The organism is Agrobacterium sp. LAD9 (assembly GCF_003031125.1).
Classification (GTDB): Bacteria; Pseudomonadota; Alphaproteobacteria; order Rhizobiales; family Rhizobiaceae; genus Agrobacterium; species Agrobacterium radiobacter.
Map to the genome: position 1 here is coordinate 115344 of NZ_PHGS01000016.1, position 57671 is coordinate 173014.

The window sequence follows — 57671 nt, forward strand, 5'->3', positions numbered from 1 at the left end:
ATCACATTCGGCAGTATGTGCTGGAAGATGATGCGCCGGTCGGTAGCGCCGACGGCAATCGCTGCCCGGACATAATCGATACGCGCCAGCGCCAGCGTCTTGCCGCGCACCTCGCGTGACATCTGCGCCCAGCCGAGCGCCGACATGACGCCAACCACGAAGACGAGGAAAACTGTGGTCGGTGCGGTGACGGGAATGAGCGATGTCAACGCGAGATAAAGCGGCAATTGCGGGAAGGCGAGCACCACCTCAACAAAACGCTGCACCCAGGCATCCAGCGGCCCGCCGAAATAGCCTGATATCAGCCCAACACTGGTGCCGATGACAGTGACGATGGCGACAACGCTGAGCGCGATGGCAAGCGAGATGCGCGAACCGTAGATCGCGCGCGACAGCACGTCGCGTCCGAACTTGTCGGTTCCGAGAAAATGCACCGGCTGGCCATCGGTCGAGCCGAAGAAATGCCGGCTCATCGGGATGACGCCCAAAAGCCTGTATTCCGCGCCTTTGACGAGGAAGCCGAGATAGACGGGATTGTCGTAATCCGGCCCGACGATGGGCTGGAACGTCACCGGATCGAGTTCTTCAGTCTCGGCAGTCGCATAAACGCGCGGGAACGGGCTGATATTGCCGTCCTTGTCAGAAAAACGCACCACCTGCGGCGGTGAGAAGCTGGCATTGGTTTCCAGCGGGTTCATCGGCGCGAAGAAATCGGCGAAAATTGCGATCAGGATCAAGAGCACGACCAGCACCAGCCCCAGCATGCCGGTGAAGGACCGCCTCAGACGCCGCCATACCAGCGCGAGATAGGACTCGTTGCCCTGCGTGCCGCGTTCGGGCTTGGGGGTGGCGGCAGTTTCGGTCTTCAAGTTGTCAACGGCCACCATCTCAAGCCCTCCCGAATTCGCGAACGCGCGGGTCGAGCATGGCGAGCAGCATGTCGGCGATGATGTTGCCGACGATCAGCGTGGCGGCCAGCACCATCATGAAGGTCGCGGTGACATAGACATCACCCACCGCCATGGAGCCGACAATGGCCGGACCGACGGTCGGCAATGCGAAGATGATGGCGGTCTCGATTTCGCCGCTCAGCATATAGGGCAGCACAACGCCCTGATACATGACGAGCGGGTGCACCGCATTCGGCACGGCATGGCGCATGATGACCGCGCCTTCCGAAAGACCCTTTGCGCGCGCCGTTTCCACATATTGCGCATTCAGCGTATCGAGCAGATTGCCGCGCATCACCCGCATGTTGTAGGCGAGGCCACCGAAGACGGCGATGGCGACCACCGGCCAGACATGGCTGACCAGATCGACAAATTTGCCCCACGACCACGGCGCACCGCCATATTGCGGCGAGAAGAAGCTGCCGATCTCAGACACATCAAAATGAAACACCATCAGATAGACAAGGATCAGCGCCATCAGGAAGCGCGGGATGGTCATGCCGAGAAAGGCGATGGTGGAGAGCAGGTTGTCGACCCAGGAATATTGCCGCGTAGCGGCCCAGATTCCGAAGGCGATGCCGAGAACAGATGCGAAGATGTGGCAGACCAGCGCCAGCGCAATGGTGCGCGGCAGGCGTTCGCCAACCACATCGGCGACCGGCTTGTTGTAATAGAAACTGTAGCCGAAATCGCCACGGGTGATGATACCGCCGATCCAGTTGAAATATTGCATCACGAGCGGCTTATCGAGGCCGTGTTCGATACGATAGGCCTGCGCCTGCGCTTCCGCCTGTTCGAAGGAAGCCCCGCCCTGGTTCATCAGCTGCGAGCGGATGTAGTCTGCATAATCGCCGGGCGGCGCCTGAATGATGGCGAATGTCACCACACTCAGGATCAGCAGCACCGGAACGGCGGAGCCTATGCGTATCGTCAGGAATCTCAGCATCGAACGGTCTTCCTCCGTTTGGATGGGCCGTGTGTCTCCGGCCGCGCTTCACGCGCGACCGGTACCGGGTGTGCTCCGGGAGGAGTACTTCAAGGTATTCGCATTTCCGGACGGAAACCGGGGTCCGGTTTTTCTGGAAATGCTTTAGTTGATCGGGCCGCCCTCACCCGGCTTGCCGGGAAGCTGCTGCGGGAAGAGTTCGTATTTGCCCTGCTTGTCGGCCGCGACCCACAGCCGTTCACGGATGATGGAATCTTCGGCCCAGTTGAACATGAAGATCGGCGTACCCTGCGGCACGTTGGAGAAACGCTTGTTGACGATGAGCGCGCCGGGATATTCGGTGAGGCCAATCGTATAGAGGTTCTGCGTATAGACCTTCTGATATTGCTTCATCAGTTCCGCCCGCTCGGCATTGTCCTGCGAGGAAATGAACTTGCGCACCAGATCGGCCATCTCTTTCTCGAACGGCATCAGATCCAGCTCCTTGCCCTCGGGCGAGCGGTGGTTCCAGCTTGTGCGGGGGCCGACGGGTGCCAGCTGCTCGGTATTCTGCACCACGGAGGAAAGCTCAGTGGAGTTGCGGCGCACCAGCCAGTCGAACTGCCCGCCATAATGGGCGGCATCGCGCTGGTTGGAATCGAGGCTGTTGATGACGACGCGCAGGCCGAGTTTCGCCATCTGGCCAACGAGGCCTTCCGCAAGGCTCTTGTCCGTCGCGTAGCCGTTATTGACGAGAAGGGTAATCTCGACATTGCGGCCGCCGAGCGTTTCCTTGGGGAAATTCAGGAAACCATCACCATCGGTGTCCTTCAGGCCGATTGAGGCGAGCGAGGCCTTGGCGGCTTCGAGGTTGAAGGGGTAATAGACCGTGGAGGCGCGATCATAGAAGCTGGTGCCAGACGAAATGCCGCCCGGATAGATCGCCGTGAAAGGCCCCTTCACCAAGGAGTCACCGATCGCCTTGCGGTCGAGGGCCGATGTCACGGCCTGGCGGAACACCTCGTTGCGGTTCAGCTCACGGATGGCCTGTCCGCGCTCATCCGGATTGCCCCAGCCATTGGCGGAAAAGTTCATCTGCAGATTATAGCCGATGAGGCGCGGCCCGAAGGCAAGGCGGGCCGGCGCATTGGGATCTGCGGCGCGCTTCAGTGATGCGACGAAGTTTTCCGGCTGTTCAAGATTGGAGAAATCGCCTGAGCCCGCAACGGCCTGCACATCACGGTCCGCCCAGGTGGAAAGTTTGTAGTGGACCTCGTTGAGATAGGGCAGTTGCTGGCCCTTTTCATCGACTTTCCAGTAATAGGGATTGCGCCGCAGCACGATGAGATCATCCGGCCGGTAGGACACGGGCACCCATGCGCCCATGACCGGCATGTTCATATACTCAGGCGGGAAAGCGTTCTTGAACTGGTTATAGGTGTTCTTGGAATATTTCGGATGCTGGGGTTTCAGAATATGCGACGGCCCGGGGCAGAAGCTCGGATAGGCCATAGTATAGAGATATTGCTTGGGAAAAGCGGCCTTGAAGGTCCATTCGACGGTGTAATCATCGACCTTTTTCAGCGTCGTTCCTTCACCAAAGGCCTCCGGCGAGGCGCCGCCGCCAAGCGGTGAAACATTGGGATCGATGACGGCATCTTCCCAATAGAATATCACATCATCGGCGTTGAAGGGTTCGCCGTCCGACCATTTGGCCCCCTTGACAAGATGCATCGTCAGCTTGTGGCCGTCTTCAGACCATTCCCAGCTTTTCGCCAGATTGGGCAGCGGTTCGGTATCCTTGGCATCCACCTGGAAAAGCGGCGCGGTACGCGTCAGGCATTCGGAAAGGGCGATATCGATGCCGCCCCAGCCCTGGCTCTGGCCGGCAATATAGTTCCAGCCCTCCGGCCGGCCGCCCACCACATGGCGCATGGTATCGCCATAAACGCCCATACCGTCAGGCATGTTGCCGGTCTTGTAGACCAGCGGTTCTTCCGGCAGGCGTTCCTTCAGCGGCGGCAGCTTGCCGGTCTTTTCGAATTTCTCGCTGACCCAGTCCGGCTCGCTGTAATCAGGCAGCGCCTTGAATTCGAGGATCGAGTCGCGCGCCACGTAATTGATCTTGCCTTCGGCCGGAAATTGCGGCGGCTCGGGCGGCGTGGCGGTCTCGAAGGCATTCGCATTGAGTGCGATCATCGAAACACTGATCCCCAGTGCCGAGATGATACCGATCTTGCGTTGAAGTAACATCGTCATTCCTCCCAAATGGCAGCTCTTCGAGCGCCCACCCTCTGTGATCATTCTGGCCGTGGCGGCGAACTCCCTTTCGCCGCCCGACCTGTTCCCATGTCTTTTCCTTCAAACAGCCTTTTTCAGCGCCGATTTCTCGGCCCGCAATTCCTCGATGGAACGCACGTTGCGGCGTGCGGCACCGGCCCAGTCGCGGGTCTTGACGGTTGATTTCGCCAGCCGATCCTTCGCCGCCGGAACGGCATCGGCATATTGCGGCAGCCAGCGCGCCTGCGCGACAACCATCTCGTCCACCATCTGCCAGACCTCCTCCGGCGTGGCGACGGCGCCCACCAGCGGGTCATGCAGCACGGCGAGCTTCAGCAGATCGATATCGCCGCTCACCGCCGCATGGACAGACATGCGCTGCACATTGATGGAGGCCATGCAGGTGGCAGCACAGGCTTCAGGCAGGGTCACACCCGACACCATGTTAATGCCGAAACGATCGACAAAACCGGGCGATTCGATGATGGCATCCGCCGGCAGATTGCTGATGACGCCATTATTCTTGACGTTGAAATGGCCGCGATAGACCCGCCCCGTCTCCAGCGCTTCCAGAATATGGCTTGCATGTTCGTTGGAGCGCTTGGCCGGATCGATCGGCTTGGCGGCTGAGGCGAGGAACTGCGGAAACTCCGTTTCGAACCAGTTGCGCGTCTCGGTGGAGTGGCGCAGATAACCGCCGGTTTCGCCGTGGATCCAGTCGGACATGTCAATCCAGCGGGCGATTTCATCCGGGCGCTTGCGATACCACGGCAGATATTCGGAGAGATGGCCGTTGCTTTCGGTCGAATAGACACCGAAACGCTTCAGCACGTCGATGCGCAGCTTCTCCTGCTGCGAAAAGACCGGATGCGCTTCGAAGGCCGCGACCAGCTCATCCTTGCCGATCTTGCGGCCGTTGAGCCTCAGATCGATGAACCATGTCTGGTGGTTGATACCAGAGCAGATGTAATCGAGCTCGGAGGGGGATTTCGCGCCGAGGATTTCGGCGATCTGTTCCGCGCCATGCTGCACGCCATGGCAGAGGCCGACCGTATCCACCTTGCCATATTCGATGGCCGCCCAGGTATTCATGGCCATGGGGTTGGCATAGTTCAGGAATTTTGCGCCGGGTGCCGCGACTTCGCGAATATCCTTGCAGAAATCCAGAATGACCGGAATGTTGCGCTGGCCATAAAGAATGCCGCCGGCGCAGATCGTATCGCCCACACACTGGTCGATACCGTATTTCAGCGGAATGCGAATGTCGTCAGCATAGGCTTCGAGCCCACCGACCCGCACGCAGCTGATGATGTATTTCGCGCCCTCCAGCGCCCGACGGCGGTCCGTATGCGCGGTCACCTTTACCGGAAAACCATTGGCCTCAACCACCTTGTCGAGGATCGCCCTGATCATATCCAGATTGTGCTGGCTGATATCCGTCAGCGCGACTTCGATGTCGCGAAACTCCGGCACGCACAGGAGATCGGTGAACAGTTTTTTCGTGAAACCGACGCTGCCTGCGCCAATAATAGCGATTTTGAAACTCATGACGCCACCTCTGTTGCAAATCGAACGGGTGAAACGGGCCGAAGGATCATGAAATGGCGCTGCAGAAAAATACCCGTAAGAAATCCCGGAAAACCGGCCTTCATCCCAATTTTTCAGCAACAATATCCCGCTGGCTGTCTCCTCGGATCGGGATTATGCGTATAAAGTTCGATAGAACCAGAGAAGGATTATGCTTTCATGGGTAATTTTGTGCTGCAGGATTTGATCGATCAGGGGCCATGCATGCGAACCGTCTCGCTACCGCGCGGCCGCCAGACGCTGCACACCATGCCGACCAGCAGCGGTTATGAAATCCGCAGCAGTGGCAATTACGACTGGGACGGGCGCAAGCGTGGCCAGACGCCTTTCACCGTGCTGCAATATTGCATCGCCGGACAGGGCAATCTCCGTTACGAGAACCGCCACTATGTGGTGAGGCCGGGCGAAACCCTGCTGCTGCTCATTCCCCACAATCACCGCTACTGGTTGGAAGAAGGCAAGGAATGGGAATTCTTCTGGATTTCCATGAATGGCGAGGAAGCGTTGCGCATTCACCGCAATATCCTCTCCGTCACCGGGCCGATCTTCAAACTCAAGCCCGAGACGGTGGATCACCTCGCCGAATGCTGCTCACGTCTCGTCAATGGCGCGGAAACACCAGGTGCCGCCTCAGCCGTCGCTTATGAGGCGGCGATGACGCTTTATGATGATGTCTTCGGTTCGCACCCTTCCTTTGGTGGCGAATATCGCACGATGCAGCAGGTGCTGAGCTACATAGACAGCCATCTCGGTGAACGGCTTTCGGTCAGCGACCTTGCTGATGTGGCGGGTTTGAGCCGTGCGCATTTCTCCCGCATCTTCACGGCCAGCGAAGGCCTGTCACCAGCGGAATTTGTGCTGCAACGACGCCTGCGCCGCGCAGCCAAGCTTCTCACTTCGGCTGCGAACATTCCCATCAAGGAGGTGTCCGTGCTTTGCGGCTTCGAGGATCCGAATTATTTCTCCAAGGTCTTCCGCAGGCTCTACGGCACCAACCCGAGCGAATTCCGCACTACCGGCATGTATGCCAGCGTTCGGCAGAGCTGACAGAAAATGCGACTTGGTTTTGACATGTTTCAGGCGATTAAGGATAGGCGTTACGCCCTTTTTGGAGACTGATCGAGGTGAACAGTAAAATCCGGACGGTCCTCGTCTTTCCGATCAGGGCAATCATAATCTTCGCCCTTGTTCTCGACGGCATTTTCCGTCCGCTCTACCGACCGGTCATCAAAGCGATATCTGGCCTGACATTTATAAAGCGGCTGGAGAACCGGATCGAGCGACTGCCGCGTCTTGCCATTCTCCTCTGTCTTGCCGTTCCGTTTGCGATTGCCGAACCGATGAAGATCGTCGGCCTCGTCCTCATCGCCCACGGCGCCTTCAAGTCGGGGCTGGTTCTGACGATCCTTGCCCACCTTTCCACCTTCCTGATTGTCGAGCGCATCTATCATACGGGCCGGGAAAAGCTTCTCACCTATGGCTGGCTCGCATGGATCATGCGCTATGTGCGTTTCGCACGTTCGTTTTACGACCGCTTCAAACTTGCGGCGCTGAACTGGATCCGGCTCCGGGTCCTTGCGCAATAGAGATAGAGCGCAACCGTCAGCCTTTGCGGCGCAGCCTTTTCAGCAGATATTCCGCAAGGGCAGTCGATTGCAGCGACACAAGAATAATGACGATGCCGAACACCACGCGGGTTTCAGGCACTTCATCGAACAGAAAATATCCGACAGCGATCACAAACAGGATCGACAGATAGCTGACCGGCGCAAGGACACTGGCATCCGCGACACGATAGGCCCGCAGGAAGCAATATTGCCCCATCTGCGCCAGCAATCCGATGCCGAGCAGCGGAACCCAGTCAAATGACGCAACCGGCTTCCATGTCCAGATTGCCGGAACGGCGGTGATGACGGCGAGGCCCACCGTGTAGAACACCATCATGACTGTGGTGTTCTCCTGCCGCAACGCCCGGGTCTGAATCACCGCAAACGCCCCGAACACCACCGATACCAGAACAACAATCACGCCCGCGCCAAACTCCGTGCCGCCCGGCCCGATGACAACCAGAACGCCGACAAATGCAAGACAGGCCCCAGCCCAGCGAAAACGGCTCACACTTTCGCCAAGAAAGGCAACTGCCATCGCCATCGTTACCAATGGCCGGGAGAAACCGACGGCATTGACGGTCGCAAGCGGCAAAAGGGTGATGGCGATGAAATTGCTGGTGAGTGCAATGGCGTTGCAGCAAATGCGGAAAATGTTGCGCCAGGGATATTTGACGCGCACCATTTCTCCCCTGTGTCGCCAGATGAGCGGCAGGATGAACATCAGACCGATCATCGCCCTGATAAAGACCAGCTGGAAGGCGGGATAGGTAACTCCCTGCGCCTTGACGAGCGCGGTCATTCCGCCCGCGACAAGGGTCATGTCCAGCAACAACCAGCCAATGCCCGCGCGCGTATCCGTTTCGCGCGGGTTTTCCTGTTCTTCGCTCTGGGTGTCGCCATTCACGCCGGCTGCACAAGATTGGCCATGAGGCGGAAGGCCCCGGGCACAAGCTTGTCCATCTGGTGGTGCAGCACAAGGCTGGTATGGGTATGCCGGCCCTTGCCGATGACACCCGAAACCAGCGCGCCCTTGAGCGGCTGCTCATCGACATCGTGCATGGCGAGCAAGGGCTCGTAGACATCATCCCAGCGCGCGGCGAAATAGAGCCCGCGCTCCTTGTCCCAGCCCGCCCAGTCAGCGGCATCAATCCTGTTGGGGCCTGCAAGCAGCGGATGTTCGGGTGCCAGCACCGTCACCTCCGCCTGCGGATCGGTTACACGCCAGCGCAAGGAAGGCTTGCCGATCTCGAGCCGTCTCACAGGCGTCGTCTCCGGGTTCCATCCATCGGTCGGCCGGTGATAGAGCGTAACGAGATGGCCGCCATCCTCGACGAAACGGTGAAGCCTTTCCGTTGCGGCGGCCAGATCCTTGCGGATGCCGAAGGCAAAGATGCCGATAACGATCGTCGTGAAGGACGACAGGTCACCGCCCAGCGCCTGGGCATCGAGTTCGCTGACATCGAGGCCCATGCGCGACAGCCAAAGACCCACCCTGTCGGCACCGCCACCGACATAACCGACGCGAGCGCCCTCGGGCAGCTTGAGGTCCAGCGACAGGATTTTCAAAACGGACGGCGCCAGAAACCTTGCCCTGCCGATATGCGGATAGGCGATGGGCGTGATCTGGAAAGCGGGTTGGGAACCGACAAGCGCTTCGATCTGGGCAAGGCCTGCCTTGGCCTCGCCAGTGCGTTCCGCAATCCAGTCACCACCGCTCTTGCGCAGGTCCCAGCCGCCCGTATTCCTGAACGACAGCGGCGCATCGGCACCCTTTATATGCGCCTGAAAGACATGGGTGTCCTGCCCCTGTCCAAACGGAACCAGAAGGGCATCAGGCGCGATCGTCAGCGACTGCGCGGGCGTTACGAAAAACGGCTCCTCCAGATCGAAAGCCGCCGAAACCTTTCTGCCTTCAACCGTTGCGGAAAGCAGCACAGAGGCATGGCCATTGCCGCCCAATGCTTTCCATTCGGGCTGATAAAGTCCCGAAACAGCAGAATCCTTATCGGCAGCAAGCGAAAAGACCAGCGTCTCGCCACGCGACTGAATGGATGACGACACACCTGATGGCAGGACCGGCGTGACCTCGACATCAAATTCAGCCGCCTTGTCTGAAAGTTCCACGGAAAGAACCGATGTTCCACCCGGAACGATCTCCGCCGGCTCGGCATAGGCCCGCTCGAAAACATCGAGCGCCGTCAGGATAGCGGCGTCGACCTGCGCCCGCTTGCGCCCGATCCGATGGCCGTGCAGCTCCTTGAAATCCGCAGCTGCGGCCTCGTCAACCTTCTGCAAAAGCGCCGCCGCCGCAAGAAGCAACGCCGTGATCCGCTCCCTGTCGGGAAAGGCCGAGATTGCTTCGCTTATCGCCTGTTCCGCCTTGACCAGCGCCTGTGCCAATTCCGCATCCAGCCCGGGGAAAGCCGCAAGGTTAGACAGGGAAGACGGCAGGCTGTCGAGGATCGAGTGCTCTTCGCCCGCCGCTTCACTGGCGAGTTCCAGATGCAGCGGCCAGACCTCCTGCGCCCGCTTCGGCCAATGCCCCATTCCCTGCGAGGCGTGATAATAACGCGACCATTCGCCGATGCGGTCATATTGCGCACCTGTGGCCTCCTCCGTACCCGGAGCATTGACTATCAGCGTCGTTTCCGGCGGAGGCACTTCGTCATCATAGGTGTCGCCACCGCCCGACCATGCGGGAAGGTAATATTTGGCCACCTGCCACGGTTTCAGCCCCTCGGCGAAATGCTCGGGATAGGCGGCGGGGTCGGCGGCCAGCGTGATCGCGCTTTTCGCCGCCCGCGTCATGGCGCGGTGGTGCCCGTGCTGTCCCGGCACATCGAGAAATGTCGGAATGACTATATCGGGCCGCTCCTTGCGGTAGGCCCGCACCAGCCGCTCGACAATGCGCTGCTGCCCCCAGCGGTTAAAGGTCTGGTCGCCATCCTTGGAAAAACCGAAGTCGTGAATAATATCCGCCGGGCCATGGCCGAGCCAGCTGATATCAGCATCGATGACGCGCGCAGCCTCCTCCAGCTCCCGCGACCGGATGACGCCAAGCGCGCCCAGCCGTTCCGGCCCCAGCGCATTCTGCCCGCCCTCACCGCGTGTGGAGCAGGCGATGATGATCCGCATGCCCAGCTCCATGCGGAAATAGGCAAGCAACCCGTTCTGCTCGTCATCCGGATGCGCGCCGGTATGCATGACGGTCACGGTGGATTTCAGTGCGCTCAGCTTGCGATGCAGGCGAATGAGCCACGGATCGGCCATCTGCCGTTCGATGCGCTCCCGGGGGTTAAGCATGGGCGGTCTCCTCCAATATTCAGCCGGGTGCCTGCGCTGCGGCTCCCAGGGATGTCTCGAGTTTCGGCGTGACGATGTCGAACAGCGGCAAGGCGGCGGCCCCGAGCGCCGCAGTCAATTGCCCGGACTTGCCGTGGATGACCCGTGGCAGCTCCCGTTGCCGCCGGCTTGCAACCGACGTCGGCAAAGGCCCCATCCGCGCAATGATCTCGCTGATGATGATTTCCGGCAACGCGCCGCCGAGAATAACCGTCTGGGGATCAAGAATATTCTCAAGCATCGCAACCATGGGCGCGAGATGGACGGCGGCCTCCTCTATCCATTCCATCACCACCGGATTGCCCGCCCTGAACAGGGCTTCCAGATCGTCAAGTTCCGTATCCGCGACACCGGCGCAGACAAGCTTTTCCTTCAGCACATAGACTGAGGCATAGGCTTCCAGGCACCCTCTCTGCCCGCAGGAGGGGCAAGGCCTTCCCTTTGGCGAAACGGTCACATGGCCGATTTCGCCCGCATTTCCGAAGGCACCGCGATAGGGCGCGCCATCCTGAATGATGCCGAGGCCGATACCGACGCCGAAATAGATCATGCAGAAATTCGGGATGGCCAGTCCCGCGCCGAACAGGCGTTCCCCGACCGCTGCCGCAGTCGCATCGTTTTCGACCACGACCGGCTGACCGCAGGCTTCGCCCAGCATCTGCCGGGCATCGATGCCGCCCCAGCCGGAAAGCGTCGTCGGTCCCACGGAGGTCATGCCGTCGATCTCAAAGGGACCGGGCATGACGACCCCGGTGCCAAGCAGCCTGCAGCCGAGATTATTCGCAACAGCGGCATGCTCGGCGGCAAAGGTCTTGAATATGGCGTCCGGTGTCGTGTCCTTGAGAGGGGTAACACGATGGGTGCGCAGCACGCCGGCAAGATCGAGGCCGACGGTGACCATATGGTCGGCGGCGATTTCCACACCGATCGTCGCACCGCCATCCGGATTGACGGCGAACTGGATCGGCGGCTGGCCCCGACCGGTGCGACGACGGCCGAGCTCCTTCAGTAATTCCTCGCCCATCAGTTCATCAACGATATTGGCGACCGCCTGCGGCGTCAGATGTGTGATCTTGGCAATCTGGGCGCGACCGAGCGATCCGTGCCGCCGGATAATGTCTAGAACGACTCGCCGGTTATGTTCGCGGCTCCGCTCAGGATTTTTTCCGATTGCTACGGGATAATCGTCCACCGTGTGCACCGTCATCTCTTCAACTTCCCGTCTCTTAGAAAATTCATAGCGTCGAATTGACGATAAGCGCAATATAATAATTCAAGTAAATTATCTTATTGACAAACGCACGCCTTCAGAGAACCGTAGAGGGCGACCGGGGGTCAGGCTTGTTTGGGGCGGAAGAGGAAACTCCGCTGCCGGCAAATCGATGAGCGCGCGCGAAAGCGCGGATAAAGGGAACGATCACTCCGCATCCGGAAGACCGGACGGAGGAAATGGAGGCTTACATGCGCAGGGCAACTCTGTTCGCCGGCTTGGTTGCCGGTTTCAGCACATTTGCATTCAACGCCGCGCAGGCGGTTGAAATCGAATATTGGCAATATGTCTTCGACACACGCGTGAAAGCCATGGACGAGCTGATCGCGGAGTTTCAGAAGGCCAATCCTGACATCACCGTCAAGCAGGTGACCTTTCCTTACGCCGACTACCAGACCCGCGTGATTGCCGCCAACATGTCCGGCAAGGGGCCTGACGTGATGCAGCTGTTTTATGGCTGGCTGGACAAGTTCGCAGCCGGCGGCATCTTGCAGCCGCTGCCAGCAGACGCTTTCCCGCATGACAAGATCGAAAGCGAATTCTTCCCCATCATCAGCGCCATGAAGCGCGGCGACGACTATTATGGCCTGCCGACGGCGGTTCGTTCGCTCGCCCTATTCTACAACAAGAAGCTCTTCACCGAGGCGGGTCTGGACGCTGCCAATCCGCCGAAGACGCTCGATGAATTCGTCGCTGCCGCGGAAAAGATCGCCAAGCACGACGCCGCCGGAAACCTCACCGTTGCCGGGTCCACACTCGACATGGGCGGCCAGGACCACCAGTGGTGGCGTGAAGTCCTCATTCGCCAATATGGCGGTGAGCCCTATACCGATAATGACCAGAAGGTCGCCTATAATAGCGAGCCGGGCATTCAGGCCCTGAAATTCTACACCAGCCTGCAGCTTGAAAAGAAGATCGGCCAAGTGGGTTTCATGGATGAGGGCCAGGCGGCCTTCCGCGCCGGCAAGGCCGGCATGACCATTGACGGCACCTTCCGGCTGGGCTCGTTCCGCACCATCAAGGATTTCGAGTGGGGCGTGACCGAACTTCCCACCAATGACAAAAATATCCGCTCCAACTATGCCAGCTACTTCGCCAATGGCATCAGCGCCAAGACAACGGGTGAAGAACTTGAGGCCTCCAAGAAGTTCCTCGCCTATATCTCCTCGCCGGAAGCCATGGCGATCTGGCTGAAGACGGTGGGTGAACTCCCGGCGCGGCGCTCTGCGGCGCTGACCGAAGAAAACCTGAAGGACCCGATCTACGCGCCGTTCCTGAAGGGCTTGGAATACGCCCACACGACGCTGTTCATGGATGAGGCCGCCCAGCGGCAGAATGCCATCGACATGACCAACCGCGTCCTGCTCGAGGGCCAGTCGGTCGAAGATTCCATCAAGCAGGCCTCCGAGGCCGAGCAGGAAATCATCGACGCGGCGAAACCCTGAAAACCGCAGGTCCAACCATGACAGCGATAGATCAACAGGGGGCGGCATCCGGCCGCCCCGGCGGCTCCTTCGGGGATCGCCTTTCCATGCGCACGAAACGGCTTTTGTGGATCTGGAGCTTTCTGGCGATCCCGATCCTCTTCTACAGCGTCATCCGTTTTTACCCGACGCTACAGGCCTTCTATCTGTCCTTCACCAACTGGGATCTTCTGCGGCCGGCAAAGTTCATCGGCGTCGCCAATTATGTGAAGCTGTTCAAGGAACCGCAATTCTGGAAGGTCTTCAAGAACACCTTCACCTATCTCATCATCGGGACGCCCATCAGCCTCGTGCTGGCTTTCGGCATCGCCTTTTATCTCGACCGGGTCCGCATCCTGCACGGGTTCATCCGCGCGCTCTATTTCCTGCCCTATCTGACGACGGCGGCCGCGATGGCCTGGGTCTGGCGCTGGTTCTATCAGCCGCCGCCCATCGGCATCATCAACGACGTGTTCGGGATGATCGGCATTCCTCAGCAGCCCTTCATCCGCTCCACCGATCAGGCGCTTTATTCGGTCATGGTGACAGCCATCTGGGCGGGGCTCGGTTTCCAGATCATCATCTTCATGGCGGGCCTGCGCGCCATTCCGACGACATTCTACGAAGCCGCCCGCATCGACGGGCTCGGCGAGTGGGCGATCCTTCGAAAGATCACGCTGCCGCTTCTGAAACCAACCACCGTTTTCCTCGTGGTCTTTTCCTCGATCGGCTTCCTGCGCATCTTCGACCAGGTCTACAACATGACCACCAACGATCCGGGCGGACCGCTCGGCTCAACCAAGCCGCTGGTGCTGATGATCTACCAGACCGCGTTCAACTCCTATGCGATGGGTTATGCCGCCGCACAGACGGTCGTCCTGTTCACCATTCTTCTTGTCGTATCGCTGGTCCAGCTCTGGGTCCTGAGGGAAAAGAAATGAGCGAAGCGTCGCCACTCTCCCACGCCCGCGTCCGCCCCGGCCGCATCGTCACCTGGACGCTGCTGTTCATCGGCGGCCTTATCATGGTCTCACCGCTGCTCTTCATGTTCTCGACCTCGTTCAAGACGGCGGATCAGGTCTATGATCTCAGGCTCATCCCGGCCGCGCCGACGCTCGCGAACTACATCACCGTGATGGCCGACGGCCGTTTCCTGCGCTGGTTCTTCAACTCGATGCTGGTTGCGGTCATCGTCACCGTTTCCAACTGCTTTTTTGACAGTCTGGTCGGCTACACGCTGGCGAAATTCGAGTTCCGCGGCCGTTATTTCATCTTCCTCGCCATCCTGTCGACGCTGATGATACCGACCGAAATGCTTGTTATTCCATGGTATCTGATGTCCAGCCAGCTGGGCTGGCTCGACAGCTACTGGGGCATCATGTTCCCGGGAATGATGACGGCCTTCGGCACCTTCCTGATGAAGCAGTTCTTCGAGACGGTTCCGAACGACTTCATCGAGGCCGCACGCGTCGATGGGCTCAACGAGTTTCAGATCTGGTGGAAAGTCGCCCTGCCGCTCGTCACGCCGGCGCTCTCCGCTCTCGCAATCTTCACCTTCCTCGGCAACTGGACAGCCTTTTTCTGGCCGCTGATCGTCACGACAAGCAAGGAGCTCTATACGCTGCCGGTCGGGCTTTCGAGCTTTGCGGTGGAACAGCAGATCCAGTGGGAAATGATCATGACGGGCGCTGCCATTGCGACCATCCCCACCCTTATCGTCTTCATCGTCCTGCAACGCTACATCGTTCGCGGTGTGATGCTGGCGGGTCTGAAAGGATAATATCATGGCCGATATCAACCCGCGCCTGTCCGATACCAGCAAGTTTCCCGATCCGGTCTACAAGGAAACAGTGCTGCGCCCGCTGTTTGATGGCGCCAAGAACCACCATGTCGACGGGTTTCGCCGCATCGACCGTGCGCATCTCGTCATGCTGCGCGAAACCGGAATTCTCGACGCCGAAACGGCGGCGAAAATCGCCGGCGCGCTCGAAGACATAGACAGAACCATCGAGCCATCGGAGCTTGTCTATACCGGCGAGGTCGAGGATTTCTTCTTCCTGATCGAAAAGGAACTGAAAGCCCGTATCGGCGTCGATGTCGCCGGCCGCCTGCATACGGCCCGCTCGCGCAACGATATCGATCACACCCTGTTCAAGATCGGCCTCAAGGAAAAGATCGACACGCTCACCTCCAAGGCGCGGGTTCTGCTGAAAGCGCTGATCGATGCCGCCGAGCGCAATCAATCCACCCTGATTGTGGCCTATACGCATGGGCAGCCGGCGCAGCCCACCACCTTCGGCCATTATCTCTCCGCCGCCATCGAAGTGCTCATTCGGGATATTGACCGCTTCGCGGAAGCTCGCCGTATCGTCGATCTCTCACCGATGGGCGCCGCCGCCATCACCACCTCCGGCTTTCCCATTGATCGCGCCCGCGTCGCCGAGCTTCTCGGTTTTGCCGCGCCGCTGCGCAATTCCTATTCCTGCATCGCCGCCGTCGACTATACGACGGCGACCTATGGCGCGATCGAGTTGATGTTCCTGCATCTCGGCAGGCTAATTCAGGACTTCCAGTTCTGGACGAGCTTCGAAGTCGGGCAAATCTATGTACCGAATTCGCTGGTGCAGATTTCCTCGATCATGCCGCAGAAACGCAACCCGGTGCCGATAGAACATCTGCGCCACCTCGCCAGCCAGACATTCGGCCGGGCGCGGACCATGCTCGACGTGATGCACAATACGCCCTTCACCGATATGAACGACAGCGAAGGCGAAACGCAGGGCATGGGTTACGAGGCCTTCGCCTCGGCCGGCCGGGTTCTCGATCTCCTCGCCAGCCTTGTCGGCCAGATCAGCATCGATCCGGAAAGGGTCGACCAGAATATTCGCCGCTCCTGCATCACCATCACGGAACTGGCGGATTCGCTTGTCCGCATCGAGGACCTGTCATTCCGCCAGGCCCATGAGATCGCCGCAACCGTCGCCAAAAGCGTTGTCGCGCTGAAAGGCGATCTGCCGAATGACGGCTACCAGCCGTTCCTCAACGCGTTCGAGGAACTGGCGGGGCGCAAAACCGGCATCAGCGAAGAAAAGTTCAGGCAGATCGTCTCGCCGGAGCACTTTGTCGCGGTGCGCAGCCGCTTCGGCGGCCCTGCCCCCGAACCGATGCGGGAGGCGATTGCCGCCTATCGCGGCAAGCTTGGTGCATTCGAGGCGGAAGCGCAACGATCCGCCGATCACGAAGCGGCGAAGGCCGCCGAGCTTGCAGAGAAATTCACCGCCCTGACGGGAGCGCGATAATGGCGACAATCGAACTCAATCAACTCGTGAAGCGCTACGGCAAGGTGGAGGCGGTCAAAGGTATCGACCTTGCCATTGAAGACGGCGAATTCGTCGTTTTTGTCGGCCCGTCCGGCTGCGGAAAATCGACGACACTGCGCATGATCGCAGGGCTCGAAGAAATTTCCGATGGCACGCTGAAGATCGGCGGAAACGTCGTCAACGAGAAGGAACCGAAACAGCGCAACATCGCCATGGTCTTCCAGAACTATGCGATCTACCCGCATATGACGGTTCGCCAGAATATCGGCTTCGGGCTTTATACCGCAAAGCTCGACAAGGCGGAAAAGAACCGGCGCATCGAAGAGGCCGGCCGGGTACTGGGGCTTGAGGCGCTGCTCGACCGTCGGCCAGCGGCTTTGTCTGGCGGCCAGCGGCAGCGCGTCGCCATCGGCCGTGCCATGGTGCGCGATCCCGCAGCCTTTCTTTTCGACGAGCCGCTCTCCAATCTCGACGCCCAGCTGAGATCGCAGATGCGTATTGAAATCAAGCGCTTGCATCAACGTCTTAAGACGACAACCGTCTACGTTACCCACGATCAGGTGGAAGCCATGACCATGGCGGACCGGATCGTTGTCATGAAGGACGGCCATATCCTGCAGGTCGGCACGCCGACTGAACTCTACGAAACACCCGTCGATGTGTTTACCGCCCGCTTTATCGGCAGCCCCTCGATGAACCTCCTGCGAGGGACCAAAACAACCAACAGCGTTACGCCCTCCGCCACGGGCGAGTTTTTGATCGGCGTGCGGCCGCACGACCTGCTGGTGGGCGAGAGCGAAGCGCCGCAGGGCACGTTCAAGCTTGAAGGAACGGTAACCGCGGTCGAGCCTCTTGGCCCGGAAACACTGGTTCATCTGGATACCGACACCACCTCTGTGATTGCCACCGCGAGAGGCAAATCCATCCCGGCAGTCGGCAGCCGGCTGCAATGCCGGGCGGAAGCAGGCGCGCTTTATCTTTTCGATGCGAAGACGGAAAAGCTTCTGGGCCGCGCATGATGACAACAGAAAAATCAGCCGTCATCAGCATTGGCCGCATCTATTGCGACCTCATTTTCACCGGGCTTGACGAATTGCCGGTGCTCGGCCGGGAACTGTTTGCCCGCGACATGGAAATCGCCGCCGGCGGCGGGGCTTTCATTGCCGCTGCCCATTTCGCTCATATCGGCCGTCCCGCTGCGCTGCTGGCAAGGCTCGGCACCGATACCTTCTCGCGCGATATCGGTGAGAAAATGCAGAAGAGCGGTGTGGACCTGCAATTTCTGGAACATTCAGCGGATGCGGGGCCGCAGGTCACGGTGGCGACAGTGGTTGGCCATGACCGCGCATTCTTGACGCGCCGCGCCGGTGCCGCCCGGCCTTCGACACTGGATGCCGCCTTTGCGTGGGACAAAGCACGGCATCTGCACATCGCCGAATTCGCTACTCTGCACGAAATTCCCGATCTCGTCGCGCGCGCCAAGGCAAGCGGATTGTCCGTCTCGCTCGACCCGAGTTGGGATGCCTCGCTGATCTACGACAAGGGTCTGCTCAAGGCCTGCGCCGGCGTTGACGTGTTTTTGCCCAATCTCGAGGAAGCCGAAGCGATCACGGGCCATTCGGAACCGGAAACAGCCATCCGGGCATTGGCGGCGGCTTTCCCGATCGTCGCCCTCAAAGGCGGCGCCGAAGGTGCATGGGTATCCTCTGCCGCCGGGATTTACCACAGGGGGGCCCAGAAGGTTCTGGTGGTCGATACGACCGGCGCAGGCGATGCCTTTAATGCCGGCTTTCTTGATACATGGCTTCAGGGTCAGGACGAACAGCAATGCCTCGAAGCCGGCATCGCAGCGGGCAGTCTTGCCGTGCAGGCGGCAGGCGGCGCACCGAAGGTGACCGCCGCCCCGTGAGACGCCCTGCCCGCATCACTCCCCGCGCGGAAAACGCTGGTTTTCCTCCAGCACGTTGAGGTCCATGTGGTTGCGCATATAGCGTTCCGAAGCCTTTTGTAGCGGCTGGTAATCCCACGGGTAATAAGCGCCGTTGCGCAACGCCTTGTAGACCACCCAGCGCCGCGCCTGGCTTTCCCGCACGGCAGCATCGAAAACAGGCAATTGCCAGCGTCGGTCGATTTCGCTGGCAAGCGATGAAAGCACGGCACTGAAAGCGGGATCGCCGGCAAGGTTGTTGCGCTCTTCCGGATCGGCTTCGAGATCGTAAAGCAGCGGCGGATCAGCCTCGCAGACAGACAGCTTGTAGCGCCCGTCACGGATGGCAACGAGCGGCGCGATCGAGCCTTCGGCTGCATATTCCATCGGCACCGGGCCGCGCTCACCGGTGCCGTGAGCCAGTGCCGCCAGATCCTCGCCATCCGTCCAGCGTTTGAGCGAGGTGATGTCTAGGCCAGCCAGACCGCAGAGCGTCGGCGTGACATCAAGCGTCGAGGCGGGCGTGTCGATCAGGGCCGGCTGCCAGCCGGGTGCGGCGATCATCAACGGCACGCGGGCGGAGCCTTCAAAGAAACACATCTTGAACCACAGTCCACGCTCGCCCAGCATGTCGCCATGGTCGGACAGGAAGAGGATGATGGTGTCCTCCTCCATCCGCGTCGCTTTCAGGACGTCGAGAATCTCGCCGACCTTCTCGTCGATATAGGAGATATTGGCGAAATAACCGCGCCGTGCCCGGCGTATCTGCTCCGGCGAAATATCGAAAGCCTCATGATCACAGGCTTCCAGCAACCGTTTCGAGTGCGGATCCTGCTCCTCGAAGGCAATCGCCGATGTCTGCGGATCAAGCGCCGGGCAATCCTCGTAGAGATCCCAGAATTTGCGCCGCGCCACATAGGGGTCGTGCGGATGGGTGAAGCTGACGGTCAGGCACCAGGGGCGGTCATCAAGCCGGCGCGACAGATCGTAGAGCTTGCGGGTGGCGTGATAGGCCACCTCGTCATCATATTCCATCTGGTTGGTGATTTCGGCGACACCCGCACCGGTGACGGAGCCGAGATTGTGATACCACCATTCGATGCGCTCGCCGGGCTTGGTATAATCAGGCGTCCAGCCGAAATCCGCCGGATAGATATCCGTCGTCAGACGCTCTTCGAAGCCATGCAGCTGGTCGGGCCCGACGAAATGCATCTTGCCTGAAAGGCCGGTGTAATAACCGGCCGCCCGCAGATGGTGCGCATAGGTCGGAATGTCGGAGGCGAATTCGGCGGCGTTGTCGTACACCCGCGTGCGGCTTGGCAATTGTCCGGACATGAAAGAAGCGCGGGCCGGCGCGCAGAGCGGGCTTGCCGTATAGGTGTTGGCGAAGCGGACAGACCGCTCCGCCAGTGCTTTCAGATGTGGTGCGTGCAGAAAATCGGCCGGACCATCGGGAAAAAACGTCCCGTTGAACTGGTCGGCCATCAGGATCAGGATATTGGGACGCGGCATTTCGACTTTCCGGCTTAGAGACCAAGCTTGCCCTTGACGGCGTCCGCACCCGGCTTGCCATCGAGCGTAGTGACACCCTGCAGCCAGCCATCCAGCGCTTTGGGATTGGCCTTCAGCCAGGCCGTCGCCGCCGCCTTTGAATCCTCGCCACCGAGAATGGAGCCCATCAGGCTGTTTTCCATGCCGATATCGAACTTCAGGTTCTTGAACAGCGTCGCCGCATTCGGGCATTGCTGCGACCAGCCGGTGCGGGCCAGTGTATAGACTTCAGCGCCGCCGAAATTCGGGCCGAAATAGGCATCGCCGCCGGAGAGGTAAGCGATATCGATCTTCTCATTCATCGGATGCGGCGCCCAGGCGAGGAAGACCACGGCCTTCTTGTCCCTGCCCGCCCGTTCCACCTGCGCCAGCATTGCCTGTTCACCGGATTCGACGAGCTGCCAGCCTTTCAGGCCGAAATCATTGGCGTCGATGATCTTCTGAATATTCTGGTTGGCCGGCGCGCCCGGCTCGATGCCATAAATCTTGCTTTCGAACTCATCGGCATGTTTGGCGAGATCGGCAAAATCCTTCACGCCCTTTTCCGCCATATAGGAAGGCACCGCCAGCGTGAACTTGGCGCCCTCAAGGTTCTTCGTCATTACCTCGGCCGCTTTCGACGCGTTCAGATCGTCGACGAAGGATTTCTGGGCCGGCATCCAGTTGCCGAGAAAGACATCGATTTCGCCATTTTTCATGGCCTGGTACCCGATCGGCACCGACAGTGTCTTGACGTCGCCTTCATAACCCAGCGCATCGAGCAGGACGGAAGCGACGCCGTTGGTGGCGGTAATGTCGGTCCAGCCGGGATCGCTGAGGCGAATGGTCTTGCAGGTGGCGTCATCGGCCGCCTGTAGCGGGGTGGAGAATGCCGCCACGGACAGAATGAGACCGGCGGCGATGCGGTGCAGATGAGAAACGGTTTTCATTGCGGCTCCCCTTTTATTAGTCCAGTTTATTGAACACCACATTGTTTTTGCCTGTGAAGCAGGTATTTTTCGATGACTGATATAAGGAAATTTAATGTCTGACCGGCCGCTCGATCTCGGATGGATGCGCATTTTCACCGATGTCGCCCGCCGCGGCAGCCTCACGGCTGCGGCGGCATCGCTGCGACTGACCCAGCCGGCCGTCAGCTATCAGATGCGCAAACTCGAGGATGAGCTGGGCGTGGCTCTTATCCGGCGCAAGCATCGCGGCATCGAACTGACGGCCGAAGGACAAAAACTGTTCGACATCGTCTCGCGTAATGTCGACGCCATCGATCTTCTCGCGCAGCAGCTGCGCCGGACGGAGGATCGGCAGACTATCCGCCTGCATACGGACTATGCCTTTTCGTCCCTGTGGCTCATCCCGCGCATGCATGGTTTTCGAGCGCTCAACCCCGACATCAATATCCAGATCGTGGCAACGCAGGACCCTCTGGGTCAGGGCAAACACGATAGCGACGTGATGATCATTTTTGGAACGCGGCAGGAAGCGGGCGACGGGGCGGTGCTGCTGCTTTCGGAGAAGGTCACGCCGGTCTGTTCCCCGGCGCTTCTGGCTGACGCAGCCGCACCCGCGAGTGTCGCGGATCTCACACGGCTGAAGCTTATCCACCTGGAAAACACCTCCCAGGCGCACTGGTTCGACTGGCCGTCCTATTTCAAGCATTTCGGCGTGCTGAGAGGGCCGGAAAACGATGGCGGCGATATCAGTTTCAACAATTACACCATGGTGGTTCAGGCAACCATCGGCGAACAGGGTTTTGCACTCGGCTGGGCCGGGCTCATCGATCCGCTGCTCGAGGCGGGCGTGCTGGTGACCGCAGGCCCAAGCCTCGACGCACCGGGCCGCGGATACTGGCTGATGCGGCCGAAAAACAGCGATAATGCGGTGAGAAAACTCACCGGCTGGCTGATCGACGAGCGGCGGTGAAGACCACACCTATCACGCAGGTACCGTCCTGTGCCGGCCAATCGGCAGCATCATCGGCTTGCCCGAAGTCGGATCCTCGATGACCCGGCTTTCGATGCCGAAGACGTGACGGACATTCTCTTCCGTCAGCACCTCTTCCGGCCTGCCGCAGACATGCAGCTTTCCGTCCCGCATGGCGACTAGATGATCGGCATAACGCGCCGCGAGATTGAGATCGTGCAGCACCATGACGATGGTGGTTTCACGCGCCTGGTTGAGGTCGGTCAGAAGATCCAGCACTTCGACCTGATGGCTGATATCGAGGAAGGTGGTCGGTTCATCCAGCAGCAATATGTCGGTTTGCTGGGCGAGCGCCATGGCGATCCAGACACGTTGCCGCTGCCCGCCGGAAAGCTCGTCCACCGGACGCTCGGCAAGTTCGACCGTATCGGTGGCGGCGAGAGCCGCGGCGACGGCCTCGTCATCCTGCCGCGACCAGCGGGCGAACAGGCCGTGATGCGGGTGCCGGCCACGGCTGACGAGATCGGCAACCACGATGCCCTCTGGCGCGATCGGCGATTGCGGCAGGAGGCCCATGCGTCTTGCGAGGTCGCGCGAAGGGAGACGATGGATCGACTTTCCATCAAGCAGAACCTGGCCGGCGCGCGGCGTGATGAGCCTCGACATGCTGCGCAGCAGGGTGGACTTGCCGCAGGCATTGGCGCCGACGATGACGGTGATCTTCCCGCGCGGGACGGTGAGGTCCAGCCCGTCGATGATGAGGTTTTCGCCATATCCGGCAGAGAGGCCGCTTACGGAAAGGGAGTGGCTGGTCATAACGAGCCTCCGCTGCGGTTGACCCGCACGATAAGGTAAATCAGATAGGGCGCGCCGAGCGCGCCCGTGACGACGCCGACCGGATAACGGCCCGGCAACAGGAACTGGCCGCAATAATCCCCCACCAGCACGAGTGCCGCTCCGACCAGAGCCGCGGGAACGAGCAACGAGCCGTTGCTGCCGACGATGCGCGCCGCAATCGGCCCGGACAGGAAAGCGACAAAGGCGATCGGCCCGGAGACCGCCGTTGCAAAGGCGATCATGCCCACGGCGGCGATGATGACGATGATGCGGGTTCGTCCCACCCGCACGCCGAGCGCTGCGGCCGCATCGTCACCCAGTCTCAGAGCTTCCAGATCACGCGCACGGCTGAGGAGCAGGCTGCCGAACAGGATGAGCGCGACGAAAAGCGGCAGCAACTGGGCGATCTTCGCGCCGTTGACGCTGCCGGTCAGCCAGCGCATTGCCTCCTGCAGCGTCCAGGCCGGCGCGACGGAGAGAATATAGGCAATGAAGCTTTCAAGCATCGCCGACACGCCGATGCCGATAAGGATCAGCCGCGTGCCAGCCACGCCATTTCGGAAGGACAGGAGGTAGACCAGAAGCGCGACACCAAGACCAGCGGCGACGGCGAAGACCGAGACCAGCGGCCCGCTCATCTGCAAAACGACGATGGCGAAAACGGCCGCGACGCTCGCGCCGGAGCTGATGCCGATGATGTCGGGGCTGGCGAGCGGGTTGCGCAGCATGATCTGGAACGCGACGCCGCCGAGCCCGAAGCTCAGACCTGCGAGAACCGAAAGCAGCGCGCGCGGCAGGCGCAACTGCCCGACGGTGAAGGTGACGCCGGCAATATCCTCCCCCAGCAGAACGCGGATGACATCACCGGGCGGCGTGAAGGATTGCCCGAGCATCAGCGTTATTGAGAAAGCGGCGATCAGGAGCGCCGACAGGGCAGCGATGACAAGGCGACGCCAGCGCTGGCGGGCGTGGCGGTTGAAGACGAGAGTTTCGATGACGGGAGCGTGCATGGTCACAATTCGCGCACCCTCTGGCGTCTGACAATCCAGATGAAGAAAGGCGCGCCGACGAGCGCGGTGACGATGCCGACATCAAGTTCGGATGGCCGCGCCACGATGCGCCCGACAATATCGGCAGCAAGCAGCAGACACGCCCCGCCAAGCGCCGAGAACGGCAGAAGCCAGCGATTGTCCACGCCAACGAGCAGGCGGCAGAGATGCGGCACCACCAGCCCGACGAAACCGATCGGCCCGCAAATGGCTGTGGCGGCACCGCAGAGCAGAATGGCGCCGAAGGAGGCCACGGCTCTGGCTGCCATGACATTCTCGCCAAGCCCGGCGGCGAGTTCGTCTCCGAGCGCCAGAGAATTCAGCTTGCGCGCCGAAAGCAGGCTGATGATGAAGCCGGCGACCAGAAAGGGCAGCACGGTCTCGATGCGTTCGAATGTCGCCCCGCCGACACCGCCGATCTGCCAGGAGCGGATGCCGCCGGCAATGTCGCTGCGCGGCAGCACGACGGCGATGACGAGCGAGGAAAAGGCGACGGAGGTGGCAGCACCCGCAAGAGCGAGTTTCAGCGGGGTCGCGCCGCCTCGCCCGAGCGAACCGACGACATACACGAAAACCGCAGACGCCCCCGCACCGGCAATTGCGGTGATGATGAAGGCCTGCGCCGTGGCGATGCCGAACCAGACGATGCCGATGACGACGGCAAGCGACGCCCCCATGTTCACACCGAGAATGCCGGGATCTGCAAGCGGATTGCGGGTGACGCCCTGCATGATGGCCCCGGCCAGCCCGAGTGCGGCCCCGGAAAGCAGGGCGAGCAGCGTGCGCGGCAGACGCACCGCAACTGCCGCTTCGGCAACCGTCTCGACGCGGCCGCTCAGCCCGCCAAGAATATCCGCAAAAGAGACGTCACGCGTGCCGATGGCGACGGAGAGCGCACAGAGCAATGCGAGAAGCGCCAGCACTGCGCCGAGCCAGGCGGTTCGCGCGCGGCTGGAGCGGCCGGCGAGCAGCACCGTCGTCGCTTTGCCGGGTCCGGATATTGTCACTTCGATTTCCCGGAGGATTTGTCGGCGGCCTTTGCCAGGAGATCGGCATAGTCCTTCAATACCCAGGAAATCGACAGCGGCGTGGGGTTTGAAGCGGTGCCGAGCGGATCGCGACCCAGCATGACGATGGCATCGTTGGCAACGGCCGGCATGCGGGCGAGAAGCGGATCGGCGCGCATGGCGTTCAGCAGCGGCTGGCTGCCATAGGTCACGACGATATCGACATCGTCAAAGGCATCCACACGCTCGGCGCTGACGCCGGCGGCGAATTGCCCCGGCTTCGTCGCCTCCACGACGCTTTTCGGCGAGTCGAGCCCCAGATCGGCGAAGAACTTCACCCGGGTGTCATTGGCCGTATAGAAATTGACGACGCTGAGATTGGTGGCGTCGAGATGGGTGACGAACATGGCCGACTTGCCCTTCAGCTGCGGGTGGCCGGCGACAACCTGCGCGATTTCGCCCTCGATGCGTTTGATGAGCGCCTCACCCTCGGCCGCCATGCCGAGCCCGGCGCTGTTCAGCCGGATCATCTCGCGCCAGTCCGTCGCCCAGGGGGAGACGGGATAGGCGACAACAGGCGCAATCTGGCTCAGCGTATCGTAGTCGGACTGGCTGAGACCGGAATAGGCGGCAAGGATGACATCCGGCTGCGTTGCCGCCACGGCCTCGAAATCGATGCCGTCGCCCTCGTCGAACAGCACCGGCTTTGCCGCATTGAGTTCGGTAAGCCGCTTCGCCACCCATGGCAGCAGGCCGTCGCCGTCATCATCGCCGAAATTGGCCGCCGCAAAACCGACGGGCACGATGCCGAGCGCCAGCGGCACCTCATGGTTCGCCCAGGCGACAGTGGCTACCCGCTGCGGTTTCTTCGCAATCGTGGTCGTGCCGAACGCATGTTTGACGACGATGGGATAGCTGGTCGTCTCCTCCGCCGCGGCCATATCAGGCGCGATCATCGACAGGAAAAGCATGAATGCCGGAACGAGGCAGCGGAACGGGCGAAGCATGGCGAAGCTCTCAAAGGTTCAAAAGTGGACTTGAACTCTCAGCTTCAAATGCCCCCGTCAAGCCCAGGCAAGAAATGCTGCCGCAACAGCGGTGAAATTTCCGGGGTTTTGTACAAAACCGCAAAAAGTTACAATACCGGACAAACTTTCTCAAGTTATTGGGCGCTTCGAGAGTGGGCCGTGAAAACGGCGATCGGGGCATCAAGGTCTGGAACATACCAATGAATATCGAAACCGAAGGCAGACACCGTAAAACCGCGCGACGTCGTTACCAGGATGCGGCCCTGCTTGCCTGCACGGCGCTTGTCGCCACCCTGCCCGGCTCCCTGTTGGCGCAGGAAGCTGCCAATACGGGCGGCAGCACGGTTCTGGAACGCATCACCATCGACAGCGGCGACAATAACCAGAAATCGATCGTTGCCACCCGCACCACGAGCGGCAGCAAGATGGCGACCGATATTCTCGACACACCTGCCGCCGTTTCCGTCATCACCGCCAAGGAAATGCAGCAGCGCGGTGTGCAGACCGTGGAAGAAGCGTTGCAATATACCGCTGGCGTGACCACGGATTTTTACGGTTCCGACGACCGTTTCGACTATTTCAAGATTCGCGGTTTCGACGCCTATACCTATCGCGATGGCCTCACCCTCGGCCGCCCCTTCGGTGCGCTGCGCGAAGAAACCTATGCCTATGAGCGGGTGGAAGTGCTGAAGGGCGGCAACTCCACCACCTTCGGCGTTTCGGATCCCGGCGGCTCGGTGAATTATTCCACCAAGGTGCCGAAACGCACCCGTTTCGGTGAGGCCTATGTGACCGGCGGCTCCTATAGCCGCGCCGAAACCGGCTTCGATTTCGGCGACAACATCACCAGCGACGACACGCTGTCCTATCGTCTGACCGGCAAGCTCAGAAATGCCGACGCGGAATATGACTATTCCCGTGACGACGAGAAATTCTTCATGGGCGGCCTGACATGGCGTCCGACCGACGTCACCAGCCTGACCGTCGTTTACGATCATCTAAACAAGGATGGCGTTCCCGGCGGCGGCGGCCATCCCGTCGGCTCGCATTTCGACCGCAGCCGCTTCTTCGGCGAACCGGACTACAATTATCGCGGCACAAACCGCAATTCGCTGAGCGTGATGTTCGACCACGATTTCGGCTCGGGTCTGACCCTGAGTTCCAACGCCCGTTACAGCAAGGCGAATACGGACTTCGGTTATGCCTATATCTCGTCGACGCCGACCAACGGTTCGACCATCGCCAACCGTTCCTATTTCGGCAACGACACCGAGACCGAAAACTTCCTGATCGATACGCGCCTGCAATATGACACGCGGTTTGAAAATGTCGAAAGCCGCAGCCTCGTCGGCATTTTTTATAACAACTATGAATCCGGCAGCAAAAGCTACTTCGGGGCTGCGCCGAGCATCAACTGGATGAACCCGGTCTATACCGGCGCGCCCTCCTCGGTGCCGCTCTACGCCAGTTCGCTGACGGACCAGAAAACCAAGGCGATCTATCTCCAGCAGGACCTGACCTTTTTCGACAGGCTCACCGTCAGCGCCGGCCTGCGCAACGACTGGATCGACACCGAGCAGACCAACCGGCTGAACAGCACGACGGCAAGCGGCGACATCAGCGAACTGACCAAGCGCATCGGCGTGTCCTACAAGGTCACCAACGAAATCGCGCCCTATATCAGCTACGCCGAATCGGTGGTGCCGGCATCGGGCCTCACCGTTGAACCGGAGCGTGGCGAGCAGATCGAACTCGGCGTGAAATACCGGCCGGATGCTTTCCCGGCCCTGTTCACCGCCTCGATTTACGATCTGAAGAAGAACAACATCACCGTCACCAGCCCGATCACCAGCCTGCCGACCACCATCGGCGAGGTGCGCGTGCGCGGCCTCGATCTTGAAGCGAAGGCAGAGGTAACAGACAATCTCAGCCTGACGGCGGCCTATTCCTATCTCGATGCGGAGATCACCGAAAACGGCACCGGCGGCAATGTTGGCAACCGGCCGCAATTCGTCCCCGAGCATCAGGCTTCACTGTGGGTCAATTATACGCTCGAAGGCAACGACCATTTCGGCGACATGACCTTCGGTCTCGGCGGCCGCTATACCGGCGCCTATTATTTCGACAATGCCAACAAGGTCGAAACCGGAAGCAGCGTGACCGTGGATGCGGCATTCAGCTACAAGATTCAGGAAACCGCCTCACTGGATGTCAATGTCTCCAACCTCTTCAACGAAAAACACGTTTCGTATGGTGGGTTCGGCGCTGACTTCTACAATCCCGGCCGGGCGTTTTCCGTGACTTTGCGAAAGACGTGGTAGCGAAAAAATATCTGATTTCAAACTATTATAAGACAATTATAATGTTTCACGTCATCCTCAGGCTTGTCCCGAGGATCCAACCACGTATCGTAAGGTCACAAGGTCGCAAATCCTCGGGACAAGCCCGAGGATGACGTCGAGCAAGATTTACGGACGCGCGGACGATTGAGTGTAGACAGCAAAGGCCACCAATTCAAAGTAGCCTATGCAAACGCCGCCAGGCGGCCGGCGTGTTGCCCACGGACTGGCGGAAAGCCTTGGTCAGATGCGCCTGATCGGAAAAGCCGAGCTGGGCGGCGATATCGGCCACAGTCAGATCGCCTTCCAGCAGAAGTTTCTGGGCGGCATTGATGCGCCGTTCCAATTGCCATTGCAGCGGCGTCTTGCCGGTGGTCTGGCGAAACACGGTGGCGAACCAGCTTTCCGAAAGCCCGACAATATCCGCCATCTCGGCAACCGTCATACGGTCATCGCCACGCTTTTCGACCTGGGCAAGAAGCTTGTTCAACTGCGCCTGCGTCAACCTGCCATTCACCTGCTCCGGTGAAGGGCCGGGAATATCCAGCAGGCCGGCAACGATGCTGCCGACGAGACTTTCCGCATAGACCGCATGTTTCGAGGGCTCCGCCAGCTCATCGACAAGTAGCCCGGCAAGGGTTTCCACCGAGCCGATATCCTGTATCTCGACCGGGCGGCGCAGCGCCGTCATCGCCGCCGAACTGCCGACCGAAGGTGACAGGAAGCGCAACAGCCGGTCCTTGTGAATATGCAGGTTGAGATGCGAGAACCGGTGCGTGGCGTTGCTGCTCGTCCACATCGGCACGCCAGCCGGCACATAAACCGCCCGCGTCATCGGCCGCGAATGGTTACTGAACTCGCCATTGCGGTTGGACATGCTGATGCGTGAAGACACATCGTTGAAAAAAATCATGATGCGCGGATCGGCAGCCAGATAATAACCTTTCGCCCCCATCTGGCTTTCCGCCTCCCAGAAAGCACTGACGAGCCCGTCCAGCTGGCGCCACTTCACCGGCGCAGTGACGCTGATCCCTTCCGTGTGCCAGGTCATGGAATGCCAGAAACTCAATGCGGGTACCGTCCGGTTGTCGGGTCTGGGTTGAGGGCTTGGAAAGACAGGCGCGCCACGCCAGTCATCGCGCTTCGCCCCAATAACATGACTTATCAATTCATGTTAATAGCAAAGATCGTTATGAAGAGAAACATCCACTGACGCGACCGCCCTGGAACCTCTGCCCAAGACACCCGTTGAACTCCTGACAGGAACGCAACAATGGAGACTATCATGGACAGCAAGAAGGAACCGGGCAACTTCGCGGACAAGAAGCGCGAAGAGAAGGGCCGCGGCGTCATCGTTGCCGGGCCGGATGCGCATGAAAATGAAAAAAGCGGCAAAGCGCCCTCGGAAAGGGCCGAAAAATCCTCTCCCAGCAAACCGGTTTCGTCTTCGGACAGGCGATAGGGCAGCACATCCCACTGCGAGCGGAATGCAGAGGCTAATAACCTCCCCTCATGCCGGATCGCGTGGTGACTGATCCAACCTCGCCAACCCACCGGCCGCAAAAACACCTCCCCGATCGCTCAGGGAGGTGCATCATCATTGAACGGTCGGCCGTTCCTTACAGAAGGTCGAAACGGTCAGCGTTCATCACCTTCGTCCAGGCGGCGACGAAATCACGCACGAATTTCTCCCTGCTGTCGTCCTGCGCATAAACTTCCGCATAGGCGCGCAGGATGGAGTTCGAACCGATGACGAGGTCCACGCGGGTCGCGGTGTACTTGGCTGCCCCGGTCTTGCGGTCACGAATCTCATAGAGATTGTTGCCGGTCGGAACCCAGGAATAGGCCATGTCCGTCAGCGTGGTGAAGAAGTCCGTCGTCAGCGCGCCGGGCTTGTCGGTGAACACGCCGTGCGCCGTCCCGGCGTAATTGGTGCCGATGACGCGCAGGCCGCCGATGAGCACGGTCAATTCCGGCGCGGTCAGGCCGAGAAGCTGTGCGCGATCCAGCAGCAGTTCTTCGGGGCTGACGACATAGTCCTTCTTGACCCAGTTGCGGAAACCATCCGCCAGCGGCTCAAGCGGAGCAAAGCTGTCGGCATCCGTCTGCTCGGCGGAAGCGTCACCACGGCCGGCCGCAAAAGGCACGGCAATGTCGAAGCCGGCCGCCTTGGCCGCCTGTTCCACACCGTAATTGCCGGCGAGAACGATCACATCCGCGATGCTCGCGCCGCTTTCACGGGCAATCTGCTCCAGAACCGAAAGCACACGGGAAAGACGGGCGGGCTCATTGCCTTCCCAGTCCTTCTGCGGTGCAAGGCGGATGCGTGCGCCATTGGCACCACCACGTTTATCCGAACCACGGAAAGTGCGCGCGCTGTCCCAGGCGGTCGAGACCAGATCGGCAACCGTCAGACCGGAGGCGGCGATCTTTGCCTTTACGGCAGCGACATCGTAGCTCGTGGAGCCTACCGGGATCGGATCCTGCCAGATCAGGTCTTCGGCCGGAACATCAGGGCCGATGTAACGCGCCTTCGGTCCCATGTCGCGATGCGTCAGCTTGAACCATGCGCGGGCGAAGACGTCCGAGAAATGATCCTGGTCGTCCTTGAACTTCAGCGAAATCTCGCGGTAGATCGGGTCGACCTTCAGGGCCATGTCGGCATCGGTCATCATCGGAATGGTGCGGATCGAGGCATCCTCGACGTCCACGGGCTTGTCTTCTTCGGCGATGGTGATCGGCGCCCATTGTGATGCACCGGCAGGGCTGTGGGTCAAGGTCCACTCATGCTTGAACAGCATGTCGAAGAAGCCGTTGTCCCACTTGGTCGGCTCGCTCGTCCAGGCACCTTCGATACCGGAAACAACCGTGTCGCGACCAATGCCGCGGCCCTTGGTGTTGATCCAGCCAAGTCCCTGAAATTCCGGGCCTGCGGCTTCCGGATCGGGGCTGAGGTTGGCGGCGCTGCCATTGCCGTGCGACTTGCCGATGGTATGGCCGCCGGCGGTGAGAGCCACGGTTTCCTCGTCATCCATACCCATGCGGGCGAAGGTCTCGCGCATCTGCGCCGCCGTTGCCAGCGGATCGGACTTGCCGTTCACACCTTCCGGGTTGACGTAGATGAGGCCCATCTGCACGGCAGCGAGCGGGTTTTCCAGCGTCTCGGGCTTGGTCACGTCGCCGTAACGGCCATCGCTCGGCGCCAGCCATTCCTTTTCGTCACCCCAATAGGTGTCCTTTTCCGGAGCCCAGATGTCTTCACGGCCGAAGGCGAAACCGAAGGTCTTCAGACCGGCGACGTCGTAGGCAATGGTGCCGGCGAGCGCGATCAGGTCTGCCCAGGAAATCTTGTTGCCGTATTTCTTCTTGATCGGCCAAAGCAGACGGCGGCCCTTGTCGGTGTTGACGTTATCAGGCCAGGAATTGAGCGGGGCAAAACGCTGGTTGCCGGTGTTGGCGCCACCACGACCGTCCGTTACGCGGTAGGAACCCGCCGCATGCCAGGTAACACGGGCCATCATGCCGACGTAGCTGCCCCAGTCGGCCGGCCACCATTCCTGGCTGTCGGTCATCAGGGCGCGCAGATCGGCCTTCAGGGCCTCGACATCGAGCGTCTTCAGGGCTTCGCGATAGTTGAAGGAGGTGCCGAGCGGATTGGTCTTGGTATCGTGCTGATGCAGGATATCGAGGTTCAGCGCATTCGGCCACCATTCGGTCACCGATTTACCCGAGGCCGTGTTGCCTCCATGCATGACGGGACACTTGCCAGCCGGTTTTGAAGTTGCGTCCATTTCGCCCTCCGATGGGTTTAGCAATTAAACAAATTATCAGTTCGACATGTGCAGCATTCCGAGCCAGAGGCAGCGGCAGGTCATCAAGGACTCTGCTGCGACGCCGGTGATCGTTCACAGCTACAGCTTCTTTCTGTCATGAAGATGACTAACAGCCGGGTTCCATAATTTCCAATTGTATATTCTAAAGGCTGCGATATGCTGAGCTTATGATTTCGCTCTCCATGAAACATCTCCGTTATTTCGATGCGCTGGCCAAGATCGGCCATTTCGGGCGTGCGGCGGAAGCCTGTGCCATCTCCCAGCCTGCACTATCTTTGCAGATACGGGAACTGGAGGAATTAATCGGTGCGCCGCTCGTCGAACGCGGCAGCCGCCAGATCAGGCTGACGGCGCTTGGTGAGGAATTTGCCGAACGCACCCGGGCCATCCTGCGTTCGGTGGACGAGTTGCAGGATCTGGCGCGCGCGGGGCATGGCCCTCTCAGCGGTCGCCTGCGCATCGGTGTTATTCCCACCGTTGCGCCCTATCTTTTGCCACAGGTGATCAAGACGCTGACCCGGCATTATCCCGGACTGGAGGCGCGCCCGCGCGAAGCGGTAACGCAGAAGCTCATCGAAGACCTTCTCGAAGCCCGACTCGACATGGCAATCGTCGCGTTGCCCGTTTCGGAACCCGCGCTGGAAGAAGTGCCGCTGTTTTCGGAGGAATTCATTCTGGTGCGGCCGATGGAGGATGCGGGCATGCCGGTGCCGAGCGCCGACAAGCTGGGTGAAATGCGCCTGCTATTGCTGGAGGAAGGCCATTGTTTCCGCAACCAGGCGCTTTCCTTCTGCAGCACGACCAATGCGCCGCCGCGCGTGCTGATGGAGGGCTCTTCGCTCTCCACCCTCGTACAGATGGTCGGCGCCGGCATCGGCGTCACGCTCATTCCGCAGATGGCGGTCGATATGGAAACACGGCAATCCACCGTTTCGGTATTCCGGCTTGCGGAACCGCGCCCGTCGCGCACCATCGGCATGGTCTGGCGCAAGAGCAACCCGCTCTCGGCGCAGTTCGCCCATATCGCGGAGATCGTCCGCGAATGCGGCCTTCAGAAGCTCGGTCTCGCGGCATAGGCACTTGGTTCGGACGATCGCGCGCGCCGTAACGCACGCAATCTACACATAAAGCGGCTGGCCTATCGCGCCGCGACTTTCGCGTACCCGTCGTCGGTCCATTGCGGCGGCGCGCCGAACTTGTCGGCCACCATGCCCTTCAAGCCACGTGACCGGCCATAGGCATCGCACTCGACATATTTCGGTTTTCCGCCCAGAGCCGACCGGATTCGATGGCCAGAGGGAATAGAGAGGTTCAGACCGTCGGAAACCTTGCCTGACACCAGAATACGCGCAAAATAATTGGAGAAATCGTCGGCGAGCCCGTAGGCATCGCCGATCTCCGACACTCGGGCCTTACCGGTAATGGAGTTCGCGCCCTTGGACCAGACGGCCGCCGCGCGCTGGACGCCGCTGCTATCCACCGCCTCGGCCTCGACGGCCAGCCCGCCGAGCCCGAATGGGAGACGCGGCACGCTGACCGGCAGGACGAAGCCGCTGCCGAGTGTCACGGCCGTTGATACCCCGGCCATGGTCTTGTCGGTTGGCACCAGATCGGTGATGACCGTGCGCACTGTCATATCCGCCGGCTGGCCAAGGGCGGCGATCCGGTATTTATCGCTGAGCGCCACGCAGATGGCGCGATCCAGTGCATTCGAAACAAGGGCACGATCCCTTTCCGATGTGACCCGCGACGAGGCGGCGAAGGAGAAGGTGGTCGGGACGATGGCGACGGTCTTGACCCCGGCCAGCCCGGTGGCGTCCACGAAGGTTCGCGATTTGGTGAACTTTCCCTTGGCCGGGCTGAGCTGCGCATAGGAGGTGAGCGTGCCACCTTCTTTCAGCGGCACGGAGGTGCAGCTGGACATGAGGATGGCGAAGGGCAAGGTGGCGAAGGCGACACCGCGGCTGCGGGAGGCCTTGTCGCCGGAACCCCGGGCAAACAGATTCCACTGTTGTTTCACTGCACGTACTCCGGTTGGGATGATTGATCCTGTGCCCCACACGGTACGACAGCTAAAATTGCGGCAACATTACAATCACCCGCCTCTGGACAGCGCGCAACGCAACGATCAGAAACGTAACCGGAAGGTGCTTCCGAAGGCGCTGCTATCCAGAAAGATTCGCCCGTTATGGTTGGCGACGATCTGCTTGACGAGGCTGAGGCCAAGCCCTGCCCCGGTGCTGCGCGGTGTGATGCGGTAAAAGGGCTCGAAAATCCGTTCCCGCTGGTCTTCGGCTATCCCCTGCCCCTCATCGGAAATCGCGATCTCACCATTGGCGAGAACCGAGATATGGATCATCCCCCTGTTCCCACCATAATCGATGGCATTGCGCACGATGTTGCTGATCGCACGCGGCAGGGTGAAGGGGTCGCCCATCACCTCATATCGCGCGATCTGCGTGTCGAAGGAGATGTCATAACCCGCCGAAAGCGCAAGCGGGGCGAGATCGGCGACGACGGTGCGGGTCATCTCGACGAGCTCCACCGGCTCGCGCCTGTCGTTCACCTGATCGTTTCTTTCGAAGGCGAGAAGCTGTTCCGTAGTCTCGCCAAGCCGCGCAACATCCTCCATCAGGCGTTGCTGTTCCGGCCCCGGCAAGCCCTCTATCCGGGTCTGCATGATCGCAATCGGCGTTCTCAGCTCATGCGCCGCATCGATGAGAAAACGCTGGCGCGCTCGAAACTGCTCTTCCAGCCGTTCGAGGATGCTGTTGAAGGCAAGGATCAGCGGAACCACCTCGCGTGGCACATCCTCGACGGGAAGCTTTGAACCCGGCCGCCGCGGATCGATCTCGGGGGCCTTTTTGACGACAGAACTGAGGCCGGAAAGCGCCTGGCGCACGATGCGGGGAACCGAGAAGAACACGGCGGGCAGGATGACAGCCAGCAGGGGAACGTAAATCTTGTAGGTTCCGGCAAGAAGTGTCAGGAACTGCCCGCCTACATGCGTCGTTCCGCCGAACATGACCCTCACCGAACCCCATTTCGTTTCCATGCTTTCGACCAGGGCGACCTCGACGATGCCTTTTCCTCCGCGAATATCGGCATCCGTCATCAGATGTAGATACCGCGACAATTCCTCATAAACGGTAGGCACGGCGCCGTAGGTCGCCACCCGCCCATCCAGCGTGGAAGCCACGAACCACAGCGTTGAGTTCTCCGCCTTCAGGGCCTGCAATGCCGGGCCATCGGTAATGACCAATCCCTTTTGCGGATCGAGCGAAAGCGACTCATCAAGTGTGGCCGAGAGGTCGTCCCAGAGCGCAATATTGGGGGAAAGCATCATCACGCCGTAAAAGCAGAGCCCGATGATGACCACGGCAATCATGGCAGAGACGACGACGCTGAGCTGCCAGCTCAGTTTCCACCACAAGGACGGGTTGGACGTGCCCTGCGCTTTCATGCTTCTTCCTTCAACAGATAACCGATGCCACGAATATTATGCACGCCGACGCCTGCGGACGCATCGAGCAGGCGTTTTCGCAGCCGCGATATATGCGCGTCGAGCGCATTGGACTGGATCTCCTCCTCGTAATTGTAAACGGCTGCCTCGAGCGTGGAGCGCAGCACGGATTTGCCCTTGCGTTTCGCCAGCGCGATGAGAACCGCAAGCTCGCGCCTTGGCAGATCGAAGGGAACCGAATTGATCGTGACGCTGAGATGGAGCGGATCGATGACGATGCGGCCTGCGGTGATCTGGGCCGGCGCAAGATTTGCCGGCCTCCTCAGAACCGCGCGCACCCGCGCCAGCAGCTCGCCGACGAGAAACGGCTTGCCAAGATAATCGTCGGCGCCGCCGTCCAGCCCCGCGATCCGCTCTTCCGGCTCGTTCATTGCCGTCAACAGAATGATCGGCGTGTCGATGCCAGCGCGGCGCAGCTGCGGAATGAAGGAGAGCCCTTCCCCATCAGGCAGGCGACGGTCGAGCAGGATGGCGTCATAGACGTGTTGACGCGTCAGCTCCATCGCATCGCCGAGCCACATCGTGTGGTCGATGACGATCCCCTGCTTGCCGAGCGTCGCCGTCAGCGCATCCGCCATTTCCTTTTCGTCTTCGATCAACAGAAGTCTCATGCGTCACCGTCCCTTCGCCTTCCGTTTTCTGCCAGAAAGGTTGCGGCAGTATTGCGGCGAAGAAGACGCCAGAGCATTTACAACCAGGATCCATAACGGTTTCACCTCTGGAAAATGCATAAAAACAGAGCTTTGGAGCATTAGACGGTTCCGTTTAGGCAGGCGCGCCCCGGAGGGTAATGCTGCTGCAATTATGGATGCCTATCCAGAAACCATCCGCCTCGACAGAGGCAATGCGACCGCCTGAGCGGCGGTCCCGGGATGGAAAGGATTTCAGTATGTGGGTGAAGAGAACCATCAAGGCGGGGATCGCGCTTGCAGGTTGCGTTCTCGTTGTCACCGCTCTCGATCCGGCGCGCGGCAGCGTCGATGCGAATGAGCGTGTCAAAGGCATCGTGAACGGGCTCGTCGAAACCGCTTCGATGAGCCCCGCAGGCACGCCGTTCGAACTGACGGCCGCGGAAACGGCAAAGATCGGTACGCGCGCGATGGTGGAGCGGCTTGGCATCAGCGGCGAGCTTCAGCCGATCACCCGCGTGGTGATCCGCGCCCGTGAAGCCGGCAAGATCGTCGAAATGAATGTCCGCGACGGAGATGCCGTGCAGGCGGGCAAGCTGCTCGTGCGTTTCGAAACCGACGAGCTGCAATCGACGCTTTTACTGCGGCAGAGCGACCGAGATGCGGCCGAGGCCGAACTGATGCTGGCGATGCAGGCCCTGACGAGAACCGAACAGCTTGCCCTGAAAAACATCGCTTCGACGGAACAGCTCGACAAGGCGAAAAGCGATGTCGCGGTGAAGACGGCAAGGCTCCAGAGCCTTTCGGCGCAGGCGGATATCGCCCGCCTCGCCCTTCGCAACGCCGAAATCCGCGCGCCCTTCAGCGGCACCGTCACCCGGCGGCTGGCCGAGGCGGGATCGCGTGTCGGTGCGGATGGCGAGCTTCTCACACTGGTCGATACCAGCGTGCTGGAAGCGAAGGTTCTTGTCGCCACCCGCGACATACCACGCGTGGCGCTCGGCCAGACGGCGGAACTGGAAATTGACGGCCTTGGCGGCCAGATCGTCAAAGGCGCGGTGGACCGCATCAGCCCGGTTGCCGAAGACGGCACCCGTTTTGTCGCCGTCTATCTGCGGCTTGCCAATCGTGACGGCCGGCTGTGGGGCGGAATGTTCGCCAGCGGATCGATCCTCCTGCGTGAAAAGAACGATGCGCTTGTCGTTCCCGCAATCGCGCTGCGCAAGGACGAGACGGGTTACCATGTGCTGAAGGTGGAGGATGGCCATCTTCGCCGCCAGACGGTCGCAGTCGGAGCGCGCTGGAACGATGGCAGTCTGGTCGAGATTGCCGCCGGCCTGAAGAATGGCGAGACCATCCTCACCGCACCGCTTCCCGAACTGGGGCCTGACATGGCCGTCACCGTCGACAAGGCAGGCTGAAATGTTCTTGACCCGCATATCCGTTACCCACCCTGTTTTTGCCACCATGATGATGGTGGCGCTTCTGGTCATGGGCGCCTTCTCGCTGCAGCGGCTTGGGCTGGACCAATATCCCAATGTCGACGTTCCCGTGGTGGTCGTCGTCACCTCTTATCCGGGCGCGACGCCGGAGACGGTGGAGACCGAGGTGACACGCCCGGTCGAGGATGCGCTGAACGCCATTGGCGGCCTCGACGAGGTCACGTCCACCTCCTATGAGGGACGGTCCGTCGTCGTCGCGAAATTCAAGCTCGAGGTGCAGAGTTCGGCCGCCGCGCAGGAGGTCCGCGACAAGATCGCCGCCATCGAGGCGAATTTTCCGGAAGACGCCAAAAAGCCCGTCATATCGAGGTTCGACCCCGCCGCCGAGCCGGTCCTGTCGGTTGCGATCAGCTCGACATCGCTCGATGTACCCGCACTCACCACCCTTGCCGACCAGAAGGTGGTGCGGCAGCTGACGACCGTTACCGGCGTCGGCCAGGCAACGCTGGTTGGCGCCCGCAAACGGCAGATCGATGTGATGATCGACGAGACGCGCATGCGCGCCCTTGGAATAGGCATTAACGAGGTGGTGAACGCGCTGCGCGCCGGCAACAGCAACAGCCCGGCCGGAAGCGTCGTCGATCCCCTTTCCGAACGGACGATCCAGGTGCAGGGCCGCATCGAGGAACCGCAGGCGCTGCTGGACATGGTCGTGGCAAGGCGCGGCGGCGCGGCCGTCGAGCTTCGCGATGTCGCGAGGCTTTCGGAAGGGGCAGCCGATGCCGAAAGCCGCGCCCTCTATAATGGCCAGACGGCGCTGGCGATCGACATCGTCAAGGTTCAGGACGCCAATACCGTTCAGGTGGCGACGGATGTGAGAAAGCGCCTCGATGCGCTCAACACCGAGCTCGCCCCGCAGAACGTGCAGCTGCGTATCGTCACGGATTCATCGATACCCATTCGCGAATCCGTCAGCCAGGTACAGACGACGCTGATCGAAGGTGCGGCGCTCGCCGTCGCCATCGTCTTCCTGTTCCTCAATTCCTGGCGCAGCACGGTGATTACCGGGCTGACGCTGCCGATCGCCATCATCGGCACGCTCGCGGTGATCGATTTCCTCGGTTTCACGCTCAATACGCTCAGCCTGCTGGCGCTGACGCTTTCCATCGGCATTCTCGTGGATGACGCCATCGTGGTGCGCGAAAACATCACCCGCCATCTCCATATGGGCAAATCCCACCTGCGCGCAGCCCTCGACGGCACCAATGAAATCGGGCTTGCGGTCATCGCGACAACGGCGACAATCGTGGCGGTCTTCCTGCCGGTTGCCTTCATGGATGGCATCGTCGGCCGGTTTTTCTACGAATTCGGCGTCACCGTCTCCGCCGCCGTGCTGATCTCGCTTTTCGTCGCCTTCACACTCGATCCGATGTTATCAAGCGTCTGGTACGATCCGGACGCCCAACCCGATGCAAAACGCGGTCCGATAGGCCGACTGATCGCGCGTTTCGACCGCGGCTTCGAATGGATGGCCGGTCAGTATCGCCGCGCCATCGGCTGGACCCTGCGGCACCGGCTCGTCACCCTGCTTGTCACATCGGGCATCTTTATCGTCAGCCTGTTCATGGTGCCGCTGGTCGGCACGGAATTCGTTCCAAATGCCGATGAGGGCCGCTTCCAGGTCAACATCACCGCGCCGGTCGGCTCCTCGCTGGACTATACGACAACCAAGGTACGGCAGGTCGAGAAGGCGCTGAGGGAATTTCCCGAGGTCGAGATGCTTTATTCCACCATCAACACCGGCGGCGCCGCCGGCAAACATCGCGCCGCCATATTGGTGGGGCTGGCGCCGCTCGATATGCGAAGCCGAACCCCGCTCTCCCTTGCCGAGCCGGTTCGCAAGCGCCTGTCGGCCATACCTGGCATTGAGGTCACGATCCTGCAGAACGGCCTTGGCGGCGGCGAAAGCCCGGTACAGCTGAGCATCCTCGGCGACGACCGGGCTGTTCTTGAAAAAATCGCCGCCGGCCTGGTCGAAGACATGAAAAAAATTCCGGGCCTCGTGGATGTGACCTCCAGTGCGAAGGATGTAACCTCTGTCCTGTCGGTACGCCTGAAGCCTGCGGCGGCGAGCGATCTCGGCATTGCCCGCTCCGATCTTGCCACGGCACTCTCCCCCCTTATCGGCGGGGAGGATGTGTCGAAATGGACGGATACGGACGGCAATACGTACGATATCGTCATCCGCCTGCCGGCCGAGCGGCGGTCCGACCTGGCAAGTCTCGGAGAATTGATGATCGCAACCGGTCGCACGGCAGCGAACGGTGCACCGCTGATGGTGCGTCTCGATCAAGTTGCCGATATCGGCATCATGCCGGCCCCCGCCGAAATCCGCCGCATCGACAATCGCCGCGAGATACTGGTTTCGGCCAATATTGCCGGCCGCACGCTTGGCGACGTGACGGAGACCCTGCAGGGCCTGACCGCCGGTCTTGATCTGCCGAACGGCTATCGCATCCGCTTCGGCGGCGACGCCGAAACCATGCAGGAAACCGTCGGCCATATGGTCACGGCGCTCAGCATGGCCGTCATCTTCATCTACATCGTGCTCGCCTCGCAGTTCGGCAGCTTCTTGCAACCGCTCGCCATCATGGCGTCGCTGCCGCTGTCGCTCGTCGGCGTCCTCATCGGGTTGATGATCGCCGGCAGCACGATCAACATGTTCTCGCTGATCGGCTTCATCATGCTGATGGGCCTCGTGACCAAAAACGGCATCCTGCTGGTAGATTTCGCCAATCGTGAGCGGCGGCGAGGGCTTTCGCTGAACGAAGCGCTCGAGAATGCGGGCGTCATCCGCTTCCGTCCGATCATCATGACGACGCTTGCGATGATCTTCGGCATGATCCCGCTCGGCCTGGCCGTCGGCGGCGGTGGCGCGCAGCGCGCGCCGATGGCCCATGCGGTGGTTGGCGGCCTCATCAGTTCCACGCTGCTGACCCTGATCGTGGTGCCGACCATCCTGTCCTATCTGGACAGCATCATCAGGCGTTTCGCCCGCCTGTTACCGAAAGCGCCGGATGAAACGGGGCATTCTAACCATGAGGCGCAACCTTCCCAAAAGCAGCCGGCCTGACAAGGTCGGCTAGACACCAATCCGGCTGACAACGGGAAGGCGACACCGCCTTCCCGTCATTCCGAATGGTGCCCCTGTCGTCATCTCAGCAAAAGAATCGCAGCCGGGCCCGCCAGAAGCAAAGCGATGGCGATAATCGGATGGAGATAACGCAATAAGAAGCGGAGAACGGGACGACGTAAATTCATGCAACGGCTCCTGATGACAATCATCAGGCAAGGGTGGGCATGTCCTATTGCGGTGGCATTACAGTACCGGCTGCAGGAAGGAATGCCGGGCAGATGCGGTTACGGTCTCTCGCCGCTCTGGCGTTTCTTTTTCCCCTTTGGCCGGAAATCGACCAACAGTGATTTCAGTTCGATATCGCGAACGCGTCTTGCCGCCTCGTCAGGGCGCACCCATTCCAGCAGGCGTTCACCGTGCTCCTTGAAGGTCGCGTCCGTTTCCGTCACCTCTATCTGGAAGACGTCGACCATGCAGGGAACGACATCGCCATTGTCGAGCATCTTGAGATAGGTATAGCGGCCCACCGCATCCTTCTTCACCCGGCCACGCACGCCCGCCTCCTCCCACGCTTCGATCGCCGCCGCCTGATGCGGCTTCTTGCGCTTCATCGGCCAGCCGCGCGGAATGATCCAGCGCTGACTGGTGCGGGACGTGACGAGGAGGATTTCGACATCCACGCTATTGTCGGCATAACGGAAACAGAGCGCGGCATATTGCTGCCGGAAAGCACCGGTGAAGAGCTTTTCGGGAACCGCAGCCAGCTGCTGGAGCAGTGTGAGTGGACGGGCCGGACGGGTTTTCCGGCGTTTCTTGGAAGATTTCATATCCGTTGATAGTGCTGATTTTCCGGGTTGCATCAATGCCCCGCGTGCATTTATGACAGTTTTATGACAATCACCCCCCACAACTGATAAAGCGCCATTGAGGGCCAATTCGCATGATGAGTATTTTTCGCAAGCTGATGCCGCGCGAGGACCGTTTCTTCGACATGTTCAGCAAACATTCCGAAACCGTCATCAAAGCGGCTGAAGCCCTTGACCAACTTTTGAGCGGCGTCGACGTCGAGAAGAACTGCGACCTCATCGTCGCCCTCGAGCATCAGGCGGATGACATCACCCGCGAGGTGCTGCTTGCGGTCAGGCGGAGCTTCATCACTCCCTTTGACCGTGGCGACATCAAGGACCTCATCCAGTCCATGGATGACGCCATCGACATGATGCACAAGACCGTCAAGACCATCCGCCTGTTCGAACAGAGCGAATTCGACCCGCTGATGAAGGAGATGGGCCACGAGATCGTACGCGCGGCGGGCCTGATTGCAGAAGCCATTCCGCTTCTCAACAAGGTCGGCACGAATGCGCATCGCCTCTCGGCCATCGCCGAAGAGGTAACCCGCGTCGAAGGCCGCTCCGACGAGCTTCACGACCTGGGTCTGAAGGACCTCTTCCGCCGGCATGGCGCGAGCGGCGATGCCATGGCCTATATGATCGGCAGCGAAATCTACGGCGAACTCGAAAAGGTCGTCGACCGCTTCGAGGATGTGGCCAACGAGATCAGCGGCATCGTGATCGAGAACGTCTGATGGATGTCGCGCTTGCCCTGCCGCTGCTCGTCGGCCTTATCGCCATCGCGCTGTTCTTCGATTTCCTGAACGGTTTGCATGACGCCGCCAATTCCATCGCCACCATCGTCTCCACCCGGGTGCTGCGGCCGCAATATGCGGTCGCCTGGGCGGCCTTCTTCAATTTCATCGCTTTCCTGTTCTTCGGCCTGCATGTGGCGGAAACGCTCGGCACCGGCATCATCGATCCGGCCATTGTGTCACCGCAGGTCATCTTCGCGGCACTGATCGGCGCGATCGTCTGGAACATCGTCACCTGGATTTTCGGCATTCCCTCCAGCTCCTCGCATGCGCTGATCGGCGGCCTCGTCGGTGCAGGTTTCGCCAAGGTGGGCTTTAATTCCATCGTCTGGTCGGGCCTGCTGAAGACCGTGGGGGCGATCTTCATGTCGCCGGCCATCGGCTTTTTCCTGGCGCTCGTTCTCGTGCTTGCCGTGTCGTGGCTGTTCGTGCGGCAGACGCCCTTTGCGGTCGACCGCACCTTCCGCGTCATGCAGTTCATCTCCGCCTCGCTTTATTCGCTGGGGCACGGCGGCAATGACGCGCAGAAGACCATGGGCATCATCGCCGTGCTGCTTTTCAGCCAGGGGCATCTCGGCGAAAGCTTCTACGTGCCCTTCTGGGTGGTGATTTCCTGCCAGTCGGCCATGGCGCTCGGCACGCTCTTCGGCGGCTGGCGTATTGTCCATACGATGGGATCGAAAATCACCCGGCTGAACCCGATGCAGGGTTTCTGCGCCGAAACCGGCGGCGCGCTGACGCTGTTCGGCGCAACATGGCTCGGCATTCCGGTCTCCACCACCCACACGATCACCGGCGCCATCATCGGTGTCGGCGCTGCACGCCGTGTCTCGGCGGTGCGCTGGGGGCTTGCCGGCAATATCGTCATCGCCTGGATCGTGACCATGCCGGCAGCCGCACTGATCTCCGCTGCCGTTTACGGGCTGACCTCGCTGTTCTGATAGCTCCAATGCTGTCCCGATTTGCCGCACCTACCGGAACAAAAGCCACCCTGTGGCTGTTGTTCCGGGAGACCAATGCGGATCGCGGACATGGCACGGCAGGTTTTCTGGAAGGGTTATCTGAAGCTGTCACTGGTGACGGCCTCCGTCTCGCTGACGCCTGCGACGACCGAAGGCAACAAATACCGCTTCCACATCCTCAATCGCAAAACCGGCAATCGCGTCGAAAGCCGCTATGTCGACAGTGTCACCCACAGGCCGGTCGCCGCCAGGAACCAGGTGAAGGGTTTTCCGCGCGGCGAAGACGATTATGTGCTGCTGGAGGATGACGAGATCGACGCGGTGGCGCTGGAAAGCACCCGCACCATCGATATCAAGACCTTCGTGCCGAAAGGGTCGATCGACTGGATCTGGTACGACCGTCCGCATTTTCTGCGGCCGGAAGACAAGATCGGCACCGAAGCCTTCAGCGTCATTCGCGAAGCCATGAAGGCGAACGATGTTTTCGGCATTGCGCGTCTGGTGATCTACCGTCGTGAAAGGGCTGTGCTCCTCGAACCATCGGGAAAAGGCATCATCGTGTGGACGCTGCATTACGGCGAGGAGGTGCGCGAAAGCATCGACGCGCTGGAGCCGAAGATGAAAATCGACCGGCCGTTGCTGGACGCCATGGAAAAACGCATCGGCAAACAGGTCACGGGTTGGAAGCCAACTCTGGTGCAGGATCCCATTCAGAAAAAGATCAAGTCCCTGCTGAAGACCAAAGGCGAGGAGGCCTCCTCCTCGCCAAAGAAAACCGGCACGAAGGCCCGCACCGGCGGCAATGTCATCAACATCATGGATGCACTGAAGAAAAGCCTCGCTTCCGAAAAGAGAAGCTGAGGATCGGCGTCTTCACCGGGCCTTTTTCGGCAGCGGTTCGGCGGCGGTAAAAAATCCGTCCCACGGGTCTTTTTTCAACGCGGAAAGACGAGCCCCGATATTGTTGACGGTGAAATGAGCCGGGCCGATCTCGGCTGTCAGTTCCGACCATTCGAGCGGCGCTGAAATGGCGGCTCCCGGCCGGGCGCGTGTCGAATAGGCCGCAACCGCGGTATTGCCCCTGCCGTTGCGCAGATAGTCGATGAAAATGCGACCCTGACGTTTCGCCTTGGTGGCGACGGAGAGATATTTCTCCGGTTCGGCCTTCGACATATCAGCCGCCATGGCCTTGGCGAAGGCCTTGACCGGGGGCCAGCCCGCCTGCGGCTTCAGCGGTGCGACGACATGCAGGCCCTTGCCGCCCGAGGTCTTGACGAAAGCGGCAAGCCCGGCCTCTTCGAAACGCCGTTTCAGTTCCAGCGCCGCCTCGATCACCTCTTCCCATGCCACATCCTCGCCGGGGTCGATATCCATGGTGATCATGTCAGGCTTTTCCCAATTGGCGGTGGTCACGCCCCATGGGTGGATTTCAAGCGCGGCAGATTGCACGAGCGCCATCAGGCCATCAAAATCGGTGATGCGGATCAGCGGTTCACCGCCCTTGTCCTTGGGGTCTCTGATCTGCTCGACCGCCTTGTTGATGCCGCGCCAGGCATGTTTCTGGAAGAAACGCTGCCCTTCTATACCCTCCGGGCAGCGCAGCAGTGCTAGCGGCCGGTTGACGACAAAGGGCGCGATGTGCCGCCAGACCTGCGCATAATAATCGGCAAGCCCCTCCTTCGTCACGCCATCGTCCGGCCAGTACAGCCGGTCCGGATGGGTGAACTTGATCGTCGATTGCGGCGCCTTGGTGTCGGACACGGCCTTCTCCTCGCGTTCGATTTCTCCTGCGGGCTTGTCTTCGCGCAGCCCCCGGAAAGAGGCATGACGCAGATTGCCATCTCCAGACCATGCGCGAAACTCCACCTCCGCCACTAGTTCCGGCTTGACGAAATGAAGATCGCGTCGGGCAAGCGCGGTGAGTTTCTCACCGAACGGGCTTTCCTCGCGCTCAAGCGGCTTCAGCTGGCCAAGCAGCATCTCCGCCACTTCGCCCGTATAACCTGTCCCGACACGTCCAACATGGCGCAGCTTGCCATTTTCATAAACACCGAGCGCCAGCGATCCAATGGCGTGGTCCGATGTCGAGGAGACAGTATAACCACCGATAACGAATTCCTGTCGCATCGAGCATTTGGATTTTACCCATTCTCCCTTACGCCCGGAAACATATTTGCTGCTCTTGACCTTGGAAATGACACCCTCAAGACTGAGCCGACAGGCATGGTCGAGGACAAGCGCGCCACTTTCTTCAAAATGCTGGCTGTAACGGAGATAGGGATCGCCCGCCGGCAACAGCTTTTCGAGCAGCGCCTTTCGTTCGCTCAATGCCGCACCACGCAGATCGCTGCCATCGAGATAAAGAAGATCGAAGGCGTAAAACACGAAACGGTCGCTGCGTCCTTCGCTCAGATCCTGCTGCAAGGCGGAGAAATCGGAAGCCCCGCTATCGCGTTCCACGACGATTTCGCCGTCGATCAACACCGTTTCCACCGGCAACGCCTTGATAGCTCCTGTCACGGCCCCGCCGAATTTCTCCGTCCAGTCCAGCCCGCTGCGGGTCAGGAGCTGGAGCTTGCCCTGATCGACGCGCGCCTGCAGACGATAGCCGTCAAATTTGATTTCATGCAGCCAGCGATCTCCGTCGGGCGGTTTCGGCTTGAGCGTCGCGAGCGCCGGCGGCACAAAGGACGGCATAGTCTGTTTGCGCGCGCCTTTAGGCAGTGCATGCGCCTGTTTTTTGCCCGACGTCGAAACGGCGGCGTTTTTCGATACCGGCTTGGAATTCCAGGTATCTTTCGGTTTGGCCGCGACTTCCTCGACGCTGCGCCCGGTTTTCACCGATTCCGGCCGTTCCTCCAGAATATCCGCACCGCCTTTATGTCTGGCTTCCTCGTCGTCGCCCTTGATCAGCAGCCAGTTTTCCCGGCTTTCGCCCGGCTTTCCATGCATGCGCACCAGATGCCAGCGTCCTTTCAGCTTTTCGCCTTCCAGTTCAAATTCCAGATGACCTTTGCGATAACCTTTCCGAGCGTCACCGATCGGCTGCCAGATGCCGCGATCCCAGACAATCACGGTGCCGCCGCCATATTGTCCCTTGGGGATAACACCTTCAAAATCACCATAACTGAGCGGATGGTCCTCCACATGCACGGCAAGGCGTTTGTCCTCTGGATCGAGACTCGGGCCGCGCGTCACCGCCCAGCTTTTCAGCACCCCATCCATTTCCAGCCGAAAATCATAATGAAGACGGCGGGCATCGTGTTTCTGGATGACGAAGCTCGATCCCTGCTGTTCGATCTTCGCACCCTTGGGCTCCGGCGTCTTGTCGAAACTGCGCTTGGCGTTATAGGCCTGCAATCCCATGGATCAGCTCGCTTTCCGCGGCGCCTTGCGGCCTGCTGCCGTCGCCTTTTTCTTGCTGTCCGCTCCCGCCCCGGCGCTGCGGCGCAGGGCCTCCTTGAGATCGATGATATTGTCCTCCCGGCGCGGCGGCTGCTTGGCGATTTCCCGGCCTTCGATCTTGGCTTTCACCAGTTCGGCCAGCGCATCATTATAACGGTCGCTATAGTCTGCGGGATCAAACGTACCGGAGCGCTTTTCGATGATGTGACCGGCGAGCTCGAGCATTTCTTCATCGAACTCGATATCGGGGATCGACTTGAAGACGGATGTCTGCGAACGGACCTCGTAGCTGAAATTCAGCGTCGTCGCGACGAGAGCCTTGCCGCTCGGACGGATCAGCAGGACACGGTTGCGGCGGAAAAGCACCGCTTCGGCGAGAGCTGCGACATTCTCGTCGTCCATCGCTCTGGCAAGAAGCGTCAGCGCCTCTTCGCCACCCTCCCCGCCCGGCGCGAGATAATAGGACTTGTCGAAATAAAGCTTGTCGATCTCGTCACAGGGCAGGAAGTGACTGACACGAATGACCTTGTCGCTTTCCGGCATCAGCTTCGCGATCTCGTCGCCCTCGATGACGATATGATCGCCATTGTCGAGCTCGTATCCCTTGACCTGATCGTCACGAAGAACCGCATCGCCGGTATCACTATCAACATATTGCCGCTCGACGCGGTGACCGGTCTTGCGGTTGACGATATTGAACGCGATTTTTTCCGCCGAGGTCAGTGCGGAATAAAGGCCGATTTCGCAGTTGAAATCGGCAAAGGTCAGATGGCCTCTCCAGCTGGCTCTCCGGTTCATGTCCGTCGTCCCTCGTCATCGCTGCGGGAGGGCATTTCCCGGCGTCGGTCGCCGGCCAGAATGCGCTCGATGGCGGGTACATCCGCCTCCGCCAGAACCGGCACCGGGTCGGACGCCATGGCTTCCAGCACCTCCGGCGACAGCCCGCCATTGCGGATCACCCACTCCATCGCCTCGCGGGTCTGCCGCTCCGCTTTCAGCTGCGCATAAAGCGCCAGTATCAGCCGGTCGCGGACATCGAAGCTCTTCAAGCTACTGTCTGAACGTTCTGCCTGCCGTTTCATCTCGAAATCCTCAAAGGCCATCCGGCATTGGCGGGCATCGCCTCAGGCAATGCCCCTGCCGCCGGTGACGCCATAAACCTCGCCATTGATGAAGCTCGCATCCTGCGACGCCAGCAGCACGTAAACGGGCGCCAGTTCCACCGGCTGTCCCGGACGGCCGAAATCGCTGTCCTTGCCGAAATTCTTCACCTTCTCGTCCGGCTGGCCGCCGCTCGGCTGAAGCACCGTCCAGAGCGGCCCCGGCGCAACGGCATTTGCGCGCACGCCCTTTTCGATGAGCTGTTTGGCAAGCGCTTTCGTATAGGCGACGATACCGGCTTTGGTGGTGGCGTAGTCCAGCAGGATGGCGGAGGGCTCATAAGCCTGTATCGACGCCGTGGTAATCACCGACGACCCCGGCTTGAGATGGGGAACAGCCGCCTGCGCAATCCAGTGCAGGGCATAAAGATTGGTCTTCATGGTGCGGTCGAAATCGTCGGTCGACAGTTCTTCTATGTCTTCGCGATATTGCTGTCTCGCGGCGTTGATGACCAGAATATCCAGCCCGTCGAGATCGCCGGCCGCCTTCTCGACCAGTTCGCGGCACCATGCCTCATCGGTGATATCGCCGGGCAGCGCAACCGCCACGCGGCCCTCCGCCTCAATCAGCGCCACGACCTCCTCGGCGTCGGATTCCTCTTCCGGCAGATAGGAGATCGCCACATCCGCGCCTTCCCTCGCAAAGGCGATGGCGACCGCGCGGCCGATACCTGAATCGCCGCCGGTAATCAGCGCCTTGCGCCCGGCAAGCTTGCCGGTGCCCTTGTAGCTTTTTTCTCCATGATCAGGGAAAGGCGTCATATTCGTCACCAGACCCGGCATCTCCTGGGTCGGGGTCGAAAAGGGCGGGCGCGGATACTGGCTGCGCGGGTCCTGTGGCTCGAGGCGGTCTGTCATCGCGGTCTCTCCCGTCAATAGAAGTTCATCCGAGGCGCGTTCATGACAGGGGATCAAACCACTCCCGTCAGGCTGGTCGTCGGCACCGCCGGGGCAACCGCAGCATGGACGCGCCACACGCAAGCCTAACGATCTGCCGTCGCTCTCGTTCCATCCGATGTGGGAAAGGCGGAGGCGACGGCGTCCTGCACCGTCGCCTCATTTATCAAACGGAATGTTTCTTCCGCGTGGTGGTTCTTACGACCTGCGCGGGCGCGACATCCGGTTTGCCGAAGAGATAACCCTGCGCCTGCGCGCAGCCCTCGTCGACGACCATGCGATATTGCGCATCCGTTTCAATCCCCTCCGCCGTGACCGGCAGATCGAGGCTGCGGCCAAGGCCGATCACCGCGCGCACGATGGCGCGGGCATTGTCATCGTCGCTCATGGCGGCGATGAAACTGCGGTCGATCTTTATCTTGTCGAAGGGGAAGCTCTGCAGGTTGCTGAGCGAGGAATAACCCGTACCGAAATCATCCATGACGATGGCGACACCGAGCGCCTTCAACTGGTTGAGGATGATCAGCGTCGTCTTGCGATCTTTCAGAAGGGCAGCTTCCGTGATTTCGAGCTCCAGCCGGTTCGGCGAAAGCCCGGTCTGCATCAGGACGGTGCAGACGACATGCCCGAGATTGGCCAGCGAAAACTGCAACGGTGAGACATTCACCGCGACCTTCAGATGCGGCGCCCAGCCGGCCGCCTGACGGCAGGCCTCACGCAGCACCCATTCGCCGAGCGAGATGATGATCCCACTTTCCTCGGCAATCGGAATGAAGACATCCGGCGGCACCACGCCCCGTGTCGGGTGCTGCCAGCGCACCAGCGCCTCGTAGCCGACGACCTGGCCGCATTCGACTGACAGCACCGGCTGATAGTTCAGCAGCAGCTCGTTGCGATTGATGGCAAGCCGCAGATCCGTCTCGAGCTGGCGGCGTTCGCGCGCCTCCTGATCCATCACCGGGTCGTAGAAAGCCAATATGCCGCGTCCGCCCATCTTCGCGCGGTAAAGCGCCAGATCTGCGGCATGCATGATGCTTTCATGATCCCGGCCGTCCCGTGGGAAGACGGCGATGCCGATGCTGACGCCGACGGAGGTCGGATCGTTGGCGACATTCATCTTCAGTGCGAACATGCCAAGGATCGTCTCTGCCAGCAGGCGCGCCTCTTCCGCCCTGGTGTGCCGCGCGGTCAGGATGACGAACTCATCGCCACCGAGACGGGCCACCACATCGCCTGGCCTTGCACATTCATCGAGAATGGCGGCGACCTTTTTCAGGACGCGATCCCCTTCGGCATGGCCGAATATGTCGTTGACCGCCTTGAACCGGTCGAGATCGAGCGCCAGCAGCGCAAATTCGTCATCCTCGTCGCAATGCTCGATCTGCTGGTGAAGACGGGTCTGGAACATGGTGCGGTTGGAAAGGCCGGTCAGAACATCATGGCGGGCGAGATATTCGATTTCCCGCTGCGCTTCCCGCTTTTCCGTCAGGTCGCGAATGGCCATCACCTCACAGGGGCGGCCGCGATATTCGATCGTGCGTACGCTAAGTTCGAATATCTGCGCCTGCCCGGCACGCTCGCGCACCGCCTCCACCGGCGTATGGCGCGGCAGATAAGCGGGCTGCCCGTCGATCGCCTTGAAGAGATCATCGGGGTTCTGTCCGACCAGCGATGCTTCATCCCTGCCCAGAAGGCCGGCAAAACGGGTGTTCAGCTCCACGATCCGCCCATCGCGGACGACGGCGAGGCCATCAAGCGTCGCATCCACGAGCCCCTTGAGGTCGACAAGATAACGATCCACCAGGGCGGCAGCGGCGGTGGAGGACAGGATCAGGAACGTGACGCCGGAGATGGCGCAGATCATGATCAGCCGGGCGACATTGTCAGGATCAGGCCCGGATACGGACGGATCCGGCGAAAGCACCGTGGCCGACATGGTCGTGAAATGCAGCGCGCAGATCGCGAAAATCGCCGATGCGGCCGGCGCGGCGATGCGCTTCCAGGAACCGATGCCACGGAAAAGAAAAAAGGCCAGAAGGAAAGACACCCAGGCGACCGCAAAACCGCCCAGCACCGGTCCCCACCGGTAGCTGATCGTGGCGGCGACATCCATTCCCGCCATTCCGACGAAATGCATGACGGCAACCGACAGGGTAATGAGCGTGCCGACGATGACGGGGCTGTAAGCGGCCTGCGAGCGGGCGGTGAGCGCCAGCCAGAAACCGATAACGGCGAAAACCGCCGACAAAGCCGTGAAGGCGAAATCATAACCGATCGGAACCGCGCCCTTGTAGGCGAGCATGGCGACGAAATGCGTGGCCCAGACGCTCAGGCCTCCGGCAAAGGCGGCAACCAGCACCCAATAGGGCTTTCGGCCGGCCGGACTTTCCTCCGCACGCAACAGAAGGTGAAAAAAGGCAAACATGCCAAGCAGGCAGATAACAGCTGCGAGAAGAACGACCGCCCGGTCGTGCTGTATGGCAACGCATTCCAAAACCGTGAACATGCTGCACTCTCCCAGCCTCTGAAGAACCGCTCACGGTGGCACTATGGGAGTGCTTTATTTATAAATCTCTAATGCAACTATTGATAATTGTATCAATATTTTCTCGCGCAAAGGAAAAGAGTTCGGGCCGGCGTGCCAAGCTGTAACACTTTTGGCAAACCGACCCGAAAAAGTGATCGACCGAAGCTTTTACTTCCAGCTTCGATAATCTGCCGCGGTGCATCCGAAAGGCGCCGGGCCATCGGCGAAACGCTCCTGCAGACGGGCGCAACCCCACTCGTTCAGTGCTGCCGGCAGCATGTTGTTGATGTCCATTCCGGGCGAGTTGAATTGCGACGGAGCGCTTGTGACATACCACAGCCAGTAACCGAACACCGCAACGATGATGACGGCAACGATGGCAACGAAAGTGCCCAGTCTGCGCAGCAGACCCGGCCCTTTCTTCATCGCCGCGGCCTGGGCCGCGGCAGCCCCCTGTGTCTCATTCGCGACCATCGGGGCAAGCGATGCGAGAGCTTCCGCCCGCTCCTGCTCCGTAAGGTCGATCCGTTCCAGCTGATCGTCGAGCAGAACCGGTAACGCGCTGTTACTATGCAGGACCGCGAGCGCCACATCATGTTTACCAGTATGGCCGACGACAACGGGAATGCGACCCCGCTCCAGATGCGTAAAGGATTGCCGCTTGGTTTTATCGTCCCTTACAGTATCGGCATAAGTCACGAAGAGACGGCTGCGTTTTTCGGCAACGGCCGTCAGCGCGACCGGGATGACGGTCAAAGGCGCGGGCTTGCGCAGCTGCAGACGAACCCGCAGGACACGGACAAGTGTGAACAGCATCGCAAGACTGCCGAAACCGAGCAGGGCGACGAACACGCCGAGCGTGATGATACGGTTCCAGAGCATGTCGAGGCCCAGCGAAATCGTTGCGAGTTCCGGGTTCTTCGCGGAGATGACCAGCCCGGTTTCATAATCGCCGGAATGGAAATCGACGAACATGACCTCGACATCCTTCTTGTAGCTCACGCCCGCCTGTTCATAGGAAAGATCCGCCTCGCAGGTCGTGAAGATCGCCTTGCGCGTCTTGCAGCTGCCGTTGATATCGCCGTTTTCAATCTCCAGCGGGTCTTTGCTGATCTGATAGTCGCGCAATATGCCCGGGCCTTCGGCCACGAGCATGACGACCGTGATCACCAGAAGCACGGGAATGGAGAAATAATAGGCCGCCGGCACCGAAATGACGCCACGTTTGAGGCTCAGCGGCCGCGACGGAAGTTTTATCTGTGCAAGGTTCATGGTCGTCAACGCATTCTTCGGGAGGTGGGTGAGCGGAGTTCGCGACTCTCGCCCGACGGAAGGAATAGTCATCGGACGGTCTAATCCGATGAAGTCCTTGGGAAAACCCCTGAAATTGCGGGGATGACGCCGACAATCCACTGCCGCGGCCGGGCTCCGCGGTTGGCCACTGATAAAAAACGGGCGGTAAAACCGCCCGTCACAGGTTTTTCGGAGGCTGTGGTTTGCCCTTAGTCCTTCGTAACCTTTTCCAGCCGGGTCGTCTGGCTGGGGTGTCCCACGTAGTCCTTCACGCGCGCATTCAGCACGATCGGCTCGAATCTCTCGAACATCGGCAGCACCGCCGGCTTCTGGGCGACGAACATTTCCTGCATCTGGGTGTAGATTTCCCCGCGCTTCTTGGCATCAGGCTCCAGCGAGGCCTTTGCCGTGAGCGCGGTCAGTTCCGGAATGTCCCAGGCCGAGCGCCAGACGAAATTGCCGGCGTTGTTGGCGGCAAGCGAGTTGTCGGGATTGCTGGAAAACTGCTCCATCGAGCCCAGCACATTCGGCATGTAGGCGCCGGTCTGCGGAATGAGCAGGTCGAAATCCCGCGCGCGATGGGCGGCAATCACGTCCGAACCGTTACCCTGCTGGATATTGACCTTGATGCCGATCTCGCTGAGCGAGGCCTGGATCGCGGTGGCGAGGTCGATGCGCGGCGTCTGCGCGATCGTCTTCAGATTGAGCGTGAAGCCGTTCTCATAACCGGCCTCCTTGAGGAGAGCCTTCGCCTTCGGAACATCGAGCTTCCAGTCCGGGCTCGGAATGGCATATTCGAAGTTTTCCGGCACCGGCACCGTGCGCGCCCGGCCATAAGGACCCATGATGGTCTTTTCCATGCCCTTATAGTCGATGCCATAGGCAATCGCTTCGCGGACCTTGGGGTTGGACAAGGGCTCCTTGCCGGCATTCATGGACAGGACGTAGAAGCCGCCCGTCGGCACACGCTGAATCTGGAAACCTTCCTTGTTGTTGAAGATTGCAAGATCGGCAGCCGTCAGCGCACTGGCGATGTCGATATCGCCACGCTCCAGCATCAGGCGCTCCACCTGGCTTTCCGGCACATGGCGAACGATGACGCGGCGCATTTTCGGGCTGCCGGCCACATAATCCTTGTTGGCCTCGAGAATGATGATCTCATTCGGCGACCAGCGATTGAGCGTAAAGGGACCGGAACCGGCGGAATTGGTTCTCAGCCAGCCATTGCCCCAATCGTCATTGGTTTCATGCGACTTGAGTTCCTTGCTGTCGACAACGCTGGCGATGACCATGGCCAGACGGTAAAGAAGCAGTTCGGACGTCGTCTCACCGGAAAGATCGATGCGTACCGTTTTTTCATCCGGTGCGCTCACCAGCTTGTCGATATTGTCCGCGTTGTAACCCACGCGCTTGAGGTTGGCTGCGGCCGCCTGGTTCATCTTCAACAGGCGGCTGAGCGAATAGACGACGTCCGCCGAAGTTACCGGATTGCCCGAGGCGAAATTGGCCTCGCGCAGATGAAAGGTGATGCCCTTGTCATCTGTTTCCCAGCGTTCGGCAAGCTGTGGCGAAACCTTTCCAGAACCATCCACCGAAATCAGGCGGTCATAGAGGTTGGCCATGATTTCGTTGGCTTTTGCTTCGGTGGCCTGATGCGGATCAAGCGACAGCACCTGGGCCAGCGACGTTCCGATGACAAGCTGGTCATTGGGTGTTTTGGCCAGGGCTGGCGCGGCCTGCACCAGCATGGCCCCAAGGGCGGTGGTGAATGCGAGACGGATCAATGATTTTCTCATACCTGCTCCTCCTACAGATCGGTAATTCATGTTTGGGAAAAAGCCGCGACGCAGCGGGGCGTCGCGGGCCGGAATGGTCAAAGATGTTTGTTATCAAGCGCTTCGATCAAGGCGGCGATGTAGCCGTAGCAGAAGGCGAAAGCGACACCGACGGCATCGCGCCCGGCAATCGTCGGCACGTGGTCGGGCATGATCATGTAGCGATAGCCGAGTTCGTGATAGAGTTTCAGCGACCGCACCATGTCCATGTCGCCCTCATCGGGGAAGGTCTCCATGAAGGAGAGTTTACCGCCGCTGATATTGCGGAAATGGACGTTGAAAATCTTGTCGCGGCTGCCGAACCACCTGATGATGTCGTCGATCTCCTCGCGCGGATTGTCGAGCATCTCACCGATCGACCCCTGGCAGAAATTCAGGCCATGATAGGGGCTCTCGCGCATCTGCACGAATTTCTTCAGCCCTTCGACCGTGCCGAGTACGCGGGTGACGCCCCTGTAACCCGGAGGTGTATAGGGGTCATGCGGATGGCAGGCTAGGCGCACGCGGTTGCTTTCGGCCACCGGCACCACACGCTCGAGGAAATAATCGATGCGGTCCCAGTTCTCGTCTTCGGAAAGAACGCCAGCCAGGCCCGGCGCGGCATCATGATCCGCCTTGTCCCAGCGCCAGGCTTCATTGAGCGATCCGCCGCGGCCACGCTCCATTTCCGTGCGCGGAATGCCGATGAGGTTGAGATTGTATTTCGCGGCAGGGATTCCGGCCCTGGCGATATCTTCTATCATCTTGCAGACCGCATCGATCTGTCGGTCACGATCCGGCCCGGCCAGCAGGATATCGGGATACGACGCCTGTTCGATGGGCCGGGACGGCAGCGGCAATTGCACCATGTCGAGGACGAGACCAAAGCTCTCTACCTTGTCACGGTGGCGTTCAAAGTCCTCAAAAGTCCAGCTCGCGGGTTTTCCGGGCGGATCAGCGTTGATATTCTTGACGCCGAGCTGCGCCCAAACCCTGAAATCCTCGTCATCACGCGCAGCAACCTGGGTGCCGACATACATCGATTCTCTCCTCTCTCCATGCAAGTCATCATATGACATCGCATGAAATAAGATGAGTGTCGAGATGCTATTGCGCTTCCGATAGCAACCTGTATCGGCGCTGGCTCGCAAGCATATGTTCGCGCATGGCTTTTCGCGCTGCGTCGGGATCCTGTTCGACGATGGCGCGCAGGATTGCCTCGTGCTCGGCCTGTACTTTGCGAAGATAATTCGCGTCACCGGTTTCCGGCAGCGTCGGGAACTGCCCGCGCGGTATGGAGCGCGAACCGAACTGACGCAGCGCCTCCAGATAAAAGCGGTTGTTGGTGGCGATCGCGATGGCCGTGTGGAACTCGTAATCGGCATCGACGGTGGTTTCACCCGCATCGATGGCGCGGGCCATTTTCCGGTGCGCCGCAGAGATTGCCGCTTCCTGCTGGGCCGTACGGCGATAGGCGGCGATTGCCGCCGCCTCCCCTTCCGTCGCAAGCCGAAACTCCAGCATTTCCAGCGTTTCCGCGATGGTGCCGACCTCGGATTGCGTCAGTTTCACGCCGGCCCATTCACTGGCATTGCTGACGAAAACCCCTTTACCCTGGATCGGAACGACATAGCCGGCAGAGCGCAGATCCGCAATCGCCTCGCGAACCACTGTCCGACTCACGCCATAGCTGCGCTCCAGCTCCGGTTCCGTGGGAAGCTGATCACCGTTTTTCAGTTTTCCACTGCGAATTTCTGCGCTGAGATTATCGATGATCTGTTGTGCCCGCCTCTCCCGCGGCCTCACCCTGTCGCCCATCATGCCACTCTTCCCTCTTGCAGAATACGAATCCCTTCGCTACTCATATGATGACATGACAGCACGTCATATGTTTTCATGTTAACTCAGGGAGGAGTTGGGATGAAGTACCATCAAGAGTTTTTGCAATGGAGAATTGCGCGTCTGCGGCGAGCAGCGTGCAAAGGCTCCACCGCTGACGGCGTTCTCACAGGGAAGTACGGCCAGCAATGACGGAAATCTCACTGCGCGGGCTTGGACATCGTTTTCTGCAACTGATCGTCAGCCTCTTCATCTTGCTCTGCATCACCTTCATCATCGGCCGGGTCATGCCGACCGATCCGGTCGGGGCAATCGTCGGCGAACTTGCCGATCCCAAAGCCTATGAGGCCATGCGAGCACGGCTGGGGCTCGATCTGCCGCTTTACCAGCAGTTCTTCATCTACCTGCGCGGCCTGCTGCATGGTGATTTCGGCATTGCGATCCTGACCGGCAACCCGGTGACCCGCGATCTGGCGCAGGCGTTTCCCGCGACCTTCGAACTCGCCACGCTGGCGATCATCATCTCGACGGTCGTCGGTGTCCCACTCGGTCTTGCCGCCGCCCTCTTCCGCGATACCTTCATCGACAAGTTCGCGCGCGTTTTTGCGCTTGTCGGGCATTCGATACCGGTCTTCTGGTTCGGCATCGTCGGGCTGGTGATTTTCTACGCGAACCTCAACCTTGTCGCAGGCCCCGGCCGGGTCGACGTCTTTTACGAAGGCCTCGTGGAGCCGAAGACGGGATTGATGCTCATCGACACCCTCCTTGCGGGTGAGACGGAAATCTTCTGGAACGCGCTTGGACACATCATCCTGCCCGCCATCATCCTCGCCTATATGGCCATGGCCTATATCACCCGCATGACGAGGGCCTTCACCCTCGAACAGCTCAGCCAGGATTATGTCATCGCGGCACGGGCCAAGGGCGTCAGCCCCGCACGCACCATAACCCGTCATGTGCTGCCCAACATCGCCGTGCAGCTCATCACCGTTCTGGCGATTTCCTATGGCAACCTGCTGGAAGGCGCCGTGGTCACGGAGATCGTATTCTCCTGGCCCGGTATCGGCCAATACATGACGAATGCGCTGCTCATCGGCGACATGAATGCGATTCTGGCCGCCACGATCGTTATCGGCTTCATATTCATGCTGCTCAACTTCC

General features: G+C 60.3%; 46 protein-coding genes (2 of these 46 cut by a window edge). 18 read left to right on the top strand and 28 right to left on the bottom strand.

Annotation, left to right across the window (positions count from 1 at the left end):
- The 4 genes from DA915_RS17895 to DA915_RS17910 all read right to left on the bottom strand — a co-directional run.
- Positions 1 to 887, bottom strand: partial view of an ABC transporter permease gene (locus tag DA915_RS17895; RefSeq protein ID WP_107676789.1) — the 5' portion only. It extends 250 nt beyond the left edge of the window; only the first 887 of its 1137 coding nucleotides appear in the window; its start codon is at positions 885 to 887; its stop codon lies off the left edge, out of view.
- Position 888: 1 nt separating this feature from the next.
- Complete coding sequence (locus DA915_RS17900) at positions 889 to 1896, bottom strand: ABC transporter permease (RefSeq protein WP_020810885.1); 1008 nt, start codon at positions 1894 to 1896, stop codon at positions 889 to 891.
- Between the two features lie 144 nt (positions 1897 to 2040).
- Positions 2041 to 4128 carry an ABC transporter substrate-binding protein gene (locus DA915_RS17905; protein WP_107676790.1) on the bottom strand — a complete coding sequence of 696 codons (2088 nt, stop codon included), beginning with the start codon at positions 4126 to 4128 and terminating at the stop codon, positions 2041 to 2043.
- Positions 4129 to 4236: 108 nt separating this feature from the next.
- On the bottom strand, positions 4237 to 5703 hold the full coding sequence (locus tag DA915_RS17910; protein WP_065695375.1) for an alpha-glucosidase/alpha-galactosidase: 1467 nt from the start codon (positions 5701 to 5703) through the stop codon (positions 4237 to 4239).
- Between the two features lie 198 nt (positions 5704 to 5901).
- Between DA915_RS17910 and DA915_RS17915 the strand changes: the two genes are divergently transcribed.
- Complete coding sequence (locus DA915_RS17915) at positions 5902 to 6789, top strand: AraC family transcriptional regulator (protein ID WP_060725585.1); 888 nt, start codon at positions 5902 to 5904, stop codon at positions 6787 to 6789.
- A 77-nt stretch (positions 6790 to 6866) separates the two neighbouring features.
- A complete protein-coding gene (locus DA915_RS17920; protein ID WP_107676791.1) occupies positions 6867 to 7328 on the top strand; it encodes a hypothetical protein in 462 nt (153 codons plus the stop codon).
- A 16-nt stretch (positions 7329 to 7344) separates the two neighbouring features.
- Here DA915_RS17920 and DA915_RS17925 read toward each other — a convergent pair whose 3' ends face one another.
- From DA915_RS17925 to DA915_RS17935, 3 genes are read right to left on the bottom strand one after another with little or no spacing between them, the layout of a single operon-like run.
- Positions 7345 to 8256: a DMT family transporter gene (locus DA915_RS17925; RefSeq protein WP_107676792.1), complete on the bottom strand. Its 912-nt coding sequence runs from the start codon at positions 8254 to 8256 to the stop codon at positions 7345 to 7347.
- Positions 8253 to 10655 (bottom strand): PIG-L family deacetylase, encoded by a 2403-nt coding sequence (locus tag DA915_RS17930; RefSeq protein WP_107676793.1) that lies wholly within the window; start codon positions 10653 to 10655, stop codon positions 8253 to 8255. The genes DA915_RS17925 and DA915_RS17930 overlap by 4 nt, the downstream gene beginning before the upstream one ends.
- 19 nt (positions 10656 to 10674) lie before the next feature.
- Entirely contained in the window at positions 10675 to 11901 is a 1227-nt protein-coding gene (locus DA915_RS17935; RefSeq protein ID WP_107676794.1) for an ROK family transcriptional regulator, read from the bottom strand.
- 242 nt (positions 11902 to 12143) lie between these two features.
- Here DA915_RS17935 and DA915_RS17940 point away from each other — a divergent pair, with 242 nt between their 5' ends.
- Genes DA915_RS17940 through DA915_RS17965 form a run of 6 tightly spaced genes read left to right on the top strand, consistent with a single transcriptional unit; the run spans position 12144 to position 18656 of the window.
- A complete protein-coding gene (locus DA915_RS17940; RefSeq protein WP_107676795.1) occupies positions 12144 to 13409 on the top strand; it encodes an extracellular solute-binding protein in 1266 nt (421 codons plus the stop codon).
- A gap of 17 nt (positions 13410 to 13426) precedes the next feature.
- On the top strand, positions 13427 to 14368 hold the full coding sequence (locus DA915_RS17945) for a carbohydrate ABC transporter permease (protein ID WP_107676796.1): 942 nt from the start codon (positions 13427 to 13429) through the stop codon (positions 14366 to 14368).
- Positions 14365 to 15207 carry a carbohydrate ABC transporter permease gene (locus tag DA915_RS17950; RefSeq protein WP_087746994.1) on the top strand — a complete coding sequence of 281 codons (843 nt, stop codon included), beginning with the start codon at positions 14365 to 14367 and terminating at the stop codon, positions 15205 to 15207. Before DA915_RS17945 ends, DA915_RS17950 begins: the two co-directional genes overlap by 4 nt.
- A gap of 4 nt (positions 15208 to 15211) precedes the next feature.
- Positions 15212 to 16726: an argininosuccinate lyase gene (argH, locus tag DA915_RS17955; protein WP_107676797.1), complete on the top strand. Its 1515-nt coding sequence runs from the start codon at positions 15212 to 15214 to the stop codon at positions 16724 to 16726.
- Positions 16726 to 17766 carry an ABC transporter ATP-binding protein gene (locus DA915_RS17960; protein ID WP_107676798.1) on the top strand — a complete coding sequence of 347 codons (1041 nt, stop codon included), beginning with the start codon at positions 16726 to 16728 and terminating at the stop codon, positions 17764 to 17766. The genes argH and DA915_RS17960 overlap by 1 nt, the downstream gene beginning before the upstream one ends.
- Positions 17763 to 18656 carry a carbohydrate kinase family protein gene (locus tag DA915_RS17965; protein WP_107676799.1) on the top strand — a complete coding sequence of 298 codons (894 nt, stop codon included), beginning with the start codon at positions 17763 to 17765 and terminating at the stop codon, positions 18654 to 18656. The genes DA915_RS17960 and DA915_RS17965 overlap by 4 nt, the downstream gene beginning before the upstream one ends.
- 15 nt (positions 18657 to 18671) lie before the next feature.
- On the opposite strand, the gene betC is transcribed toward DA915_RS17965, so the two are convergent.
- Both betC and DA915_RS17975 read right to left on the bottom strand, forming a co-directional pair.
- Positions 18672 to 20186, bottom strand: a complete 1515-nt coding sequence (betC, locus tag DA915_RS17970; RefSeq protein WP_107676800.1) for a choline-sulfatase — start codon at positions 20184 to 20186, stop codon at positions 18672 to 18674.
- Between the two features lie 14 nt (positions 20187 to 20200).
- Positions 20201 to 21154 carry a choline ABC transporter substrate-binding protein gene (locus tag DA915_RS17975; RefSeq protein ID WP_107676801.1) on the bottom strand — a complete coding sequence of 318 codons (954 nt, stop codon included), beginning with the start codon at positions 21152 to 21154 and terminating at the stop codon, positions 20201 to 20203.
- Between the two features lie 94 nt (positions 21155 to 21248).
- Here DA915_RS17975 and DA915_RS17980 point away from each other — a divergent pair, with 94 nt between their 5' ends.
- A complete protein-coding gene (locus DA915_RS17980) occupies positions 21249 to 22145 on the top strand; it encodes a LysR family transcriptional regulator (protein WP_107676802.1) in 897 nt (298 codons plus the stop codon).
- 12 nt (positions 22146 to 22157) lie between these two features.
- On the opposite strand, the gene DA915_RS17985 is transcribed toward DA915_RS17980, so the two are convergent.
- Genes DA915_RS17985 through DA915_RS18000 form a run of 4 tightly spaced genes read right to left on the bottom strand, consistent with a single transcriptional unit; the run spans position 22158 to position 26045 of the window.
- Positions 22158 to 22961: an ABC transporter ATP-binding protein gene (locus DA915_RS17985; protein WP_107676803.1), complete on the bottom strand. Its 804-nt coding sequence runs from the start codon at positions 22959 to 22961 to the stop codon at positions 22158 to 22160.
- Positions 22958 to 23992, bottom strand: coding sequence for an iron chelate uptake ABC transporter family permease subunit (locus DA915_RS17990; RefSeq protein ID WP_107676804.1), 1035 nt, complete (start codon positions 23990 to 23992; stop codon positions 22958 to 22960). Before DA915_RS17990 ends, DA915_RS17985 begins: the two co-directional genes overlap by 4 nt.
- Before the next feature lie 2 nt (positions 23993 to 23994).
- Complete coding sequence (locus DA915_RS17995) at positions 23995 to 25038, bottom strand: iron ABC transporter permease (RefSeq protein ID WP_107676805.1); 1044 nt, start codon at positions 25036 to 25038, stop codon at positions 23995 to 23997.
- Positions 25035 to 26045 (bottom strand): iron-siderophore ABC transporter substrate-binding protein, encoded by a 1011-nt coding sequence (locus DA915_RS18000; protein WP_107676806.1) that lies wholly within the window; start codon positions 26043 to 26045, stop codon positions 25035 to 25037. Before DA915_RS18000 ends, DA915_RS17995 begins: the two co-directional genes overlap by 4 nt.
- 221 nt (positions 26046 to 26266) lie before the next feature.
- Here DA915_RS18000 and DA915_RS18005 point away from each other — a divergent pair, with 221 nt between their 5' ends.
- Positions 26267 to 28387, top strand: coding sequence for a TonB-dependent siderophore receptor (locus DA915_RS18005; protein WP_107676807.1), 2121 nt, complete (start codon positions 26267 to 26269; stop codon positions 28385 to 28387).
- A gap of 193 nt (positions 28388 to 28580) precedes the next feature.
- On the opposite strand, the gene DA915_RS18010 is transcribed toward DA915_RS18005, so the two are convergent.
- Positions 28581 to 29474 carry an AraC family transcriptional regulator gene (locus DA915_RS18010; protein WP_202864251.1) on the bottom strand — a complete coding sequence of 298 codons (894 nt, stop codon included), beginning with the start codon at positions 29472 to 29474 and terminating at the stop codon, positions 28581 to 28583.
- A 216-nt stretch (positions 29475 to 29690) separates the two neighbouring features.
- Between DA915_RS18010 and DA915_RS18015 the strand changes: the two genes are divergently transcribed.
- Positions 29691 to 29867: a hypothetical protein gene (locus DA915_RS18015; protein ID WP_107676809.1), complete on the top strand. Its 177-nt coding sequence runs from the start codon at positions 29691 to 29693 to the stop codon at positions 29865 to 29867.
- Positions 29868 to 30024: 157 nt separating this feature from the next.
- On the opposite strand, the gene katG is transcribed toward DA915_RS18015, so the two are convergent.
- The gene (gene katG / locus DA915_RS18020) at positions 30025 to 32196 is read right to left on the bottom strand and encodes a catalase/peroxidase HPI (protein WP_087746966.1); all 2172 of its coding nucleotides are present in this window, start codon (positions 32194 to 32196) and stop codon (positions 30025 to 30027) included.
- A gap of 209 nt (positions 32197 to 32405) precedes the next feature.
- Here katG and DA915_RS18025 point away from each other — a divergent pair, with 209 nt between their 5' ends.
- On the top strand, positions 32406 to 33314 hold the full coding sequence (locus DA915_RS18025) for a hydrogen peroxide-inducible genes activator (protein WP_107676810.1): 909 nt from the start codon (positions 32406 to 32408) through the stop codon (positions 33312 to 33314).
- Positions 33315 to 33376: 62 nt separating this feature from the next.
- Here DA915_RS18025 and DA915_RS18030 read toward each other — a convergent pair whose 3' ends face one another.
- The 3 genes from DA915_RS18030 to DA915_RS18040 form a co-directional block, all read right to left on the bottom strand.
- The gene (locus DA915_RS18030) at positions 33377 to 34258 is read right to left on the bottom strand and encodes a DUF3313 domain-containing protein (protein ID WP_107676811.1); all 882 of its coding nucleotides are present in this window, start codon (positions 34256 to 34258) and stop codon (positions 33377 to 33379) included.
- Between the two features lie 108 nt (positions 34259 to 34366).
- Positions 34367 to 35701: a HAMP domain-containing sensor histidine kinase gene (locus DA915_RS18035; protein ID WP_107676812.1), complete on the bottom strand. Its 1335-nt coding sequence runs from the start codon at positions 35699 to 35701 to the stop codon at positions 34367 to 34369.
- Positions 35698 to 36372, bottom strand: a complete 675-nt coding sequence (locus DA915_RS18040) for a response regulator transcription factor (protein WP_020009793.1) — start codon at positions 36370 to 36372, stop codon at positions 35698 to 35700. Before DA915_RS18040 ends, DA915_RS18035 begins: the two co-directional genes overlap by 4 nt.
- 278 nt (positions 36373 to 36650) lie before the next feature.
- On the opposite strand from DA915_RS18040, the gene DA915_RS18045 reads away from it, so the two are divergent.
- A complete protein-coding gene (locus DA915_RS18045; RefSeq protein ID WP_107676813.1) occupies positions 36651 to 37811 on the top strand; it encodes an efflux RND transporter periplasmic adaptor subunit in 1161 nt (386 codons plus the stop codon).
- Between the two features lies 1 nt (position 37812).
- Positions 37813 to 40965 (top strand): efflux RND transporter permease subunit, encoded by a 3153-nt coding sequence (locus DA915_RS18050; RefSeq protein WP_107676814.1) that lies wholly within the window; start codon positions 37813 to 37815, stop codon positions 40963 to 40965.
- A gap of 287 nt (positions 40966 to 41252) precedes the next feature.
- Here the strand turns inward: DA915_RS18050 and DA915_RS18055 are convergent, their stop codons facing one another.
- Positions 41253 to 41795: an NUDIX hydrolase gene (locus DA915_RS18055; RefSeq protein WP_003505606.1), complete on the bottom strand. Its 543-nt coding sequence runs from the start codon at positions 41793 to 41795 to the stop codon at positions 41253 to 41255.
- A 113-nt stretch (positions 41796 to 41908) separates the two neighbouring features.
- On the opposite strand from DA915_RS18055, the gene DA915_RS18060 reads away from it, so the two are divergent.
- The 3 genes from DA915_RS18060 (at position 41909) to DA915_RS18070 (ending at position 44436) form a co-directional block, all read left to right on the top strand.
- Positions 41909 to 42553, top strand: coding sequence for a DUF47 domain-containing protein (locus DA915_RS18060; protein WP_107676815.1), 645 nt, complete (start codon positions 41909 to 41911; stop codon positions 42551 to 42553).
- On the top strand, positions 42553 to 43554 hold the full coding sequence (locus tag DA915_RS18065) for an inorganic phosphate transporter (RefSeq protein WP_003505604.1): 1002 nt from the start codon (positions 42553 to 42555) through the stop codon (positions 43552 to 43554). Before DA915_RS18060 ends, DA915_RS18065 begins: the two co-directional genes overlap by 1 nt.
- Positions 43555 to 43644: 90 nt before the next feature.
- Positions 43645 to 44436: a Ku protein gene (locus tag DA915_RS18070; RefSeq protein ID WP_192886591.1), complete on the top strand. Its 792-nt coding sequence runs from the start codon at positions 43645 to 43647 to the stop codon at positions 44434 to 44436.
- A 12-nt stretch (positions 44437 to 44448) separates the two neighbouring features.
- Here DA915_RS18070 and ligD read toward each other — a convergent pair whose 3' ends face one another.
- The 9 genes from ligD to DA915_RS18115 all read right to left on the bottom strand — a co-directional run bounded on the left by ligD (position 44449) and on the right by DA915_RS18115 (position 56492).
- Entirely contained in the window at positions 44449 to 46941 is a 2493-nt protein-coding gene (ligD, locus tag DA915_RS18075; RefSeq protein WP_107676817.1) for a DNA ligase D, read from the bottom strand.
- Between the two features lie 3 nt (positions 46942 to 46944).
- A complete protein-coding gene (locus DA915_RS18080) occupies positions 46945 to 47778 on the bottom strand; it encodes a Ku protein (protein ID WP_107676818.1) in 834 nt (277 codons plus the stop codon).
- Positions 47775 to 48062 (bottom strand): hypothetical protein, encoded by a 288-nt coding sequence (locus DA915_RS18085; RefSeq protein ID WP_003505599.1) that lies wholly within the window; start codon positions 48060 to 48062, stop codon positions 47775 to 47777. The genes DA915_RS18080 and DA915_RS18085 overlap by 4 nt, the downstream gene beginning before the upstream one ends.
- Positions 48063 to 48104: 42 nt before the next feature.
- Positions 48105 to 48998 carry an SDR family oxidoreductase gene (locus DA915_RS18090; RefSeq protein WP_107676819.1) on the bottom strand — a complete coding sequence of 298 codons (894 nt, stop codon included), beginning with the start codon at positions 48996 to 48998 and terminating at the stop codon, positions 48105 to 48107.
- Positions 48999 to 49203: 205 nt separating this feature from the next.
- A complete protein-coding gene (locus DA915_RS18095; RefSeq protein WP_087746948.1) occupies positions 49204 to 51543 on the bottom strand; it encodes an EAL domain-containing protein in 2340 nt (779 codons plus the stop codon).
- Between the two features lie 189 nt (positions 51544 to 51732).
- On the bottom strand, positions 51733 to 52836 hold the full coding sequence (locus DA915_RS18100; RefSeq protein WP_107676820.1) for a hypothetical protein: 1104 nt from the start codon (positions 52834 to 52836) through the stop codon (positions 51733 to 51735).
- 230 nt (positions 52837 to 53066) lie between these two features.
- Complete coding sequence (locus tag DA915_RS18105; RefSeq protein WP_003505595.1) at positions 53067 to 54653, bottom strand: ABC transporter substrate-binding protein; 1587 nt, start codon at positions 54651 to 54653, stop codon at positions 53067 to 53069.
- A 77-nt stretch (positions 54654 to 54730) separates the two neighbouring features.
- Positions 54731 to 55711 carry a mannonate dehydratase gene (locus tag DA915_RS18110; RefSeq protein WP_107676821.1) on the bottom strand — a complete coding sequence of 327 codons (981 nt, stop codon included), beginning with the start codon at positions 55709 to 55711 and terminating at the stop codon, positions 54731 to 54733.
- Positions 55712 to 55778: 67 nt separating this feature from the next.
- A complete protein-coding gene (locus tag DA915_RS18115) occupies positions 55779 to 56492 on the bottom strand; it encodes a FadR/GntR family transcriptional regulator (protein ID WP_003505593.1) in 714 nt (237 codons plus the stop codon).
- A gap of 206 nt (positions 56493 to 56698) precedes the next feature.
- Between DA915_RS18115 and DA915_RS18120 the strand changes: the two genes are divergently transcribed.
- A protein-coding gene (locus tag DA915_RS18120) for an ABC transporter permease (RefSeq protein ID WP_060727246.1) crosses the window boundary here: on the top strand, positions 56699 to 57671 show its 5' portion. The gene runs 56 nt beyond the window's last position; 973 of the gene's 1029 nt are visible here — the first part of the coding sequence; its start codon is at positions 56699 to 56701; the stop codon falls past the right edge of the window.

What these genes read in the sequence shown, in the direction of transcription:
- DA915_RS17900 (WP_020810885.1), bottom strand. Translation starts at nt 1,896, where the DNA reads ATGCTGAGATTCCTGACGATACGCATAGGCTCCGCCGTTCCGGTGCTG.
- DA915_RS17905 (WP_107676790.1), bottom strand. Translation starts at nt 4,128, where the DNA reads ATGTTACTTCAACGCAAGATCGGTATCATCTCGGCACTGGGGATCAGT.
- DA915_RS17910 (WP_065695375.1), bottom strand. Translation starts at nt 5,703, where the DNA reads ATGAGTTTCAAAATCGCTATTATTGGCGCAGGCAGCGTCGGTTTCACG.
- DA915_RS17915 (WP_060725585.1), top strand. Translation starts at nt 5,902, where the DNA reads ATGGGTAATTTTGTGCTGCAGGATTTGATCGATCAGGGGCCATGCATG.
- DA915_RS17930 (WP_107676793.1), bottom strand. Translation starts at nt 10,655, where the DNA reads ATGCTTAACCCCCGGGAGCGCATCGAACGGCAGATGGCCGATCCGTGG.
- DA915_RS17935 (WP_107676794.1), bottom strand. Translation starts at nt 11,901, where the DNA reads ATGACGGTGCACACGGTGGACGATTATCCCGTAGCAATCGGAAAAAAT.
- DA915_RS17940 (WP_107676795.1), top strand. Translation starts at nt 12,144, where the DNA reads ATGGAGGCTTACATGCGCAGGGCAACTCTGTTCGCCGGCTTGGTTGCC.
- DA915_RS17945 (WP_107676796.1), top strand. Translation starts at nt 13,427, where the DNA reads ATGACAGCGATAGATCAACAGGGGGCGGCATCCGGCCGCCCCGGCGGC.
- DA915_RS17950 (WP_087746994.1), top strand. Translation starts at nt 14,365, where the DNA reads ATGAGCGAAGCGTCGCCACTCTCCCACGCCCGCGTCCGCCCCGGCCGC.
- argH (WP_107676797.1), top strand. Translation starts at nt 15,212, where the DNA reads ATGGCCGATATCAACCCGCGCCTGTCCGATACCAGCAAGTTTCCCGAT.
- DA915_RS17960 (WP_107676798.1), top strand. Translation starts at nt 16,726, where the DNA reads ATGGCGACAATCGAACTCAATCAACTCGTGAAGCGCTACGGCAAGGTG.
- DA915_RS17965 (WP_107676799.1), top strand. Translation starts at nt 17,763, where the DNA reads ATGATGACAACAGAAAAATCAGCCGTCATCAGCATTGGCCGCATCTAT.
- betC (WP_107676800.1), bottom strand. Translation starts at nt 20,186, where the DNA reads ATGCCGCGTCCCAATATCCTGATCCTGATGGCCGACCAGTTCAACGGG.
- DA915_RS17975 (WP_107676801.1), bottom strand. Translation starts at nt 21,154, where the DNA reads ATGAAAACCGTTTCTCATCTGCACCGCATCGCCGCCGGTCTCATTCTG.
- DA915_RS17980 (WP_107676802.1), top strand. Translation starts at nt 21,249, where the DNA reads ATGTCTGACCGGCCGCTCGATCTCGGATGGATGCGCATTTTCACCGAT.
- DA915_RS17985 (WP_107676803.1), bottom strand. Translation starts at nt 22,961, where the DNA reads ATGACCAGCCACTCCCTTTCCGTAAGCGGCCTCTCTGCCGGATATGGC.
- DA915_RS17990 (WP_107676804.1), bottom strand. Translation starts at nt 23,992, where the DNA reads ATGCACGCTCCCGTCATCGAAACTCTCGTCTTCAACCGCCACGCCCGC.
- DA915_RS18000 (WP_107676806.1), bottom strand. Translation starts at nt 26,045, where the DNA reads ATGCTTCGCCCGTTCCGCTGCCTCGTTCCGGCATTCATGCTTTTCCTG.
- DA915_RS18005 (WP_107676807.1), top strand. Translation starts at nt 26,267, where the DNA reads ATGAATATCGAAACCGAAGGCAGACACCGTAAAACCGCGCGACGTCGT.
- DA915_RS18015 (WP_107676809.1), top strand. Translation starts at nt 29,691, where the DNA reads ATGGACAGCAAGAAGGAACCGGGCAACTTCGCGGACAAGAAGCGCGAA.
- katG (WP_087746966.1), bottom strand. Translation starts at nt 32,196, where the DNA reads ATGGACGCAACTTCAAAACCGGCTGGCAAGTGTCCCGTCATGCATGGA.
- DA915_RS18025 (WP_107676810.1), top strand. Translation starts at nt 32,406, where the DNA reads ATGATTTCGCTCTCCATGAAACATCTCCGTTATTTCGATGCGCTGGCC.
- DA915_RS18035 (WP_107676812.1), bottom strand. Translation starts at nt 35,701, where the DNA reads ATGAAAGCGCAGGGCACGTCCAACCCGTCCTTGTGGTGGAAACTGAGC.
- DA915_RS18040 (WP_020009793.1), bottom strand. Translation starts at nt 36,372, where the DNA reads ATGAGACTTCTGTTGATCGAAGACGAAAAGGAAATGGCGGATGCGCTG.
- DA915_RS18045 (WP_107676813.1), top strand. Translation starts at nt 36,651, where the DNA reads ATGTGGGTGAAGAGAACCATCAAGGCGGGGATCGCGCTTGCAGGTTGC.
- DA915_RS18050 (WP_107676814.1), top strand. Translation starts at nt 37,813, where the DNA reads ATGTTCTTGACCCGCATATCCGTTACCCACCCTGTTTTTGCCACCATG.
- DA915_RS18055 (WP_003505606.1), bottom strand. Translation starts at nt 41,795, where the DNA reads ATGAAATCTTCCAAGAAACGCCGGAAAACCCGTCCGGCCCGTCCACTC.
- DA915_RS18060 (WP_107676815.1), top strand. Translation starts at nt 41,909, where the DNA reads ATGATGAGTATTTTTCGCAAGCTGATGCCGCGCGAGGACCGTTTCTTC.
- DA915_RS18065 (WP_003505604.1), top strand. Translation starts at nt 42,553, where the DNA reads ATGGATGTCGCGCTTGCCCTGCCGCTGCTCGTCGGCCTTATCGCCATC.
- DA915_RS18070 (WP_192886591.1), top strand. Translation starts at nt 43,645, where the DNA reads ATGGCACGGCAGGTTTTCTGGAAGGGTTATCTGAAGCTGTCACTGGTG.
- ligD (WP_107676817.1), bottom strand. Translation starts at nt 46,941, where the DNA reads ATGGGATTGCAGGCCTATAACGCCAAGCGCAGTTTCGACAAGACGCCG.
- DA915_RS18080 (WP_107676818.1), bottom strand. Translation starts at nt 47,778, where the DNA reads ATGAACCGGAGAGCCAGCTGGAGAGGCCATCTGACCTTTGCCGATTTC.
- DA915_RS18085 (WP_003505599.1), bottom strand. Translation starts at nt 48,062, where the DNA reads ATGAAACGGCAGGCAGAACGTTCAGACAGTAGCTTGAAGAGCTTCGAT.
- DA915_RS18090 (WP_107676819.1), bottom strand. Translation starts at nt 48,998, where the DNA reads ATGACAGACCGCCTCGAGCCACAGGACCCGCGCAGCCAGTATCCGCGC.
- DA915_RS18095 (WP_087746948.1), bottom strand. Translation starts at nt 51,543, where the DNA reads ATGTTCACGGTTTTGGAATGCGTTGCCATACAGCACGACCGGGCGGTC.
- DA915_RS18100 (WP_107676820.1), bottom strand. Translation starts at nt 52,836, where the DNA reads ATGAACCTTGCACAGATAAAACTTCCGTCGCGGCCGCTGAGCCTCAAA.
- DA915_RS18105 (WP_003505595.1), bottom strand. Translation starts at nt 54,653, where the DNA reads ATGAGAAAATCATTGATCCGTCTCGCATTCACCACCGCCCTTGGGGCC.
- DA915_RS18110 (WP_107676821.1), bottom strand. Translation starts at nt 55,711, where the DNA reads ATGTATGTCGGCACCCAGGTTGCTGCGCGTGATGACGAGGATTTCAGG.
- DA915_RS18115 (WP_003505593.1), bottom strand. Translation starts at nt 56,492, where the DNA reads ATGATGGGCGACAGGGTGAGGCCGCGGGAGAGGCGGGCACAACAGATC.